The sequence below is a fragment of the Veillonella sp. VA139 genome, from assembly GCF_003992005.1.
In the GTDB taxonomy this organism is placed as follows: domain Bacteria; phylum Bacillota; class Negativicutes; order Veillonellales; family Veillonellaceae; genus F0422.
The window spans coordinates 1-48699 of the sequence record NZ_RQVL01000017.1; the positions used below are offsets into that span (position 1 = coordinate 1).

Sequence of the window (48699 nt, forward strand, 5' to 3'; positions counted from 1 at the left end):
GACATGGTTGATAGGCCAGGTGTGGAAGTGCTGTAAGGCATGGAGCTGACTGGTACTAATAGATCGAGGGCTTTACTTAAATAAAACTTGTAAGTTAATATATTATTCTTCTATGTAGTTTTCAGGGAACACCCTGACAAATTCAGTGACGATGGCTACGAGGAACCACCTGTTCCCATCCCGAACACAGTAGTTAAGCTCGTAAACGCCGAAAGTACTTGGCTGGAAACGGCCTGGAAGGATAGGAAGTTGCTGATTTACATTAGCGGGGGCTAGCAAATGCTAGCCCAGCTAAATACCTTGGTTCTGCTACAAGAATCACTTGACAAAGTATCAACTTTACGTTATACTGATTAAGTCGTAAAGATAGGGGTATAGCTCAATTGGTAGAGTAGCGGTCTCCAAAACCGTTGGTTGTGGGTTCAAGTCCTACTGCCCCTGCCAACTAAATTACATATGACTCAGTAGCTCAGCTGGATAGAGTGTTTGACTACGAATCAAAAGGTCGGGGGTTCGAATCCCTCCTGGGTCACCATCTTATGCGGGAGTGGCGGAATTGGCAGACGCACCAGACTTAGGATCTGGCGCCATTGGCGTGGGGGTTCAAGTCCCTTCTCCCGCACCATTTTAGAAGATAAGCGAATAGTTATATTCGCTTTTTTTGTATATGTCTTGTAAAATAATGTTCTTAATATATGTATTAAAAAGGAGGTTGCTATGAAAGTTACAGATTTAAGCTTTTTAGCATCTGCGATTTCTGGATTACGTGAAACTCGTTGGAACAAAGAAATTTTCAAAGCTTTTTTCTTCGGTCTTACTGTAGGTGGGTATTTAATATATGCAGCCCTTCATTATATTGAAGAATCCACAAATACGGCGATTAAAGAAAACTTAGAATAATCATAGGGGCTATAGATAACTATAGCCCTTTTTCTTGTATTTTTGATATACTTAAATTACTGGATTCTTTTGTTCATGAGGATGATGTAGTATAGTTTACTAATGTAGCAAGGACTACAATATCATAATTAATAGGAAAGGAAATGGTATATGTCGTTGACATATAAACCTATATTAGATATAGAAGGAACAATGAAAGATACCATAGATGCCTTTTATAGAAAAGGAGCTACACAAATCTATGGGTTAGGAGGTTCTCAGAAATCGTTTATCTACAGTCAAGCTATGATACACGATAGACAACAACAGACTTTGATTGTGACTCATGATAAGGCACACAAAGAAATGTGGGAGCGAGATATACAATGTCTCTTACCAGAAGTTAAGGTATTATCGTATCCCATTGTGGATAGAGCACTTTCACAGTGGACCGCAAAGAGTTTAGATACGCAGGCAAAGCGTATGGAAGTCTTAGGTAACCTAGCTTTAGGTAAGCCTGTAATTGTATTGGCTACTGTGGAAGAGGCAAGTCAGTTTGTAGGGGCACCTTCTACGGTGCTAAATCATATGATAACTCTACAGACTGAGCAAGATATAGATCAACAACATTTGTTGGAAAAATTAGTGCAAATTGGATATGAACGAGTGGACCAGGTGGAATATCGTGGTCATTTTAGTGTACGTGGAGATATTGTAGATGTATTCCCTATCCAAAGTGAATCTCCCTATCGCATTGAATTTTTTGGCGATACCATTGATACGATGCGTCAATTTAATGTGGATACACAACGCTCTATGGGGGACACTGAGGAATGTATGGTGTTACCTATCCATGCAGAGAATGATGAAGAAATATACTCAATTCTTTCCTATTTAGAGCAAGGTCTATTGATTTTGGATGAGCCGAAACGGTTAGAAGAAGCCTTAGGGAAGGTTCACAAGGAAGATACCACAAATGAAGAGTTATATATGCTTTGGAAAGAGTGGAAAGCATCTTCTAAGGCACATACCACTATTTTATTTAGTATGATGCAACGTTCTGCTGGATGGGGGAAAGTGCAAACTATTGGTATGCTGGGGAAATCCATTGCCTCTTATGAACGGCAGATTCCTATGCTCATGGATGACATCAAGTTTAATGCTTCTTTAGAGCGACAAATTGTATTGGTGTTGCACAATCAACAACGTCGTGAAGCCATAGAACATGCGTTAGTAGAGAATAAAATATCCTATGTGCATCGAGAGCACTGGGAATGGACTGCGCCAGCAGTGCTCATTGTGGAGGGCATACTTTCAGAGGGATTTGAGTTACCTCATTCTAATCTGACGGTCATCATAGAAGGGAATATTTTCGGCTTTCAGAAGAAAAAAATTCGGAAGAAAGTAGAAAAGGGCCAGGAAATAAAATATTTTACGGATATTAGTGTAGGCGATTATGTTGTACATAGCATCCACGGTATTGGTAAATATCGAGGGCTCAAAACGATTGAGACGGAAGGCATTCATCGGGACTATATTGAAATCGATTATGCGGGTACAGATCGGCTATTCTTGCCAGCAGACCATTTGGACCAACTGCAAAAATACATTGGTAATGAAGGGGTTACACCTAAATTACATAAAATGGGCGGTAAAGAATGGATTAAAACAAAAACAAAAGCTCAAAAATCCATTGATGATTTGGCGGATACATTGGTGGAACTCTATGCAAAACGAGAACTTATTGATGGTTATGCATTTTTACCAGACCAACCATGGCAACGTGAGTTTGAAGACCAGTTTCCATATGAAGAAACAGATGACCAATTACAAGCTATCCAAGAAATTAAAGAATCAATGGAATCGCCGCGTCCAATGGATAGATTGTTATGCGGTGATGTAGGGTTTGGTAAAACAGAAGTGGCTATGCGGGCTATGTTCAAAGCTGTCATGAGTGGGAAGCAAGTAGCTATGCTAGTACCAACTACAGTATTATCAGAGCAACATTATAAAACATTCTTGTACCGGTTTTCACAATTTGGCATACGTGTAGAAGTATTAAATCGATTCCGTTCTGCCAAAGAAAAGAAGGATATCATCAAAGCCGTACAAGATGGACAGGTAGATATCTTAATCGGCACCCACGCGTTACTTAATAAAAAAATTCAATTCAAAAAGCTAGGTCTGTTAGTTGTGGATGAGGAACAGCGATTCGGGGTAGCACAAAAAGAAAAGTGGAAACAATGGGCTACGAATATCGATATTTTAACTCTCAGTGCCACACCGATTCCTCGTACCTTGCATATGTCCTTGGTAGGGGTTCGTGAAATGAGTGTGATCCATACACCGCCAATGGAACGCTTGCCAGTACAAACCTATGTGGTCGAGTTCGACATGCAAGTAGTAACGGAAGCTATCCGCCGTGAGCTACAACGAGGTGGACAGGTATACTTTGTGTATAACAAGGTACAGTCCATTACCCATATGGAAGAACAGCTGCAACGAGCCATGCCGGACTTACGTATTGCGGTGGCACATGGTCAAATGGCAGGGGCTATGATGGAACATGTGATGCAAGACTTTACAGAAGGGCAATATGATGTGCTCTTATGTACGAGCATTATTGAAACGGGTTTAGATATTCCGAATGCTAATACCATTATTATTTACGATGCAGATCATTTGGGACTTTCACAGTTGTACCAAATGCGAGGACGAGTAGGACGGTCCAGCCAGCGGGCATATGCCTATTTCATGTATCGTCCAGATAAGGTTTTGAATGAAAGTGCGGAAAAACGGTTGAAAGCCATCCAAGAATTTACTGAATTGGGGGCAGGATTTAAGCTAGCTATGCGAGATATGGAAATTCGAGGAGCCGGCAATTTATTAGGGGCTCAACAGCATGGTAATATTGCTGCCGTCGGCTTTGCTATGTATGCAGTGATGTTAGAAGAGGCTATCGCCAAAGCACAGAAAAAAGATATGCCAGAACGACCATTGCCAGCGCCAGTAGTGGATGTGGGCATCGATGCTTTCATTGACAGTGCTTACATTCATGATGAGGCTCGAAAGATTTCTGTGTACCAACGTCTATTGCAAATCGATACAAAAGCTGGTTTAGATGATTTTGTGGATGAATTGATTGACCGTTTTGGGTCGCCGACGAAACCCGTGGAACGTCTTATTAAGTTGGCAGGTATTAAGGAACGTGCTCGTGCATTAGGTATGAAGAGCGTCATCCGGAAAGATGGAAACATTCTATTCACTTGGCAAGATGAATCGAAAATGGAAGACTGGGATATGGGCGCCATCAGTGAAGATATATGGAAACATATGAAGCATCGTGGATCGAATCCAACGGTATGGGCATATATTTTGCAATCTGGTGATGTAATCCGCCAGGTAGAACAGGTAATGAGTGAGTTTGAACGGAAACTTCCAAAGGAGAGCTAGTATGACAGGATTTATGAAAGGAGCTATGATTTTAACCGTAGCAGGGCTACTGGTGAAAGTCATAGGCGCCATCAGTAAGGTCATCGTAGCCCGCATTTTGGGAGGTGAAGGGGTAGGGCTCTACCAAATGGCCTATTCTCTGTACCAACTCATCATTAGTATTGGCGCAGCAGGGTTACCAGTGGCAATTTCTATTATGATTGCTCGCAAAGTAGGACAAGAGGACTTTCGAGGAGCACGGCATATCTTCAAGGTCGCATTGACCACCATGGGGCTCATGGGAGTATTGCTCAGTATAGGATTTTATGTTGCCATACCCTATGTTATTGATGTGGGACTCATTACAGATAACCGAGCAGAGGGAGCCTTATTAGCAGTAGCACCTGCCATTGGTATTGTATCCTTGCTAGCGTGCTTTCGGGGATACTTTCAAGGGTTTCAAAATATGCTACCAACAGGCATATCTCAGGTGTGCGAGCAGTTAGGACGTGTACTGGTCATGGTGGGGGCAGCTATGTATTTCTTGCCACAGGGCATTGAATTGGCGTCTAGCCGTGCTGCCTTATCTTCTGTCATTGGTGTAGGCTTAGGATTCCTAGTGTTGCTCTATTATTATGGACGAGAACCTAAATTAGAAGGACAACACTATCCCTTAGAATCACGGACATCGATTATAAAAGAATTAATTGTGTTGGCCGTTCCTGTGGCGTTGGCAAATATTATGATTCCTCTCATAGGAGCTATTGATTTGTGGTTGGTACCACAACAGCTGATGCTGTCGGGATATGGTAAAGAAGAGGCGACTACAGCCTTTGGATATTTGACAGGGATGGCTACTTCCCTAATTAGTTTACCTGTCATCGTGACCATGTCTCTAGCAACGAGTTTAGTACCTGCTATTTCTAGATTACATAGTGAACGAGATCAGCAAGAAATCCATCATCGTATGGGAACGGCACTACGGATGACAAATATTGTGACCATTCCTGCCTTTGTAGGGTTATGTGTATTGGCTACCCCTATTTCTCAGATGATGTTTGATACTCCTCATGCAGGTGGTGCCATTGCGGTACTCAGTGCTAGCATTTGGTTATTAGGTGTACAACAGGTTACCACAGGTGCTTTGCAGGGCTTAGGACGGACGGCAATCCCTATGTTTACATTGCTATTAGGCTCTGTTTTGAAAGTCTTGTTGAACCTCTATCTAACTCCCCAATGGGGTATCGAAGGGGCTGCGTGGGCAACGAATGTAGATTTTGGTATGGCAGCAGTGGTCAACTTATATATACTGTATCGCAGTACATCGTTCCAAGTATCTTTCATAGAAATAGGAAAAGTACTGTTTTCATCCCTAGCTATGGGGGGCGGCACAGTGATGGTCTATAATTTCATGAGTACTATCCTATCGAACACGATGAGCGTGGCACTATCTATCGTTCTAGGGATTGTATTCTATGTGTTGGCACTGGGCATTACGAAGACGATGGATTTGAAAGAGTGTAAAAGCTTGGTGAAACAAGCTATGAAGAAAGGAGGCGCTAAATGAGTCAAAAAGAAATGAGTTCCTTTACATTGGATCCATTGGTGGATGTATTAGCTGAATTACGTGGTCCTAAGGGGTGTTCCTGGGACAAATTACAAACCCATAGTTCCTTACGCAGATATTTGTTAGAAGAAGTGTATGAAACATTAGAAGCTATCGATGAACAAAATGTGGACCATTTACGAGAAGAGTTAGGCGATTTGTTGTTACAAATTGTGTTCCACGCACGTGTAGCAGAGGAAAATGGACATTTTACCATGCAAGATGTGGTTAATGACATTACGGCAAAAATGGTACGGCGTCATCCCCATGTATTTCAAACCGCAGATCGAGAAACTGTAGGTGACATATTAGCTACTTGGGAAGAATTGAAAGCAAAAGAAAAAGGTCATGAACGCACATCTATTTTGGATGGAATTTCTCCAGGCTTACCGGCACTGTTGCGAGCTCAAAAATTGCAAGAAAAAGCAAGTAAAGTAGGCTTTGATTGGCCTACGGAAGAAGGGGTATGGGCGAAGTTTTATGAAGAAATAGATGAATTTAAACAAGAAATATTCAAAAAAGATATAGAAAAAGCAGAAGAAGAGGGAGGAGATGTACTTTTTTCCTTGATAAATCTGTTTAAATGGTATAAAATAGTCGGAGAAAACGCACTACACCGCACGAATACAAAGTTTATACGGCGTTTTTCATACGTAGAACAAGAGGTTCAACGAAGTGGAAAAAAATGGGAAGATTTTACTCTCGAAGAGCTAGATGAATTTTGGGATGCGGCGAAGGTGAAACTTAACTCGAATGATTAAGTTAAAGGATACTATTTTTAAGGGAGGTTCAATCATGAACAAAACTGAATTAATTGCAAGCGTTGCAGCAAAAGCTGAATTGACAAAAAAAGATGCTGAAAAAGCAGTAAAAGCTTTATTCGACACAATCGGCGAAGCATTAGCAAAAGAAGAAAAAGTACAAGTAATCGGTTTCGGTACTTTTGAAGTTCGTACTCGTGCTGAACGTACTGGTCGCAATCCTCGTACAAAAGAAGAAATGAAAATTCCAGCGTCCAAATCCCCAGCTTTCAAAGCAGGTAAACAATTAAAAGATCTTGTTAATGGACCAGCTGCGCCAGTTCGCAAAAAATAATTCAGGTCATTCCTAAGAGATGTAATAACGCCACAATTCTAGACCTATATGGTTTGGAATGGTGGCGTTGTTTTGTATCTCTTTTAATTTGTGATAAAATAGACGTAATGTAGTTTTGCAATGAATCGTATAGGGGACGGTACATCGGTAGAAGGTAACTGAGGAAAGGAGGTCACATGGGACAACGTATTTTAATCGTATCTGCTTCCATTGGTACAGGTCATACGCAAGCAGCGCTGGCCATACAGGAATATTGGCAACAGAAGGATCCAAGTGCCGTAGTTCACCATGTGGACTTCCTCGGAACAGATACATTTTCCTTTGATAATCTATTGAAAGAAACCTATTTCAAGATGCTCGACTTTTTTCCGTTCCTCTATGACATTGTGTATCGTTGGTCTGGTGGGGAATGGAAAGGGAGCGTAGCCCAAACGGTGGTGTCGTGGATGCTGAAACATCGAATGGAAAAGCTCATCGAAAAGGAGCAACCTGATTTGATTGTATGTACCCATCCCTTTCCCTGCGGTGCGGCTAGTGTTTTGAAACGACATCGGAAAATCGATGTACCCATTGTAGCGGTTATGACTGACTTTGCGGCCCATCAATTTTGGCGCTATGATGAAATTGATGCGTACCATGTGGCAACGCCATCCATGGTGTACGAAGTGCTAAACATGGGGGTGCCCTTGGAGAAAATCCATGTGACGGGCATTCCAATTATGCGCCATTTCTTTACACCTTTAGAGGAACCCTATGGTAGCGATCAATGCAAACGGGTGTTGCTCATGGGTGGTGGACTTGGCTTAGGATGCGTAGAAGAAGCCTTACAGCGGTTAGACCATGTACCGGGCATCGATGAAATCCATGTAGTGGCTGGTTTGAACGATGGATTGTATAACTCGTTACATCACATGAAAGATTCCTTACGCACACCGATTTCCATTTATGGCTATACTAATGAGATTCCGCAACTGATGCGGAAAGCAACGCTACTTGTGACAAAACCAGGTGCCCTAACCTGTATGGAAGGGGTAACGATTGGTGTACCTATGGTATTTTTTAATGCTATTCCTGGACAAGAAGAGGCGAATGCTGAACTGTTAGAACAAAAAGGTTGTGGCAAGTGGGCACGACATATTGAAAACTTGGATGATGTAGTAGGTGCTTTGTTACAAAACCAAGAACGGTTACAGGCCATGCATGAAGCTGCCAAGGCTTGGAAAGTTGATGGGGCTGCAGACATTGTAGTTGCTTGTGAAGAGATGATTGCACACAAAATAGAGAATCACTGAATACATTTCAATTGCAATAGGCGACTATGATTACAAGCTAGTCAAGTAAGTGCTATTGTTATCAGGCAAATAAAAAAGGCTGTCACAACATGTATATTACATGCTGCGACAGCCTTTTGCTGTATTACTCGCTATAGGAGTCCATTTCAGAATCGTAACGCTCAATATTTTCATGGCGAATATCTTGCAACGTATCTAGCAGTTCTTCTGCACTTTCCACACGTAGGAACAAGTCTTTCAACTCTTCGCCGTTCGAAAGTGTTACGCTCCATTGAAATGTATCATTATCATCATACACAGAAACAATGACAGGCGTATCCATTGAAACAGGAATGCGGCCATCCTCATCGGAAACAATGGCGTATTGACCATCTTCTTCCTCGCTACCATCAGATAGTTCGTATAATAGAACATCCCGTTCGTCAACTTCTACAATTTCAAAACCAATATCTTCAAACTCTTGCTGAACCGTGTCAGTGTCCATGACAACCTCCTTATAAAATAATGAATAGATTATGTTTATTCTAATCCATGAAAGTGGGCGTGTCAATGGAGGAATGTGTGTTTACAAAGTGATAGATTTTAGATATGATAATAAAAAAGGAGGGATTACTATGGAAAAAGTATTAGATGTTGCTAAATATATTATTAGTCGATATGAAGAAGTGGCAGGCGTCACTATTGATGAGTTAAAATTACATAAACTTCTTTATTTTGTACAAAGAGAAGCAATAGCTATTACAGGTAATCCTATGTTTAAAGAAGACTTAGAAGGATGGAAGTATGGTCCAGTAAGTCCAGTAGTACGAAACTACTTTACGGATGATGGCTTATCTTTTGTGGATGAAAAGGAAATAGCAGATGAAAATAAATACATCGTTAATAATATCATTCATCAATATGGTGGCTTTGAATCATGGAAGTTGAGCGACTTATCGCATCAAGAGTATTCATGGAAACAGGCCCGTATAGGGGTAGCACCATTAGAAAATGGAAATCATATTATAAAAATTGAAGATATTTACAAGGATGCTCAAAAAATTAGACCGTATGACTCAGTATATGATATGTATTATGATGAATTTGAAGATGCGGAGGGCATGTGATGGTTGGAGATTTTTGTTTAGCAATATTTCCATATTATGATGCGAAAGCCAAAAAAAATAAATTCAAATATCGCCCTATTCTTGTCATTGCAGAAGCTGGATAAAATGACTGGGTAACATTACCAGTGTCTAAAATTTCTCATAAAGAATGTATTGATTTAGAATATGATATCAAAATAGAACCTATAAACTATCCGCTAATGAACTTGGCATGCGTTTCTTATATAAGAACACATAAACAAACCGTTACGCATCGTGCATCGCTTACGAAGGTAATTATTAATGTAAAGAAAATGTATCCTGGATTATATACTAGGGTAATAGATAAAGTTGAAGAAAAGTATAAAATAAATATAATCGAAGCAAGAAGTTGAGAAATTATTATTTTTATAAAACGTAAATATAAAAAGGAGTTGTAACAAATATGTAGAAGTACATTTTGATATAACTCCTTTTAATTTATGTAAATAAAGACTTTCTTAAATTGCAAGTAGAAATTGAACACTTTAATATAATCATTTTATTTACATTTGCTTGACATACGTATAAACACGTACTATAGTAAGCATAGGGCTTACTTTTCTATGCAATTAGTAATTTCGTATATAACTAAATGAAAGTTGGTGATGATTTTGGTAACACCCAAAGAACTATTGAAAGTATTAAAAAAGGATGGCTGGTATGTTGATCGAATACGAGGTTCACATCATATGTTAAAGCATACTGGCAAAGCTGGACGTGTTACAGTACCGGTACATAAAGAAGATTTAAAACCTAAAACGTTACATACGATTCTGAAGCAAGCAGGGATTAAATAATTATAGTAGAGAATAGATAAGGAAGATACTTTAAATAGGAGGTATATGATGAGAAAAGAAATGTATCCAGCAATTTTTAGCAGTGATGGAGATGGAGGATATACAGTCAGCTTTCCAGATTTACTAGGTTGTGTTACAGAAGGTAATACATTAGCCGAGGCGGTGGATATGGCAGAAGACGCACTGGGACTTTATTTATATTCATTGAGTGAAGATAAAGAAGAATTTCCAGTTCCTACGAGTCCAACTGATATACAATGTAGCTCGGGAGAGTTTATAGGATTAGTAAAATGGGATGAAGAAGCATATTTGAGAAAAACAGATAATCGAGCTGTAAAAAAAACGCTTACCATTCCTAGTTGGCTTAATCATAGGGCAGAAGAAGAGAATCTGAACTTTTCTAAAATATTACAAAGTGCATTAAAAGAAGAATTAGGAATTGTATAAACGAATATGAACATCTTAACATTACAAAATATAGAAAAATCCTATGGCACACGGTTATTGTTTAAAAACGTAAATGTAACCATAGCATCGCATCATCGCATTGGTTTGATTGGTGTGAATGGGACAGGAAAAACAACTTTATTACAGGTCCTAGAAGGAACGCAAGAACCAGATAAGGGCAGTATAGAACGAAATGGGAAAGCTATGATTCACCGGTTGGAGCAAGATCCGTATATCGATGAAACGACCACTTTGCTAGACAATGTTTTGCTAGGAGACCATCCGAAACTTTCACTGGTGCGAGATTTTGAAAGAGCCTTACAAGATCCAGAATCACTGCAATATATGAAATTATTGGCACGCATGGATGAAGAAGATGGCTGGATTGTAGAACAAGAAGCGAAAATGATTTTGACTCGTCTTGGCTTTCACGATGTACATGGGTCAGCAAAGTCATTATCTGGGGGACAACGGCGGAGACTGGCATTAGCCAGAGCCTTGGTCTATCCTTGTGATTTATTATTGCTTGACGAGCCTACGAATCATTTGGACGAGGCCACGATTGAATGGCTAGAACTATATTTAAAAGATAGAAAAGACGCCGTAGTATTGAGCACCCATGATAGATATTTCCTAGATGCCGTATGCAATACCATATGGGAATTATCGAATCAGACCATATATGAATTTCAAGAGACCTATGAAACCTATGTATCGTTGAAAGAAGAACGAGAAGCGCAACTCGATGCTATTGAAGAAAAGCGTAGAAAGTTAATCGCTAGTGAACTGAAATGGGTACGCCGTGGTGCGAAAGCACGGACCACGAAACAAAAGGCGAGGTTGCAACGGTTTGAACAATTGAAAGCTATGGAAAAACGACAAAAAGTAGGTACCGTGGATCCTATTGTATTAGCCTCTCGTTTGGGAAATACAATCTTCGACATAGAACATCTATCGTTTTCTTATGACGGTGGGCGAGATGTAATCAAAGACTTTACCTATCATATGGTGCGCCATGACCGTATCGGTGTGGTAGGACCTAATGGGATTGGTAAGACTACGTTGATGAAGCTATTCCAAGGCGCTTTGGAACCAACTGGTGGCACTATGGGTCGTGGAGAAACAGTTCGCATTGGATATTTCTCGCAACAATTACCAACCTTTAAAGAAGACCAACGGGTGTTGGACTATATTCGAGAAAATCGTTCGTACTTGCACTTGCCAGATGGTAGTTCCTTAAGTGCAGGCCAATTGTTGGAACGCTTTTTATTTCCACCATCCCATCATGGCTTGCCCATACGCAAACTATCGGGTGGGGAAAAACGTCGACTCTTTTTATTGCGCATCTTAATGGATGCACCGAATGTGCTGCTCTTAGATGAGCCTACCAATGACCTAGATATTCCAACCTTAGAAGTGTTAGAAGACTTCTTAGATTCTTATAGTGGTATTGTCATCACTGTCTGCCATGATCGGTACTTCTTAGATCGTGTAGTAGATAAGCTCTTTGTATTCACGGGTGGCGGGCATATCGAGGTGTATCATGGCGGTTACTCCGATTATGAAGCGGATACGCACCTAACCAGTGCCATAGGTGGTGAGACGAAGCGTGGTGTATTGCGTCATGCCGTTCATGTACAAGGCAGATCCCCTAGTTCTATGGAACAGGATATGGGATACCATGCCAATGAAGGGATGCTAGAGGATGCTGAAAGTAAACGGTCACCTGATGCTGGTATAGAGGCGCAAGATAGCATCAATCTAGTAGCAGTAGAGACTACGGTAGATAGCAAGGAGAGTGCCAAAAAGAAACTGACCTTAGGGGAGATGAAAGAACTTGAACAATTAGAACTTCGCATTGCGGAGTTAGAGGGACTGGTCAAGGCCTATGATGCTATGATTGCCCAAGGTGGTAGTGACTATGACGCTATTGAAAATACTGTCAAAGAACGAGAACAAGTAGTAGAAGAGCTAGATATGAGTACCTTGCGTTGGTTGGAATTGGAAGAAAAAAGAAACGCATAGACGGTATCAAGTTTTTGTTGGAGAAATAATTGCCTAGCTTTAAAGGAGAGTTCGTTCTTACCGAAGAATCCTGCGTCCACCTTGTGTAGTTGCTTGTAGCCATCCGTCACTTTTCTTTTCTACATCTGGGATTGCAGTTCTAGGTGCTGGAGAATACGTAATATATGGATATGACTTCCGCTGTTTCCTAGCAGCTATTTTTATAGAAGATAGAATCTTTGGTGTTTCTAAGTTGCTGAAATAATTGAAGTTATCGCCTCTGTATGCTTTCATCACGAACTCATGGATAGATCCGTTTTGGAGTAGAAGCTTCTGCTGATTTCTCATAACTCATAGATATGGCATGTTTAATAATTTCACTGGCACAGTAGGGCTCAATTCGTTTATGAGAAGGTAGATCTAATAATGCATCTAATAGATATACAAATTCTCTAGTTACTTTATCTTTGTAATTATTATCTGCTAAATGTGGTATAATATAGGCATGAGCAAGGAGAAGTTTATTAAAATTTAGAATACGGTGGTGAAGATTTATGGCGAAGAAAAAGTTTTATGCAGTAAAAGTAGGTAAAATACCAGGGATATATGGCACTTGGAGTGAAGCGGAGGAACAGGTTAAGGGATTTTCTGGCGCTGTGTATAAATCTTTTTCTACTGAGGAAGAAGCAATAACATATATATCTTGTGAAGATATAAAAGAAATTAAAAGCGTATCTGATGAAAGGTCTGCAATAAATAAAAAAATAGAACAGAAAATAAAAAACTTAGAAGATGGAATAGTAATTGCTTTTGTAGATGGTAGCCATTCTTTAGATGCAGATGGAAAAGAAAAATACAGTTTTGGTGTTGTACTTTTAACCAATGAATCAGAAGACAGTCTATATAAGGCTTTTATAGACAAAACTTATATGGATTCAAGAAATATTGCAGGTGAAATTGAAGGTGCTAAACAGGCTATTTTATGGGCTATTGAAAGAAATAAACAAAGAATAAAAATTTTTTATGATTATGAAGGTATTGAAAAGTGGGCAACGAAAGAATGGAAGTCTAAAGTCAAGATTTCACAGGAATATAGCAAATTCTTTGATGAGAAGTCAAAGTTGATAAATATAGAATTTGAGCATGTAAAAGCCCATAGCGGGATTGTGTATAATGAAAAAGCGGATGAATTAGCCAAAAAAGCTCTCTTGTCGCAAGGGTATAAAACATATAATGACGGATCTATCTATTTTGTAGGTTTTCAAAAGCAAGATTGGCTTAATATGGTAGAATCACTCAATCATGAAATCAATGAAGAAGATATTAAAGACAAAATTAAAGTGGAAGAATCTAGTCCAAAGGATTACTTAGATAAATTGATACTTGTGTTTGACGGTCAACGAGTGATTATTAACTGCTACAAAGGCAATAAATCTTATGTTCAAGGGAAACAAAGTTTACTGTTTCAGAAAATTATTTCATTGGCGATTGAAAATTTACCAACAGATAGTGCTGTTATAGAAACCTTAAATACGTATCATGCTTTAACAGTAGAGAAGCCGGAGGTTGAAAATGCTTTTTCTACGTTATTACCTAATTTTCCAATAGATGATAAAGATATAAAGCTTAGAAATACTTTATTATCCGCAGTATTTAATACACTGATAACAGGCTATATGCCGGATTATACTTGTCTGGTTACACCACTTTTTAGAGCGATGGAATTTTATTTGCATAGAATTTTACATGATAAATTGGGTAATAATACAACTAGAACAGGGAAAGATGGCAAATTTAAAGGAAATAATTTTGCTTTCTTTGATGAAAATAAAACAACAGGAAATTTTGAATATAATTCATCTGCTGTAGGCTTAAGTTCTAATCAAATAGATTATCTTAATCAGTTATATAGTAGGTATAACAAAATGCGACATCCATATTCTCATTGGGCAGAAAATTCAATAGATACTCATGTTATAACGGATATAAAAACAGCTCATGATTTAATTTTAGATGGCTTGCAACTTATAAATGAATATTATATAATATATTAATTGCTTTTTATAAGAATGATTAGAGAGGAAGGAGGAGATGTTGTAATGGAGCTATATTTAATAAATAGTTTGAAAAAGGATGGATTTGATACGATAATTACATTATTGGATTACCAAACCCAAATATCAAGATGTTTAAAATCCATTAGAATGTCTCCAGATACAACAAGAAAACTCTTGATAGATACTATATTATGTTCGGGAATGAATGAGTATCGTTTTATTGAAACTACTTTAAATGAGGATGGAACAATAAATTTAAATCATTATAATTATGTTACTGTGAATAATGATGTACTTGAAAAAGCAAATGAGATTTTAAAATATCAGCCTGCTTTTTTAAGAAATTCTGTGTTGCCGGAATCACAAATTAAAAAAATAGCACAGAATTAAATATACCATATACCATATACCATCATATGACGCAACAAAGCACTTAAAGAAATTTAGGTGCTTTTTTTAATTACGGTTCTTTGTCAAATGTGAGGGCTGCTCATATAAAAGAATCTTAGCGCTAGCTATCTAAATAGCTAGTGCTATTCTTTTTGCGATTCTTTAGTAACGAGAAACTCTCTATTAAAGCTAGACAATTATTTCCCAATAAAAAACTTGATACAGTCAAATGCTAAAAAATACTTGCTTTTTTAAAGTCGGTGTGATATCATATGCGTAAGTCAATTGAATAAATTTGTCATGTAAGCAAAAATCTGGCACATGGAATGAGAGGAAACAAGGATACTCTAGGGATATGTTGCGAGAGAGTACGCTGGATGCAAATGTATACAAGTGACTATGTATATTATTTTATTTTTCATTGAGAGGTAGTTATCATGAAAAAACATTTAGCAGTATTAGCAGCAACAGCAGTATTGGGTGTTACTTCTGCATTCGCAGCAAACCCATTCTCCGATGTAACTCCACAAGATTGGGCATACCAAGCAGTAGCTCAATTGGCAGCTCAAGGCGTAGTTAACGGCTACCCAGATGGTACTTTCCAAGGTCAAAACAACATCACTCGTTATGAAATGGCTCAAATGGTAGCAAAAGCTATGGTTCAACAAGACCGTGTTGATGCAGAACAAAATGCAATCATCAATCGTTTGGCTAACGAATTCTCCGCTGAGTTGAACAACCTAGGCGTTCGTACAGCAACATTAGAAAACAAAGTGGGCAACTTCAAATTCACTGGTGATGCTCGTCTTCGTTACATTGGCACTAATGATGCACGTAAATCTAAATTTGATTACCGTGGACGTGTAAAATTCGAAGCAACTGTAAATGATAATACTAAAGCAGTAATTCGTTTATCCAGTGGTACTCGTGTATTTGGCGAAAACTCAAATGCAGCGGATGTATTAGCGGTAAATCATGCAAACGCTGGTCACAGTGGTACAGCTAAACTTACATCAACCAACAATGGTGCAGAAATCGATCGTGTATATGTACAACATAACTTTGGTAAACACGTAACTGCATCTGCTGGTCGTCAAAACTTATTCATTGGTAGTGGTTTAGTATATGATGATGCATTTGATGGTGTGATTGCTATGGCGGGTAAAGACAAATTAAATGCAACAGTAGCATATGGTTATGCAACATTTGAACCTACTAAACGTGTAGATAATGAAGAATTTAATGCTTATCAATTGAACTATAAACCAGTTGAAAATGTTGCACTTTCTGGTTACTTCGGTAAAGTACATGAAAAAGATGGTGTAGGTTTCCACGGTGCTTCTTTAGATGTGAACTTCGGTCGTGACCATAAATTCTGGGCTGGTGCTGAATATGCGAAAGCTGAATCTGAAGGTGCAGCAGGCGAAGCTTGGATTGCTGGCTTAGGCTATGGCGAAGCTGAAATGGCTAAAGTTGGTACTTGGGGAGCAAAAGTTCAATACTTCAATGCTAAAGCTGATTCCCCAATCGCTAGCTCCACTTGGAACTTTGTGGACAACGACAAAAAAGGTTTCTTAACTACAGTTGATTACACATTGGCTAAAAATGTTGGTTTATCTGCATATGCAACAATCAACACTAAAAACCATGCTGAAAAAAATAACAACTTACCTGAATCTTATCGTGCAGAACTTAACTACAAATTCTAATTTGTTAGTTGCTTATACAAAGAGAACTCCTTCGGGAGTTCTTTTTGCATATATGAATAGATACAACTTTCATAAACCGTGATATAATACAAGGTAAGAATAGTAAGTTATACTGAAATGGAAGGTGTTATAATGAATGATTGGTTATTTCTGTTAATCAATAGTATGGCGAATCGAAGTGTCTTAATTGATGCGGCTATGATTGGTATTTCTAAAGGGATACCTTATTTGTATATGGTTATACTGGCAGGGCTGTATATACAGGGATTCCGTAAAAAGAGTTTTAAGCTACGGGGAGAGAGTGTCGCTACTGGTGTTCTTTTGGTGATTTGTTTATTAGGTAGTTATGTATTGGGCGCCCTAATTTATGAAAATCGTCCTTTTGTAGATCATCCAGAAACGGTATTAATCGTGAGTCATGCAGCGGATGCCAGTTTCCCCAGTGATCATGCAGTAGGTAGCATGGCTATCGCCTGTGGTATTTTATTCTACAGGTGGAATCTTGGTACATGGATGGTTTATGGCTCTATCTTAGTGGGGATCTCTCGTGTATTTGTGGGAAACCATTACCCCGGAGATATACTGGGGGCTTTCATTCTCGTGTGGATTTTGACGGCTGTGTATAATAAAACTATACGTCGTGGTGTGGTACGATTGTATAGAGGATTAGATACACGACTTATGCGTGAGTATGTGAGACGATTCCAAACCAGAAGAGATGAGTAGAGAGAATCTACTTAATTAACTAAATAAATAATAAGGTTTCTATCTGTAAGGCTTTCACAAAAGTGAAAGCCTTTTTGAATTAAAAAAATGTAATATAGATAAGTAATTTGATTTAATCTATATTGCCATATTATGACAGCAATGATAAAATTAACCTATAAGGTTAATTTTTAGTCTATTAGGTGGTGATGCTTTGGAGATTGCATATAAATCTAAAAAGTTAGAGAAAGTATGTGAAGACAAGAAAACAGCAGTAAAAACCTATGGTCCAGATATGGCGAGAAAAATAAAAATTAGAATTAATGAGATTAGAGCTTCTGACTCTATAGAAGAGATGATTCAATTTCAGGTTGGAAGATGTCATGCTTTACTAGGCAATAGATTAGGTGAGTATGCGGTTGATCTTGTCCAACCATTTAGATTGATCTTTGAAAAAGATAAGGATACGGGGTCACTTAAAATTGTAAAAATTATAGATATAGTCGATTATCATTGAAATTATTAAGGAGAGAAAGAAATTATGGAAAGCAAATCATATATAGCCGTTCCGCCGGGGGAATCGATACGAGAACAGTTAGATATACGTAATATGAATCAAAAGGAATTTGCATTGCGCATGAATATGTCCGAGAAGCATGTAAGTAATTTATTAAATGGAAAGGTCAGTTTGACGAATGATGTAGCCAATAGATTAGAACGAGTATTGGGGGTGCCTGCACGATTTTGGAATCGTTTAGAGTCCTTATATAGGGAGGACCTAGCTAAGGTAGAGACAGAAAATTTAGCGGATAAAGAGATTAATTTTATTAATAGTTTCCCATATAGCGATATGGTAAAAGCTCATATGGTTGATAAGGCTGCTAATCATGTGGATAGGCATATTAATTTATGTCAGTTCTTTGAAGTTGCTAATTTGAGTCTATTGGATGATATGCGTATTTTACCAATTATTTGTCGTCAATTGGGAGATACAGATAAGGCTATGCGTGCGAAATTGGTGATAGCTCAGTATGCAAAATTACAAGCAAGGGATATAAGTTTATGTCGCTATTCAAAAGAAAAGTTATTAGCATGTATTGCTTTTTTAAAACAATTTACCAAATGTGAAACATTTAGCTTTTTTGAAGAGGTTAGAACGGCTCTTTCAGAATGTGGTATAGCGTTGGTATTAGTACCTCATATTCCTAGCTCATTCTTACAAGGATTATCTTTCATAGATGATGCAAGTCAAAAAATTATAGTAGGTATTAGTTTACGACAAAAAAGAGCAGATGTATTTTGGTTTACATTGTTTCATGAGTTAGCCCATATTATAGAGGGGGATATTTATAAAGTTTATGGTGCATGTAATAATGATGAACAAAAAGCAGACTCATTAGCTAGTTCTTGTTTAATCGATGGAACTGCCTATAAGAATTTTATTAACAAGACGCCAATTAATATTGATACGATTCAGGCCTTTGCAGATACTCAAGAGATAGGGGTAGCGTTAGTAATAGGAAGGCTACAAAAAGACAAAATTATAGGGTATAATCAATTTAATAAGTATATTGCTACGTATAGCACATAGGAGGTTATCATGGATTTTCAAAGTTCTGCAGGTCCGAATCAATATAGTGACTCTGTGTATGAGGTGGTGTTTACACCAGTGCTTGAACGCCCTGAGTATCAAGGAGAGCCATTACATTCTTTATTATTGGAATTGCGTGATAAAATGGGGCAATCTGACTTTGATCAATATATCAATAGTTTAATTTCTATCAAATATAATGGAACAGCCTTATGGTTGATTACTAAAAGTGAACGAAATCGAACATTGATTGAAGGTCGATTCCTACCCTTATTACGTGAAGTGTTCCAGGTAGCAGCACCACGTATTATTTCACAACCATAAGTATACGTTGACTAGTTAAGGTCTGATAATAGATAATAGCTTCTATTGTCAGATCTTTTCAGTATGTATAGTATACGATTTAAGGATGAGATGTACATATTTATCAAATGCGAAGGCTAGCCATATATAGGTAATTTTAAAAGTTAATATAGAGCCGTATATTCTTGTTACAAACTTCTTTCAATAATTAAATAACTGAGAAAAATTATCATTGACATAATCCGATCTGTGACGTATGATAAGTATTAAGAAGTGTGTTTATGTAACCCAACAAACAAGTAATTAATATGGAGGCATATATGAATCAACGTGGTATTGTGTTAGCAACATTCGGTTCCATCTACGGAGATGCGGTGGAAGCATCCGTAGGAGCGATGGAACGACGGATTATGGAAATGTATCCAGGTGTAGAAGTACGCCGTGTATTTTTATCAGATGCATTGGTAGATAAATGGAATGAAAAGTATGATGCGAAAGTCCATACATTAATTGGTGCCATTGAAAGCTTGGCGAATGCAGGTGTAACAGATATCTTTGTTCAACCATTTGCTTTAGTGTGGGATCAATGTTATGTACAAATGCGTAAAGAAATTATGAAAGAAGCTCATGACCGTGGCTTGCGCGCTACGGTGGGTAAACCATTGTTGAACTCCTTAGGGGTGAAGAACTATGCTGATGATTACTCCGATACGATAGAAGCAATCATCAAACATATTAATATTCGCGCCTTAAATAAAACTGTGTTATTAATGGCTAATGGTCAAAATCAATTGGAATACAGTGCGTTACAGTTAAAGTGCTTGTACGGTGCGGGACAAAACGTAGTGGTATTCACTGCCAATGGATTCCCTAATTTTAAACAAGCCTTAACATTATTAGAACGCTTAGATCACCAAGAAGTATTGGTGGTACCATTGGCGTTGATTGGTTCAGCTCACTTAATGGATTACTTAGGCGGCGAACGATCAGACTCCATAGCTACCTTGCTAGGACAACAAGGCTATGGCGTATCCATTTGGAATGAAGGCTTAGGAGAAAACCCTTACATCCAAGAGTTGTTTGTGAAACATTTATCGCAAGTCATTCGTAGTGCAGAACGCCGTACCTTGCGTCAACGTGAAACAGGAGACGGCAAAACTGTTGTGAAACGTGGTGCATTCAGAACCGCATAAGAGAATGTAAACTATCGCATATCATGATACATCATGGTATGCGATTTTTTGATTGTTACGGGAATTTGGAGTATAATGGAAGATACAGATAGACGAACGATGACGGTACACTGTCATAACAGGTGCTGATATAATGTATAACAAGGGGAGAAGACTCATGGGACATACAAAGCTAACTAACTGGATTCATGGATTACAGTTAGATGTAAAAGGATTACTTTGGTTCTCCGCACTATTCATGGTATTTCGAATTGCCTTTATTGGGCTCTTTCAAGATCAACTAGGAGAAGTGGGTACTGGAGATATTCTTGAGGCCTTATGGCTAGGGTTTCGCATTAGTTTAAAAACAGCAGGGGCTATCGTACTGCTGACATTTGTATTTTCCACATTACCTGGTATATGGGGGACTTGGAAATGGTATTCACCTTGGGCGATTCGTCGTTGGATATACGGAATTAGCACCGCTGTATTTACCTTCTTGTTTTGCTTACGTATTCCTTATTTTACAATCTTCCATGCTACCTTTAATGCGATGATTATCAACGGTGCTCATGACGATATTGGTGCCACCTTACAAACGGGGATTTCTGAATATGGATTACTGTGGCGCTTACCCTTAGCGATTGTCTTCTGTGCTGTGATGGTCTATATATTTATGAAAGTATATACCAATCGCACATGGAAGATACAAGTAAGTGGTAAGGGCAAACAAATTGCTACAGTACTAGGATCCATCCTATTGGTTGTAGCCGTGGGCATTGGATTGCGATTTGGTGGGGCTTTCACCTATAATGGTTCTATCCATTGGGAAAATGCAGCACGGACGAAATCCAATTTATTAAATGAAGCAATTTTAGATGATGGACAAGCGTTGAAACGAGTATCCACCATTTATGAACGGTCTAAACAAGCGAAGAAAATTACCATTACTGGTGCTGAGCTGAAAGATATCATCCAATCTGTGGGAGGTAATCCGCAAGCAAACACCATTGATGAAGCGTTCACACGGACTATTACAGAAGAAAAATTACCTACACAGCCGAATAATGTTATCTTTGTACTAGGTGAAAGTTACGGCTTGTGGCCGTTCTTGCCTAACTATGAAGAATTAGGGACTTACATTGTGCAAGAGGGCAAGGCAATTCAAAGTTCGCCAAAAGCGATGCATACGAAGTATATGCTAGCCCATGGTACAGGCACTATGCCTGCCATCAATGGATTTGTCACAGGTTTAGCTGATGCGGGGTTATATCCGAATTATGAAGGGCAGTCCTATAAAACGAAATATGGTACTGGCATTGCGCAAATGATGAAACATTTTGGATATAAAACAGTGTTCTGGTATGGTGGATTTGGGACTTGGCAAGACGTGGAACGATTTGCACTAGCACAAGGGTTTGATGAGTTCCATGGTGCGACGAGCTTCCCTTATGAAGGTGGTAATGCTTGGGGCGCTCCTGATGGAGATTTGTTTAAGGCCATAACCAATTATGTAAAAGGTGAACAACCAGGTGAAAAAGTATTCCATTTTATTATGACATCCTCGAACCATCCACCGTACTCGGTAGATTTGGCAAAAGCTGGTTTTGATGCGTCCAAAGTAATTGGCAAAGGCGATGACTCTATCAAAAAAGACGATAAAACGGTAAACGAAATCGGCCATTTCTGGTACGCAGATATGACAATGGGGAAAATGATTCATGACGTAGAAAAATTGGACCCTACGATGTTGACACTGATTACAGGGGACCATTCAGAACGGTTTAGCTTTGCTACCCAAGTGGATATTCCTACCTTCTCGGCAATACCATTCATTGTCTATGGACAAGGTATCAACCCTAGTTGGCTGAGTGAAAGTAGCTTCGGTGGAGCTTTACAGATTAATCCTACCTTGGCAGAACTAATAGGTAGAAAAGGTGATACGTATATGAGTTTAATGCCAAGTCTATTTACACAACCAAAAATGGGATTTAACCATCGATTGTATGTGGATGCTAGCGGTATCCATGAACAAGATCAAAACATGCCAGAAGAATATGCGAAGTATATTAAGGCATTGCGGACCATAAGCGTGTGGCGGATTGTGCGAGGAAATACGGTGGAGTAGGAGGCATATATCCATGAGTTATATACGCATGATGAAAAAGTGTAATGGATAGTGACATAATGGAATTTGACAACTCATTTGAAAATTATGCCTGGTTTAAAAATAACTCCTTTAAAATAAAAAAATATAGTCCTTAAAATTGATATTAAATTACAAGTAGAAATATCAAAAAATTGCTTTAATATAAAGAAAAGGCTGTATTGACAATTGTATTACATTGTGATATAAAGTAAGTAGTAAAACGGTATCGTCATAGAACATACCACCATGCCCGCTACTTATGTAGCGGGTTTCTTTTTGTATAGGAGGGAATATGGAATATGATAAACCCTTTAAAACGTATGATGAACAAATAAAAATATTACGAGATAAGTATGGTGTATTAATTAATGACTATGATTTTGCTAAAAATGTGCTTATATCTATCTCTTATAATGATCTTATTGGTGGTTTCAAAAATATATTAAAAAAAGACTCGAATAGTGTAAACGAAATAACAATTGAATACTTATATGAATTACATTTATTAGATAAAAGTATCCAAGCATTTATTTTAAAATATAGCTTGTTTGTGGAAAATCTTTTTAAAAATGTAATGGCCTATGTTATTGCCTCATCTTTTGGAGTTGATGTAAATAAATACTTGGATGCTAATAACTATCAAGTATATAGTGCGGGGACATCCTTCAAAGAGAATGTGTATTCGGAAATTTTATTAATATTGATAGATAAAAAACGGGAATATCAACCTACTCAATATTATGTAGAGAAGTATAATCATATACCACCGTGGATATTATTTAAAAATATATCTTTTGGAGATTCGATTAACCTGTATAATGTTCTAAAAAAAGAACAGAAAGAAATGGTCATAAACATTTTATTTAATAATTCTAATACTATGACGTATGATCAAAAAGTGGAGATCATTCGTAATGGGTTAACTAATATACGAATCTTTCGTAACTTAGCTGCTCATAATTTAAGTTTTGCTGAATTTAGAGTCAAAAAATCTATTCAACCAAAACAGTTATATCAGGTCTTACCAGGTTTGATCTACATGACAGAAGATTTAACACAACCATTAAATGTTGATAAAAAAGCTTGTAAGGGATTATATTCGGCAGTATTAATTATTTTATTATTATTGAATACAAACGAGTTAAAATCCTTGTTTGTCACAGATTTTATGAATGCAGTTTTTCATGGTTACAATGATGAGGCCGATAAGCAGAAAATAGAATTATTTACAGACTACTGTAAGCTTACTGCAATGCCTAAGAATTTGTTTGAGAGACTACATAAATATCTGAAAGTACAAAATAATATACTATAATGAAGTTATAATAAATTTAAAAGTGAATATTATGAAGATTTTAGTAACAGGTGGCTGTGGCTTTATAGGTAGCCACTTCTTACGATACATGATGGACACCTATACAAACGATTCCTTTATATGTTTAGATGCCTTAACCTATGCAGGAAATAAGAATAATATAGCAGATTTCTTACATGGTTCACGGCTTACTATGGTGGAAGGGAATGTTCGAGATGCGGATTTCGTAGATGATTTGTTTACAACCTATACACCAGATATAGTGGTACATTTTGCAGCAGAAACTCATGTGGATCGCAGTATTACAGGCCCACAAGTATTCTTAGAGACGAATGTTATTGGAACAGGAATTTTATTAGATGCTTGTTTACGACACGGTATAGAGCGATTTCATCATGTATCTACAGATGAAGTATATGGCACATTACCCTTGCAAGGAGGGAGTCTATTTACGGAACAAAGTCCATTAAAACCTACTAGTCCCTATGCAGCTTCAAAGGCGTCTTCAGATCTATTAGTATTGAGTTATTATAAAACCTATGGATTGCCAGTAACAATATCTAGATGCTCTAATAATTATGGCACTCATCAGTATCCGGAAAAATTGATTCCTCTTATGATACAAAAGGCGTTGCAAGAGGAAGCATTGCCAGTCTATGGCGATGGATTGAATGTACGAGATTGGATTCATGTTGTGGATCATTGTAGGGCCATTGATGTTATCCTACAAAAAGGTAAAGTAGGAGAAGTGTATAATATAGGGGCTCGTGAAGAAATTTCCAATATTGACCTGGTGAAACGAATGTTAAATGTATTAGGAAAACCTCATGAACTTATTACTTATGTGCCAGATCGATTGGGCCATGATTTGCGATATGCTATTGATAGTAGTAAGCTAGAAATATTGGGATGGAAACGAGAGTATACAGTGGATAAAGCCTTGGAAGAAGTTGTGGAGTGGTATAGGGAGAATATTAGATGATTAATCTAATATAATATTTGAAAGGATAGAAATGAGTAACTTATTTGGTACAAGTTTTAAATATCGCAAATTGTTTGGTGAAAAGGTAATGTTTATTGTTCCACACCAAGATGATGAGATGAACATGGCTGGTAGTGCGTTAATAGGGGCAATTGCTGAGGGACTAGATGTAATTTTAGTATATACAACTAATGGTGATTTTGAATATTCCTTTGATATAAGACAAAAGGAAGTCTATAATATGGCTGAAATTATAGGATTAAATTGTAAGAATATAATATTTTTGGGGTTTGCTGATAATATATCTAATGAGTTGTTTAGTAACCCAGAACAAATAGTGGTTAGTCATAAAGGAAACAATGCCACTTATGGAAATGAAATTACTCAAGATTTTTTTTCTAGTTCAACGGGTCAAGGGAAACCATATACTTTAAAAAATTATATGCTTGCTATAGAAGAAGTTATTTGTACATATTTGCCAGACTCTATAGTAGCAATAGATTATGATAAACATGTCGATCATAGATTATGTTGTATTTATGTCGAAAAGGTAATTGCTAAACTATTGAAAAACAATCTTTGGAATGGAAGTGTTTTTAAGAGCTTTGCATATTCGACAGGGTATGAGGGTGTAAGAGATTATTTTAAAACACATTTATTATCAACAAAAGTAAAGTATGATATACAGATAGATAATCCTAGTTTGTCGTGGGAACATAGAGTGCGTTTACCAGTTATAGATAGGTGTCGAGATTCAATTATTATAAACAATCCAATATATTGTGCGATGGCAGCACATATTTCACAAAAAGCATATAGCCGAGGAGAACTACTTATTAACGGGGATCAAGTATTTTGGGAGAAAAGAACTGATAATAAAGCATTACAAGCTATATTTGATGTATCTAGTGGTGAAGCAAAGTACCTTAATGATTTTTTAAAATTTAATCCATCAAAACTCGAGTCTTATGTAGAGTTTTGTAATAATGATATGTGGAGACCAGAACGAGATGATAAGAAACCATCAATAAATATACATTTCCCTAGAAATGAATTAGTTAAAAGATGTGTATTTACGGGATTATTTTCCGATAATTTGGATATTGGTATAGTTTTGGATGAAAACTGTATATCTCCTAGATATCATATAAAGCAGCTAAAAACAGAGATTATAATTGACTTTAATCAGCATATAAATACTAGTTCTTTAAAGTTTTATTTCAGTGATAATGATTTTGCTATTTCTGAGGTTGAAATTTTTGAAGAGAGAAAATCGTATGAATATTGTCATATTTTATGTAATAATGAGTTTATGTATAGTTGGATAGTTTTTCCTTGGGAGAAAGTTCCTATTATTGATTTATATACTAATAAGCAAGTTTTATCAAATTTGACTGATAAGAACTTTGTTTGGACAGTTAATGAACTTGAATTAGATTATTCTCAAATAAATGAGTATATACAACAAAATTTAACATATGATTACATGAAAATAAAAGCAGTAAATAAAGTTACAAAGGAATGGTGTGAAGGAAGTATTCGTAGAGGAACACTATTTGAATGGTGTCTTCTAAGCTATAATAGAATTGTTGAAAAAATAAAACTTATTATAAATAATTATAAATTAAAACAAAAATACAAACGATTAAAGAGGTATCTATGAGAGAGAGACAAGCATTGGTATCGATAGTTATACCAGCATATAAAGTAGAAAAGTATATGAAAAGATGTTTGGAAAGTATACTAGGACAATCATATAAGAATTTGCAGATTATAGTTATAAATGATGCATCACCTGACAAAACAGGGGAAATATGCGATCAAATAGCCTCCAAAGATTCTCGTATACAAGTTATTCATCATTCAATTAATCGAGGAGTAAGTGCTGCAAGAAACTCGGGTATTCAGGTTGCCAAGGGTGAGTATATAGCATTTGTAGATGGTGATGATTTTATAGCTTATAATCTAATTGAAAAGTGCATAGCTAATATTCATTCGTCGGATGTTGTCATTTTTAATGTTTCAACAGTTCGTAAGAATGAGATTATAGAAAATCATATGGAACACAGCTTTTTCAAAAATAGAGATACAGTATATAAGGCAATTATTGAAGATAAAATTCCTAATTATTTGTGTAACAAATTTTTTAAATCTTCTTGTTGGAACTCTATCAGACTCGTTGAAAATACTGAGTTTGAAGATTTAATGATTATGCCCTTAGTTTTTAAGAATGTTCAAAGTGTAGTATATTTAGATGAACCACTTTATTTTTATAATTGTGATAATGATAACTCTATAACAAATAATATAAATGCAAAAAGAAAATATGGACTATTTTATTCATTTCTTACAAGACAATCTTTAGCAAAAGAAATAGGAATGGATGATTTTGTACAGTATTGTCGGCATAGAGCAATTAGAAGTGCAGTTGGTGGTATAGGGCTTAATTGTGCAAAAAATGAGCTTACAGAAGATCAAGTGCAGCATATGTTAGAGTATTTAAAAAAAGAAGAATCCAGTAAGAGTAAACCTGACATAGGAATTAAGTATGAAATATTATCATATGGTGCATTACATAATAGATGGATTTCAAAAATATATGGTAAGATAATGTATATATTAGAGAAACTAAAAAGATGATTTTTTACAGTTTAATAGACACATCTTATAATCCATTATTGAATACAAAGCATAAACTTGATACAATAAAGAGTGAATAAAAGACTATCACGTGAGGTGATAGTCTTTGTCATATGTGGATAGATAAAGAGGAAGTTTATGAATACAGTTAGTGTGTTAATTTTAACGAGAAATGAAGAACAGAATATTAAGGATTGTATAGAAAGTTGCCAACCTTTTGCTGATGAAGTGATTGTTATCGATGATGGTAGTGAAGATAATACAGTATCCATTGCAGAGGTATTAGGAGCAAAAGTAGTGAATCGTTCAATGAATGGTGATTGGGGAGCACAACAAACATTTGCTATAGAGCAAGCCAGCTGTCATTGGATATTCTTTATTGATGCAGATGAACGATGCAGTTCAGAGCTATGTAAAGAAATTAAATTAGCTATACAAGGAGAGGATTTAGCATACTGGATACAACGGCATAATCGCTTTCATCATAATGTAGCCACTCATGGAGTATTACGTCCAGATTATGTATGCCGTTTGATGCCCAAAGAAGGTTCCTATGTAGAAGGATATGTTCATCCTGCGATTATTACACCTTATGATAAGAAAGAATTAACAGCACCTATGTATCATTACACCTACGATAATTGGGAGCAATATTTTAATAAATTAAACAAATATACAACCTTATCAGCAGAAAAATATAAAAAGGCTAATAAATCGGTTTCCTTTTTGAAAGATATTGTATTTCGACCATGTTGGGCATTTATTAAAATGTATCTTTTACAAGGTGGTATCTTAGATGGAAAAATGGGATGGGTCTTATCCGTGAACCATTATTTCTACACCATGACAAAATATGTGAAGCTGTATTATTTATATAAATCTAATGGTAAGTTGTAATTAAGTTTTATAAGGTTACGGTAAGGAGTTCCCATGCGAGTTGCCATATTAGAAAGTATTATCATGCCAGCTGGGCATGAAGTAGAGTTTGATAGAATCCTTGTGAACGAAATGAAGCGGCAAGGACATGATCCTATGTTTTTTGTGCCAGAAAATTTTCCTTTCAAAGTAGATTATGGAGTACCTATTCATGAGCTACAAGGTGGCGAAGTTGTGACGTATGCTGGCGCAACTTGGTATCAAAAAATCTGGCGATCCTTACAGCGTGAAAAACGACGTATAGCTTGGTTTAATAGTGCTTATGAATTAGCAAAACAAGGTGCTTGTGATGCCATAATCATTCCTACAGCGACATATCGCTATATTAAATCTTTGCTGAGAAGTGAATTAAAAAACTCGCCAGTTCCTATACATATCATATTTCATGGCATCAATCCTAAGGAACAGCCTAAGTTTGAAAAACAAGCTAGACGTATACAGTCCTATAAGAATGTTAATCTGCATGTCATTACCTTGCGAAATGATTTTGCTAATAGTGGTTTAACCAATGTTCAATTAGTAGCTCCACCTGTGTTTAAGCCAGTATTTGATGAAATGGGGTCTTTAGAACGGGATGAAGGACCACTACGAATTGGCTTTTTTGGACAATTTCGTAAAGAAAAAAATTTAGAACCATTTATACAAGCCTTTATACATGCAAAGTTTGCGGTACCTGTTGAATTGGTAGTACAAGGTGCAACGGCAAAACCTGAGGATACCGCATTATTTAATTCACTTGTAGAAAAGTACAAACATATTCCAAATATTGTATTCCGTCATGAAAACTTGATTGGTAAAGATTGGGAAGATGCTTTATTATCGGTGGATGCTATTGCAATGCCGTACGCAGCAGAGCGATACAGATACCATTGGGGAGCGATGCTATTTACTGCGATTGGATATAACAAACCAGTATTAGTGTCACCAGAATTAAATCCTGAGGTATTGGCGCAATTCCCTATTGGATGTGTGATACAATCATTAGAAGAAACGGATATAATTCATGCTATGCAAGAGTTAGTAGTGTTATTAAGTACGAAACAAGAACAAACTAAAGTAGCATTGGAACAGGCTAATGACACATATAGTCATGAGATATTAATTCGAGCCATTCTATAGGTATAAATTCCATTGCATTTAAGGAGAATATATAGTGTATCATTTTTTTATTAGTGACAAAAGTAATATATATAGAAGAGAACATGTGCGAAAGCAATGCGATAAGATTGGCTTAAAACCTATATTTTTTGATGCCATCATGGGTAAAGATTTATCTAAAGAAGAGTTAAATGCTGTTACTAGTGATTATAATTATTTGACAGAAGGTGAAATTGGTTGTGCATTAAGCCATATCAATGTTTTACATACATTTTTATCAACAGATGAAAGATGTGTAGCTGTTTTTGAAGATGATATTATATTTTCAAAGCATATAACATTAGAACTACTACAAGGCTTTAAGAGTTTTGTAGAGTCAAAAAAGAAACCTACGGTATTAGCCTTATATTCAAGTGAATTGTATTATAGTAAGGGTGATAATGTAGATGGAGTAACGATTTATAGAACTCCTAGATTTATGGGCACCTATGCATATATTATGAATCGAGAGGCTGCTGAGGCAATTTGTACTTTGCAAAATAAGATATCTATAGAAATAGATCAGTTTAAATACTATCAGTATTTAAAGGGATGCCGACTATATATGCTTGATAGAAATTGCGTTGGTGTAGATAAAGAAAATATTATATCTGAAATATCAAAGATTTCCTCCCTAGAGGATAATGAAAACTATAGGGGAAAATTAAGAGATAAAAATATTAACCTGTTACTGTGTAAGCTGTCTGTTTATGAAAGAATTTTATATATTGCTAGAAAATTGAAAAAACATATTTTAGCGAAAAAAATGAAGTCTTATAAATCATATACGGAATTGTGGTAGTAAGTATACTATTATAGTGGGATGGATAAAGGAAACTTTATGGAGAGATTAATAACGGGTAAAGATCTAAAAGAAGTAATTTTACACACGTTACTTAGATTTGATAACTTTTGTAGAGAACATAATATAAAATATTCTATTGCTTATGGTACAGCTTTAGGGGCAATTCGTCATAAAGGATTTATCCCTTGGGATGATGATGTTGATGTAATTATGCTGCGGTCAGAGTATGAAAAATTCGAAAAAGCATGGAAATTATATGCCCAAAATAGTGTAGATGACTATACATTATGGGCAGAAATGGATGAAGAAAATTATTTTATGGCATTTTGTGCGAAGTTTTTTGATACTAGAACCGTTTTATATGAGAGGTTTACCGAGAAAAAAGTAGTTGAATATGGAGTTTATATTGATATATTTGTGCTAGATCATATTCCAGTAGATAAGGAGGAGCAAATAGCTGTACTTAAGAAAATTCAGGTGTACTGGAAGTGGATTCAACATTTTCAACGACATTTTAAAGACTGGAATCGTTTTATAAGGCAATATAGATTACCATTACCATCATTAGATATGGTAGCTAATCATTTGATGAGCTTAAAAAATAAATATAATAATCAAGAAACTTCGTATGTTTCGTTGACACAAGATTATAATAAAAAGACGAAGGAAAATAAATCTATATATAAGTATGAGTGGTTTAATGATTTTATTTTAGTTGACTTTGAAGGATACAAGTTTCCAATTTTAGAAAAATTCGATGATATGCTAAAAATTACGTATGGAGACTATATGACGTTACCGCCTGAAGAGCAAAGAATTGGACATAATATTGAAGCATATTGGAGAGAATAGTTAGTTTATAGTGATAGGAGTTAATGTGATACCTTTCCATACTATACATATAAAATATGATGACATACCAGATAGAGATAAGATTGCCATATTCCTATCAAAAATTTTTAAACTACAAATTAATGATATTCTATCTATAGAGTCTGTAAAAAAAGGGCTAACAAATGATAGTTTTATATGTTCTATTAAAGATAATGAGAAATACGTGATTCGTATACCTAACGCAGATACATCAGCTTTGGTGAATCGTGAAGAAGAAGTCGCGGTTTATTCTGCTATACAAGGGTTACATATATCCGATGAAGTAGTATATTTGGATCCTGTATTAGGTATTAAAATTACAAAATTTGTGGACAATGCTCATTCTTTAGATGTATATAATCTGGATGAATTAGATCTAGCGTTAGATACATTGAAAAAGCTTCATTGTTCTGGCGTAGAGGTAGAGCATACTTTTAATCTGTATGAAATTATCAAGAGGTATGAATCACTCAGAGGAAAGGCTTCTTTATTTCAAAACTATGAGATTACAAGACCGAGCATTCTAAGACTATTAGCTTGTATTGATACTATGAAACGAGAATACTGTTTGTGTCATATTGATGCAAATTGTGATAATTTCCTAATTACAGATGATCAGAATATTCGCTTGATTGATTTCGAGTATGCGGGTATGCAAGACCCTAATTTAGATATTGCTATGATATGCATATATTCACAGTTAGATAGACACATGATTGACGTGATTATAGATACCTATTATGGTGAGAGAATAGATGCTGCGATTCGATATCTAATCTATGCATATATTGCCATTGGCGGTTTTATATGGAGTATATGGTGTGAAGTGAAAGAAGGGCCTTGCGTACTCGAAAATAAATATGCTTGTAGTCAATATAACTATGCGATGGAATACTTTCAAATTGTCTACGAAGAAGCAAAGGGACTAGATATGTTTAAGGGGTTATACAATTAATATGTGGCAAGGAATTTTTTAAGGATTTTTATGGGCCTCAGACACGGTACTCATGAATACAGTGTTTATCAATGATATAAATCTAGCAATATTACCATTGATTATGGCGACAGGTCTTTCAAAACGATTTGCACCAGTGAGTACCTATTGCCCCAAAGGCCTTACCTTATATATGTTCCGTAGATAACTACTATCCTGCAAATCCATTTAACTTATATGAATATAAGGGGTATTATTCCTCTGTTCATGTAGAAAGTGAGACAAATGAATGGTGTATAGAAACAGATCTACAAGGTTATATTCATAAGGTATCAATAGGTGGATATGATGCGGATATTATGTTGGGGCATGTGTATTTTGATGAAACATTTAGTACGCAGTTTATTGCACTATTGGAACAGTTAGAAGATAATAGTGACTATTGGCATCATGTGTGGGAGTATTTGTATATTCATCACATGGATACATTAAGCTTAGAAATACGAAAGTTTAATCAGCAGGAGATATTAGAATTTGATTCAGAGGATGAGGCAGTAGAATTTGATAGAGAATTTTTGCGTAACAATTGTGTAGGACAGTTTTTTAGTAGTAGAAGTAACTAATCTGATATGATTTGAAGGGAAGTGAAATATGATAGATGTAAATACTGATATGCAATCAAAAAAGAGTTTGTTTATTATTTCAACTCCAATGCAGCTGATTACAGCTCTACATTTAATAGATAGATATAAATTGTATGCGGATGCTATTTGCTTATCAGATCATCTTCCTAACGCAGATGCATATGGACTAAGGTTGCAAAAAATTAGATTTTTTAGTGAAGTTAAAGTATTGGATGTAAGAGATATTGACTTAGATTTATTCAAAAAATATGATGAAATTTTTGTAGTGAATTATTCTTTTTTAAAAATGTATGGAGTAGTACTTAAGGAGTTAGGTATACAAGTTATAATTTATGATGAAGGAACATTAAATTATATTAATGATTATATAGAGCAATCTTATAATATAACAGGTTGTAATATAGTATATCTTTATGAGCCAACGTTAGCGAATTATTATGAGGACTCTAGGTTTGATATTAAACAAATTCCCAAAATAGAGGCGGGTAATCAGCCATTCCTATATCAATTAAACCAAATTTTTAATATAAATTTAAATGAATATATAGTTCCTGATACATCGAAACTACAAATATTTTTTTCTCAACCATTAGAATATAAATTATCAAAAAAAGCGAAGATACGAAAATTTTTAAAGCTATTCCAATCCCGTTCTAATTGGGAATATGCATTAGAAATTCTTGGAATGAGACAGGAAGACTTGATAAAGAAAATAAGGGGGACAGGTATCACTTTGTATCGAAAAGTTCATCCCAGAGAAAACAAAGAGAAGGCGAATGCGGATACCTTGCAAATAGATTATCCATGGGAATTATATTTATTGAATCATCCAGATATTAATGTTGTTCAGTATTCTTTGTTCTCAAGTGTGTTGACTGCAAGCTTTGTTTTGGGCGAGGCATATCATTTGAAAAGCTATTATTTATATCCCAGTGTGGTTAATGAATTAGATAAGTATGGGGATGTAGGTATAATTAATAAAGAACTATTAGAGTTTTTCAATCGATTAATACGGCAAGGTAAAGTAATTCCAGTAGAGTCTATGGAAGCGTTAGAAAGGATATGTCAAAATGAAATTTAATATAGGTAACATTGAAGTTGGTCATGGATGTAACCCCTTAGTCATTCCGGAAATTGGGATTAATCATAATGGTAGTTTGTCTGTCGCTAAAGAAATGGTCTATGCAGCATATATAAGTGGTGCTAGAATTATAAAGCATCAAACACATATTGTAGAAGACGAAATGAGCTCTGCTGCCAAGAAAGTAATACCAGGTAATGCAGATATATCAATTTATGATATTATGGAAAAGGCAGCATTAAGTGAGTCTGATGAATATGAATTGATGAAATATACAGAATCATTGGGAATGGAATTCATTAGTACTCCATTTTCCCGTGCAGCAGCGGAACGCTTAGAAAGCTTTGGTGTGAAAGCCTATAAAATTGGTTCAGGGGAAATGAATAACCTTCCGTTGATTCGACATATTGCCAAGTTCGGAAAACCGATGATTGTATCTACAGGGATGAATGATTTGGAAAGCATTAAACGTACTGTTGCTATTCTAGAAGAAGAACAGGTACCGTTTGCATTATTACATACAACTAATTTATATCCTACAAAACCAGAATGGGTACGTTTAGGAGCAATGCAAGAAATGATGAATGCATTTCCACATATACCGGTTGGATTATCGGATCATACTGTTAATAATAATGCATGTATTGCTGCTATGGCACTAGGTGCAGTTATATTAGAACGTCATTTTACAGATTCTATGGATCGAGTGGGCCCAGATATTGTCTGTTCAATGGATCCGATGGCGTTGAGGGAATTATTGGGTGGAGCACAGGAAGTTCCGCTTATGTTAGGAGGTAAAAAAGCCCCTATTCAAGAAGAACAAGTGACTATTGATTTTGCCTATGCTACTGTTGTAACAATTGCCGATGTAAAACAGGGGGAGCTATTTACGACAGATAACTTATGGGTGAAACGACCAGGAACGGGTACTATATTGGCAAAAGATTTTGAAAGCATTTTAGGAAAAACAGCAAAGGTAGATATTTCCAGTGATACGCATCTCACTTGGGATATGATAGTGTAATTGAGATGAAACGAATTATATTTGTTACCGGAACGCGTGCAGATTATGGAAAGTTAAAGCCATTGATGATAGCAGTAGAAGAATCTATCGACTTTGAGCTACATGTATATGTGACAGGCATGCATTTATTAGCGCAGTATGGATCTACTTTTAAAGAAGTTGTGAAAGATGGATATAGCCACATTTATATTGCAAGAGAAAATATGCCTACCTATAATATGTCTGACGATTTGGGCAAAAGTATTTCTAATTTTACTCGTTATGTGGGAGAAATAAAACCAGATTGTATTGTCGTTCACGGAGACCGTGGAGATGCACTTATGGGCTCTATTGTTGGAGCTTTTAATAATGTGCATGTAATTCATGTTGAAGGTGGCGAAGTAACGGGAACTATTGATGAATCAATACGCCATGCTATCACTAGGTTTGCCCACTTCCACTTGGTTGCGAATACAAGTGCTGAAGAATTGCTGTTGGCTATGGGAGAAAGCTCCCAACGGATTAAGGTAATCGGGTCTCCTGATATAGATATAATTACAGGCCAGTCATTGGCAACCATTGATGAAGTAAAACAATCATTAGAGATTCCATTTGACTCATATGCAGTATTATTATTTCACCCTGTTGTGACGGAAGTAGGAATTTTACAACAACAAGTAACAGAGTTAGTCGAAGCTTGTAAGGAAAGTGATAAAAAGTTCATTGTTATTTATCCTAATAATGATAGTGGTAGTCATATTATTTTGGAAGCGTATAAGCAATTAGAGGAAGATGATTCCTTCTTATTCTTTAAGTCTGTAAGATTTGAGGAATTTTTAGTTGTATTACAGCATGCTGAGTTTATGATAGGAAATTCCAGTGCAGGGGTCCGAGAGGCACCGTACTTTGGGGTACCAACAATTGATATAGGAACTCGTCAAATGGGGCGATATTCTAAAGATGATATCAGTATTACTCATGTAGAGTGTAATAGTAAGGAAATTTTACAAGCTATAGAAAGGTTGCCACATCGATATACGGTACATCACAATTGGGGACAAGGTAATAGTGCAGAACTTTTTATGAATATTTTAGATAGTGAAGAATTCTGGCATATACCATTACAAAAAAAATTAAGTTATAAGGAATAAACATATGTATGAATCTATAAAAATTGCTGCCATAATACCTGCACGAGGCGGCAGTAAAGGGATTCCACATAAGAATATTACAAACTTATGTGGGAAACCGTTAATTGCGTATACAATTGAAGCGGCAAAACAATCTACATATATAGATGATGTGATTGTTAGCACTGATGATTTAGAGATTAAAAAAGTTAGCGAACAATATGGGGCGTCAGTTCCTTTTATTCGAGAGGATCATATTGCATCTGATGAAGCTAAAACGATATCTGTTGTGGTAGATGCAATACAAAGGCTACAAGCAAGAGGAGAAGAGTACAATGTAGTGATATTATTACAACCTACATCTCCATTACGAACTGCTGAGGAGATTGATGTTGCGATTGAAGTGTTTTTTCAACATCAGATGGAAGGAGTAGTTAGTGTTAATGTTGTGGATATCTCTCCATTTTTGCTACGAACTATTCATAATCATAGATTACATCGAATTATTGATGAAAGTAGTACGATTAGAAGACAAGATATGCCAACGTACTATGAGGTAAATGGGGCTATCTATATCAATCGAGTAGAAGAAGTGACTGAAACTTTAAGCTTTAACGATAATCCAATCCCTTATATTATGAATCGAGAACACTCAGTAGACATTGATACGTGGGATGATTTAAGTGAAGCGGCAAAATATATAGGGTAAGTAAAGTATCATGGATGAATTCACAAATAGATATATAGGTGGTAATTATGGAAAGATTCACTTTTGGTGTGGTAGCTTATAATGTTGAAAAATATATCATAGAATGTTTAGAAAGCATTAAATATCAAGTTGAGCATTATGGAAGCACATATGAGGTCCGGTTAATCGTCGCTGAAGATTGTTCTACTGATGCTACATTAAAGTTAATAGAGAGTTGGGTAGATAAGAATAATAGTTTATTTCTAGGGGGAGTGGAGATACTTAGACATTCTGTAAATCAAGGGCTGGTTAAAAATATTATTAACTTGTATAAGAAAATAGATACACCTAATTTTAAAGTCATAGATGGGGACGATATTTTCTATAAAAATAATGTATTTGATTTATTAGGAAAGAATGATGTTGTCATTACAACAACACTACATTTTCAGAATGGATATCTTTTGAATAAGAGTGAAAACTATCATTTTTATAGATTATTTAAGCAAAAGAAAATATTAGATTATTTGAAGGAGTCTTATAAATATAGACATATATTAGAGACACCAGGAGTCTTTTTTTCAGGGAACCTACTAGGTGAAAGTCTATTTAATGCTATGAGACCTTATAAAATGTTAGATGATATTCCAAGATGGAAGCATATATTTAATCAAGAAGGCCTTTCTGTTCGAGTTTCTGAGAAGCCATATGTTTTATATAGAATTGGTAGTGGAGTATCACTTAATGTAAATAATGAAAAAAGAAAAGACTTCGATGTTGATGTAGTTAAATGGCGCAAGCAATACGTATCAGTGTCATATCTAAAAGAAAGATATAATCGGCTTAAGTTTTCATGTTTCAAGCGTATGACAAATTTTTATTATAAAAAAAGAATTCCTGCCTTGAAGAATTTAATTGATAATATTAAGCGTGCCGAGCAGTTGGGTGAAGGTAATGCGTATCTTAGACATATCATTGAAAATAGTAATATATTTTTAGAAGAAATCCGGAAGAAGTAGTTTGTTTAATTGTATGATGAATTGGACTCTCAATACAATAAAAATCCATAGTGAACCTATGTTGTAATATAGGTTAGAAGAATAAAATCATTAACGAGACAATCACTATAAATCAAAGAATAGCTACTTTCAGAATACACAATGCTTCGACTAAGATTGAATCAAGTTTGATATATAGATTATAGGTATTCCTACAACAATTATATTGATAGATTGTAGATGGTCAGGAGAGATATAGAATGAAAAGTTATTTTGAGCCTACTGGCAGACTAATCATGTCAATTGGTAAAGATTTGATTAAGGACCTTCCAGCAGCCTTGGTGGAGCTTGTAAAAAATTCATATGATGCGGATGCAAGTTATGTAAAAATAACATATCTAAAAAATAAGAATGAGTTAAAAATTGTTGTTGAAGATGATGGTCACGGAATGAGTCAAGATACAGTTCTTAATGCTTGGATGGTTCCATCAACGGACTATAAACTAAAAAAGAAAAAAAGTCCCAAAGGAAGGGTTTATCAAGGAAGAAAAGGCCTTGGCAGATATGCTGTTTCTTTACTGGGTAATAAATTAGAACTCATTACAATAAAAGATGGTCTTAAAACTATGGCGTATTTTGATTGGAATGAATTTAACTCTGAGAAGAAGTTGAGTGAAATTCCAATTATTATTACTACATCTGAAACCGCTGATGATTCTGGGACCACACTTATCATCACAAACGAATACGGTAATGTATTAGCGGATGAAATCAGCGAAATTGATTCACAAAAAGTTGAGAAAGAATTATCAAAATTATTATCAAATATAAAAGATTTTAAAATAATCGTTAGCTATGAAAATTTTTATAGTGATGAGAAGAAGAATATTTGCAAGGAAATTTCGCAATTAGAATTTAATGAAGCTTGGCATTATAAGTTATCAGGCGTGGTACATTCTGATTTTAGGTATGAATTGAAATATTTGAATTTTTATACAAAAGAAGAAAAAATTTTTAAAAACAGCTTTATAAAAGAATTACCGAAAGATTCTGTACCTTGTGGTGAAATAAATATTGATTATAGGGTTTATGATAAAGATCCATGTGGAATAGAAGTGATAATGGATTTTGTAAATGGAAATCAAAACATAAATCTTTCTAAAACAGATATAAAAAATATGTTAATTGATAAATCTGGAATTAGCATTTTTAGAAATGATTTTAGAATAAGACCATATGGAGATAAGGGCTTTGACTGGTTAAATTTAGATTCTAAGCGTGTACAAAATCCTAGCATGTCGATAGGCTCTGAACAGATTAGTGGAAAATTAGGTATAGAATCTGAAGAAATCTCTGGTTTAAAGGAAAAGAGTGCTAGAGACGGATTGTATGAAAACTCTAATTTTTATACATTGCAGAGAATTGCTGATTTGAGCCTTAGCTTATTAGAAAAAGAAAGGTTTAAGTATAGACAAAAATCAACAAAAAAGAAGCAGAAGGCAATAGATAAACTATTTGATTTTAGCCGTATTAATCATAAATTGGAAAAAGCAGTTGAAAAAGCTTATGAAAGTTTAATGAAATCACCTGAGAAGATTGATGAACATATTGCAATTTTAAATCAAGAGTTAACTAAAGAAATAAAGAATTTAGAGAAAGAAAAGGAAACGGAGTTTTTAGAAGTTAAAGATACTATTGCAATTTATCAGAAACATACAACTCTTGGGAATGTGATAAGTGTTGTCTTACATGAAGGAAGAAAACCTCTTTCTTGGTATACTAACAGAATTCCTAGCATTAAAGAATATTTAGATGGTTTATATAAGAGTGAAAAACTTGAAGCATCCAATTACAATAAATTATCAAAACATATGGAAAAATTGCATGATGAAGCTAAGAGAATGAGTGAATTTTTTAAACGCTTGGATCCATTATCCTCTAATAAAAGAGGGAGGTGTAAAAAAACAAGTATCCAGAAACAAATAAGTGGAGTTATAGAATTGTTCGAAGAAACTGCTAAAGATAAAGGTATTGAAGTTCAGTATAATAGTGTAGAAGAGCTTTATATAAATATCACTGAAGAAGATTTATATATGGCGTTGACTAATATTGTTGAGAATGCAATATTTTGGGTGGGATTTTCTTGTGAATCGATAAAATTAATTGAGATACAGTCTTATGAAGAAGAAAATAATATCTGCATAGAAATTTTGGATAATGGTCCGGGCATATCTAAAGAAGATTTGGAGGATGATATTCTTTTCACTCCAGGATATTCTGGTAAAAAAAGAGTGTCAGATGATAATGGTACAGGCTTGGGCTTAGCTATAGCAGGAGAAGCTATTCAAAGAAATAACGGAAAGTTAGAAGTTGTAAAAACTATAAAAGGAGCTTGTTTTAAAATAACGTTATCAAGGAGTTAGCTGTATGAATGAATTTAACATTTTATTGATAGATGATGATGTAGAGCAAGAACGACAATTAAATGAAGCGATTTTGAATTTTAATAAAAAATATTTTATAAATAAATCAAGCCAGATTCTTGGAATTGATGACGAAAAGCAAATTGCAGAACTATCCATATTAGATAATAAAGAAGAAGTTTATAATAAGTTAAAAGAGGATTATAACTTAAATTGCGAACTTGATGAGATATTTAATTTTTCAGTAAGATATAAAGCTGCTGATACACCAGAGAAAGCAATGGTCTTATTATTTAAAGAGAATTTTCATGCCTTGATCGTAGATTTAAAATTAGAAAGTGAAGACAACAACAAAGAAGATGAAAACTATTCTGGAAATATTTTGTTGAAGAATATTGTTAATAAGGAAATTATACCAATAATTGTTAGAACTGGATTTCCTAATAAGACAATTCAAGGTATAAGTAGAAATATTATTAAGATTTGCGCTAAGGAGACTCCAGCAATAGAAGAAGTTATTGAAGAACTACTAGATTACTATAATACCTCTATTTTTAGTGTATTTGGGTCAAGCGGAAAAGTATATAATCATATTAAAGATTTTTTTTGGAATGTACTACCAACGTGCTTTATAAATAAGAAAGAAGAACTTAATGGTTTAGATAAGGAAATTCAAGAAAAAGTTATAATACGTTATGTATCTAGTTGGTTGAATAATAAATATATGTTTGATAATGGTTATTTAGATGTTGAACCTATTGAGATGTATATGTTTCCAAACCCAATTGACAAGATATGTAATTGTGATATTTACAAAGATAACGATAGTAACGAAAAGTTTATAGTATTAACACCAGCTTGCGATTTAGCTAATGACAAAGCTGAAAATATCTTATTTGCTAAAATTCAAAGTTATGAAAATATTGATGAATTCAATGAAACTATACAAAAGTGTTATGAGAATCAGAAAACGGAAGGAGAAATTTCAAACAAAAATAGAAAAAAGATAGCTTTATGGTCTAGAAATTCACATGAAAAGTCCATGAGGTATCATTTTTTACCTAAAGTAGGGTTTTTCGAAGGAGGTTTTATAGATTTTAGTTTGTTAGCATATCTAAAATATGATAGAGCAAAAAATGAATTTTCAGAACGAAAATTAGTTAAACTTGGAACAATTACAGATTCGTTCAAAAGCGATATTATTGCAAGATTTAGTTCATATTATCAACGACAAGGGCAACCGACATTTAATACTGATAGTATATTGAAAAATTATTTATAATCCAATTTTTTGAAAGGAGGTGTGGTTATGCTAAATATAGTAGATGTGTTTTCGGGAGCAGGTGGATTAACTGAAGGCTTCAGGCATAAAGACTATTATAACTTTATTTGTCATATAGAAATGGACAAAGATGCTTGCTCTTCTTTAGAATTAAGAAACATATATTACTATTTAAAACAAGAAAATAATTTATCTCCATATTTTGAATATATTCAAGGTAAAATCTCAAGAGATGACTTGTATTCAATTATACCAGGAGATCTAACTAAAGATATATTGAATAAGGAAATCAGTAAAGAGACCATATCGTCCTTTTTTGAATTTATTGACCAAAGATTAGGCAATAATGACTTAGATGGTATTATTGGTGGACCACCATGTCAGGCATATTCTACAATAGGTAGAGCAAATAATAAGTCGAAAAAATCTACCGATAAAAGAATTTATCTATATAAACATTATTTAGATTTTCTACAGAAATATAAACCAAAGTTCTTTGTTTTTGAAAATGTTAAGGGATTGCTTTCTTTTAAGGATTTATCAGGAGAGCTACTCTTGCCACAGATAATTTGCGAATTTGATAAGTGTGGATATAAGGTGGATTATCAAATAGTAGATGCAAGTCATTATGGTGTGGTACAGAAAAGAGAGCGTTTAATACTTGTAGGGCATAGAAAAGATTTAGTATTCGATAGCTCATTTTTTGACTGTTTGGCCAAATATACTGAAGCTTCCCCAACTATAAAGGAATTATTTGAGGATTTACCAAGTATAAAGTCTGGAGGAAGTTCTCATAAGTATTGTTGTGAGGTTTCGAGTCAGTTTATAAAAAAATATATTCGTAAAAAAGATGATATTTTAACACAACATACTGCAAGACCTCATAATAAAAATGATTTAAAGATATATAAATTGGTACTAAAAGCTAAGAAAAAAGGGAAAAATTTAAGGTATATCGATATACCTGAAGAATTACAAACGCATTCTAATACAACATCTTTTTTAGATAGATATAAAGCTTTGGAGTATGGTTCTGTTAGTCATACAGTTGTTGCTCATATTGCGAAAGATGGACATTACTATATTCATCCAGATTTAAGACAGAATCGTTCAATTACAGTAAGAGAAGCAGCTAGAATACAAGGGTTTCCCGATAACTTTTATTTTGAACACTCACGAACAGCTGCATTTAAGCAGATAGGCAATGCTGTTCCGCCAATTCTATCTGAAAAAATTGCAATGGCCATTATAGACTTTTTGAGAGGGCAGAAAGGAAAGTGAATTACCTCGCTATCTTCTTATCCATATATTACGTATTCTCCAGCCCCTAGAACTGGGGGCCAGGTGTAGAAAAGAAAAGTAATCGATGGCTACAAGCAATTAAACATGTTGGATGTGGGATTTTTTAGTAAGAAAGAATCCCTATTTTAAAGCTAGTGTGATTATTTTTCCGACAAAAACTTGGCACCCTCCTCGAAAATAAATATGCTTGTAGTCAATATAACTAGGCGATGGAATACTTTCAAATTGTCTACGAAGAAGCAAAGGGATTAGATATGTTTAAGGGGTTATATAATTAATATGTGGCAAGGAATTTTTTCAGGCTTTTTATGGGCCTCAGACACGGTGCTCATGAACACAGTGTTTATGAATGATATAAATTTAGCAATACTACCATTGATTATGGCGGGTATTCATGATTTAATTAGTGTATTTGTAATTACCTTAATAATGGCAGTATCGAAGAATATTCATCATGTAATAAGAGATATTCAATCAAAGGGGGCCAAATTTATAGGGATGGCTGCGTTATTAGGCGGTCCTATTGGATTATCAGCCTATATATTAGCCATTTATTTCTTAGGGCCCTTCTTAGTGTGCGTTATTACTTCCCTATATCCAGCCATTGGTTCTGTATTAGCGAATCTTTTCTTGGGAGAGCGGCGAAAAGTGTATCAGTGGATTGCTTTAGGTGTTTCTATTGGTGCGGTCATTCTCTTAGGGATTACTTATGATAGTGCCATACAGAATATTTGGTTAGGTCTAGTAGCGGCTATTATGTGTGCAGTGGCTTGGGGATCAGAAGCGGTTATCTGTTCTTGGACACTAGGTAAATATGACTTACAAGATACAAGTGCCTTGTGGATTCGACAATCATCGTCTACGGTAGTTAGTGCTATGATTGTTGGAGGACTTATACTTGGAGGACTCTCAATAGGTACGGTAGGTGACCTCATTTTAGATAAGGTAAATTGGCTAGTGGTTGCTGCTACATGTGGTGCCTTATCGTATATGTTCTACTATAAATCTATTAGTAACATTGGTGCTAGTCGGGCTATGGCAGTTAATAGTAGTTATAGCGGATTTGCTATTTTAATTAATATGTTATTTTGGGGAGTTGTGCCTAGCTATCAAGAAATTATTTTAGGTATATTGATTGTAGGCGGAGGAATTGTATCTGCATATGATTACAAGAAATGAGTTTCATAGACTATTAGAAGAAAAGCAATATGAACGATTACAAGACTACAAAGTAGATAATGCTGTGATTATGGCGGCAGGCCTTTCCAAAAGATTTGCACCAGTGAGTGGCTATTGTCCCAAAGGGCTTACTCTGGTGAAAGGGGAAGTGTTGATTGAACGACAAATTTGGCAATTACAAGAAGCTGGCATTACCGATATATATGTTGTTGTAGGCTATAAAAAAGAGTTGTTCTGCTACTTACAAGACAAGTATGATGTAAAAATTATAGAAAATAATCAGTATAATGTTAAAGATAACCCTCAATCTTTGTATTTGGTGAAGGATATTTTAAGAAATACCTATATTTGCTCTGTAGATAATTATTATCCTGAAAGCCCTTTTAATTCATATGAATATAAGGGATACTATTCTTCTATTCATGTGGAAGGGAAAACCAATGAGTGGTGTATAACAACTGATGAAGAAGGACATATTACAGATGTATCTATTGGCGGATGTGATGCGGATATTATGTTAGGTCATGTGTATTTTGATAAACACTTCAGTGAGCAATTTGTTACGTTATTAGAGCAGTTAGAAAATAGTAGTGACTATTGGCATCACGTATGGGAATATTTATATATTCATAACATGGATGTATTGACGTTAGAAATACGAAAGTATGAAGGACAACAAATTTTGGAGTTTGACTCAGTAGATGAGGCAGTAGCATTTGACAATGAATTTTTACAACATAATAGTGAAGAAGAATGTTTAGGAAGGGGCAGTAATAAAATAACCCACAAATGAAATAGAGGAAAGTTGATCAAAATGTATCAACTTTCCTTTATTTTTAGGTTTTTTAATAAATGATGGGGAAACTCTTATTAGACTAACGCCATTATATTAAAAAGATTTACATATTAGAACTGTTAAATGCCCCCGATAGGTACATTAATTTTATCTCTAGCTACACAAATGCCATTTTTTATTAAATAGCATTCTACATAATGATTTCCCTCGAAATTCGTATGTTCATTTTGCGTTTTAAGATTACTTTTCAGGATGTTGCCACGTACCATGTTTCTTTTTATTGCTTCATTTCCTACATTTCTTACTTTCCACCAAATATCATATGGTGCGGGACACGATGTTTTTTGTATTTTAAATTCTAATTGTTTATTATGACTGAGATATCCTTCAAAATCTCGTAACCAAAATGGCCTCCAACCATTTTGGATAACTAAACAATTAATATCTAGATTATAACGAATATCCACAGTAGCTAGCTGCTCTATAAATTGCTCTGAATGTGTATTATTATAATTTTCATTATATGATAAGGAGCTATAATTTTTTGTTTCCAGACTCTTAATCTTAGGAAATTTTAATCCTAATAAATCTCTTAAGGCTGTATTCATCTCCTTTGAAGTGGAATCTTTTATATTTGATAATAGATTATATGCCTTATCTGCTTTTTTTACGAACTCACCGTTATGAGAATTATGGACTTGTTGATTACTTCCGACAGCAAACCAATATTCTTGGTTAGGATTTTTTTGCTTAAGAAACTTATATAGTGATATTAAAATTTCAAGATAATCTTCAGTGTTATAATTTGTAAAATAGTCATTTTCTTTAAAAAAGTTATATACTAAGGTATCGATTAGAAGACCTCCTATTCCAAATCCTACAGTATTTTTCCAGCTTCGTACAATATGACAAAAATCATAGTACAGTCCAGATGACTGCTGATTACAAGAAACGCATGTAGTTTGCTCGCTAAATGGATCTGTAATTTCCCAACTACCACCATCATGTGTATCAGGATACTTAAATGTATTGTTTGATTGCATAAAGCCAGGAACTAACTCTACAGTATACTTAGTAAACTGAATAACAACTACTTGACCATCTCCACTGATTTTAGTTTTGGGGAAGCTTTCCTCAAGAACAGATTTTACATCTTGGAGAAGAGCTGACTGGCCATTACTTTTATAATTATTATACTGTGTAAATATCTCGCTTGGCATATCAAATATTAGGTCTAAATCGCTATTACCTGATATAGCAGTATTTCTTCCGACAGAGCCAACTATATACATATGTAATTCGCCTTCATTATCAAGATTATAATAATGTTTGTTTAATTTTTTTGCTAAATTTTTAGCAGTTTTTTTCATATCTTCTAAGTTATCTAGACTAATATTTTTACAGAAAGTGTTAAAGTCATTAGACATGATTTATTTAAGTCCTCCTTTTAAGTGATTTGGAAGAAAATGATCTATTTCTTCGTCTGTATATGTGTATTCATCTTTCAGCCTTAAAGCTTTATATGCTTTTTCAACTGCGCTATCTGTCGTAGAAGGGGCATCATGGTATAGTTGGTTTAAGGTAGTTATAACTTGTTCATACTCTAATATTGTTTGCTTTAATTTAAAATCTAAATGTAATTTTGCTATGATGTGCAAAAGTTGATTTCTTACTATAACAAACTTATTGGCAGCAAATCGATGCTGAGTTTCTAGTTTTTTTAGGTCAAAGGTTTTTAAGTACGTATTAAGAATGAAGGCGGCTGTAGATATCAAAACTGTTAAAAACTTTGTTAAATATTCATCACAAAAAAAGATTGTTATAGCCCCACATGCGGTAATGCCATCAATAATAATGCTAGCTGTTTTGAAACATTTATATCTTGATGCATATATATCTGCCTGCTTTTCTTGTATTTTATGAGTCCACACTACACTTGCAAAGTTTTGTCGTACCTCGTCGAGTAGTACTTTAGATTTTTGCTTCATACCATACCTCCGTATACTATAAAAAAATTACCTTAACATCATATGGGACTATCTTAACAAACAATATGAATCTGATAAGGGAGATTCTAATGATGTGTTATAATTATTTTCAATGATATTATATAGCATGCTTATTCTGCTCTCTATATTATACCAGAATGTTATCAATAATTTATACGGAAACTGATAGTTTATGTTTACATAATAGTAATGACAGAGCTGTAGAAATTGTTGTTATTAAAATTTTAGAATTATATATAAGTGCTATCATAAGAATGTACAAAAATGATGATATAACGATGTATAGTTTTTATATTAATTAAAAACGACAGAGTGAGAAAGTACGTTAGTACAAAATGCTTGTAGGAAAAATAAAATAGAGGAAAGTTGATTAAAAAGCATCAACTTTCCTCTATTTTTTTGGCTCTTTGTCAAATGTGGGGGATACTCATATAAAAAGCTCTTAGCACTAGCTATTTAAATAGCTAGTGCTATTCTTTTTGCTCAATAAAAGTATACGAACTCTGAAGCGTTCAAAATGGCGCAACCCATAACTTATTCTCTTTAATACTTTGATATTATTATTACATCCTTCTGCAAACCCATTGGAATAGGCTAATACAAAGGCATTAACAATTTGAGGGAACCAACTAATAAAGGAGACTTTAAAATTACTAAACTCTGGTAGATGACTGCTTTCTACTGCTTTTAACCATAATTGTATGTACCTTTCTATGTTAGGTATGCTGTATATTTTAAATATCTTTCTAAAGGCTAATCTAAGCCCATAGGCCCGCCGTAGGTCATCGGATATATGTAATATTTTTAGCAGCTTTACTCGCTCGAGAGCCCAATCGACCAAGCGACACACATGGTAACGATCTGCCACAATATGTGCGTGAGGGAACATAGTTTGCACCACTAACCTAAATAATGGAGACATATCCATAACGATGTATTTAACCTGTTCTCTAGCCTCTTTAGAAAAGGTTTTGAAGTATTGGATAAGAGCTTGCGTATCTCGTTTGGGTAAAATATCTACGATAGAATGACTGTTTAAATCGGTTATGATAACTTGGTACATTTGACCTTCGGCATTCCCTTTATATTCATCGATACCCAGTACAGTAGGCAATTGTGTAGGCCTTGGAATGGCTAATTTAGAGCAATACAGAATGACTGTAGATACAGAGACGTCACTGCGTTTAGCCATCTCAGTGTAGGATCCTTTTTCACCTAATTGTCTAAATAGATACTCCATATTAGTTTTACTGAGTCGCAAATAGCGGCAAACAAAAGGGTTCTTTTCTATGAAAGTATGATTACATTCCTGGCACTTGTAACGTCTCTGTAAGTAGGTAGCAGTCACTCTGTGATGCTGTGCAGCACCAAACTTAACATCTCTCGGACGTTTACCTTTTAACTTTCTAGTGCTTGCTCCACAATGTGGACATACTTGCTCAGCTACCGGCATCTCAAGTGTATAGTGAATAGAACCATCTTAATTAACTTTCATATATTTAATATGTTAGTGTAAAATGTTTATGGGAAAATAAAATAGCAAAAGAAAGTCATCCTTTGTTACAATGAATGTGTCAAAAAACTCAAAGCAAAGGAGACCTTCTTATGGAATTTATTTTACAACAAGTAGCAGATATTTGCATTGATTTTTTTAATTTTTCTGAAAGCAAGATATTTAATGATGAAGAAATGTACTCATTCTTCCATCTCATGGAAGACTTTTCAACCTTAATAAATGGTGTTGCAATTATGATGCTAGAGGTTTTTTTATCTAAATTAGATGACCA

47 protein-coding genes, 3 tRNA genes, 1 rRNA gene and 1 pseudogene are annotated in these 48699 nt (G+C 35.0%); 45 read left to right on the forward strand and 7 right to left on the reverse strand.

Annotated elements, in window-relative coordinates; translation table 11 throughout:
• Window positions 1–141 precede the first annotated feature (141 nt).
• From rrf to EO125_RS06815, 10 genes are all read left to right on the forward strand, one after another.
• A 5S ribosomal RNA gene (gene rrf, locus EO125_RS06770) occupies window positions 142–258 on the forward strand.
• A gap of 110 nt (window positions 259–368) precedes the next feature.
• A tRNA-Trp gene (locus EO125_RS06775) sits at window positions 369–444 on the forward strand.
• Window positions 445–458: 14 nt separating this feature from the next.
• Window positions 459–535, forward strand: a tRNA-Arg gene (locus EO125_RS06780).
• Window positions 536–541: 6 nt separating this feature from the next.
• Window positions 542–625, forward strand: a tRNA-Leu gene (locus EO125_RS06785).
• 92 nt (window positions 626–717) lie between these two features.
• Window positions 718–900 carry a hypothetical protein gene (locus EO125_RS06790; RefSeq protein WP_127148222.1) on the forward strand — a complete coding sequence of 61 codons (183 nt, stop codon included), beginning with the start codon at window positions 718–720 and terminating at the stop codon, window positions 898–900.
• Window positions 901–1050: 150 nt separating this feature from the next.
• Window positions 1051–4332, forward strand: a complete 3282-nt coding sequence (mfd, locus tag EO125_RS06795; protein ID WP_127148223.1) for a transcription-repair coupling factor — start codon at window positions 1051–1053, stop codon at window positions 4330–4332.
• 1 nt (window position 4333) lies between these two features.
• Window positions 4334–5878: a polysaccharide biosynthesis protein gene (locus EO125_RS06800; RefSeq protein WP_127148224.1), complete on the forward strand. Its 1545-nt coding sequence runs from the start codon at window positions 4334–4336 to the stop codon at window positions 5876–5878.
• Complete coding sequence (gene mazG / locus EO125_RS06805; protein WP_127148225.1) at window positions 5875–6678, forward strand: nucleoside triphosphate pyrophosphohydrolase; 804 nt, start codon at window positions 5875–5877, stop codon at window positions 6676–6678. The genes EO125_RS06800 and mazG overlap by 4 nt, the downstream gene beginning before the upstream one ends.
• Before the next feature lie 34 nt (window positions 6679–6712).
• Window positions 6713–7012 (forward strand): HU family DNA-binding protein, encoded by a 300-nt coding sequence (locus EO125_RS06810; RefSeq protein WP_127148226.1) that lies wholly within the window; start codon window positions 6713–6715, stop codon window positions 7010–7012.
• 176 nt (window positions 7013–7188) lie between these two features.
• Window positions 7189–8304 (forward strand): glycosyltransferase, encoded by a 1116-nt coding sequence (locus tag EO125_RS06815; RefSeq protein ID WP_127148227.1) that lies wholly within the window; start codon window positions 7189–7191, stop codon window positions 8302–8304.
• Window positions 8305–8428: 124 nt separating this feature from the next.
• Here EO125_RS06815 and EO125_RS06820 read toward each other — a convergent pair whose 3' ends face one another.
• Entirely contained in the window at window positions 8429–8788 is a 360-nt protein-coding gene (locus tag EO125_RS06820; protein ID WP_127148228.1) for a hypothetical protein, read from the reverse strand.
• A gap of 130 nt (window positions 8789–8918) precedes the next feature.
• Here EO125_RS06820 and EO125_RS06825 point away from each other — a divergent pair, with 130 nt between their 5' ends.
• The 4 genes from EO125_RS06825 to EO125_RS06840 all read left to right on the forward strand — a co-directional run bounded on the left by EO125_RS06825 (window position 8919) and on the right by EO125_RS06840 (window position 12700).
• Window positions 8919–9410 (forward strand): Panacea domain-containing protein, encoded by a 492-nt coding sequence (locus EO125_RS06825; protein ID WP_127148229.1) that lies wholly within the window; start codon window positions 8919–8921, stop codon window positions 9408–9410.
• A gap of 626 nt (window positions 9411–10036) precedes the next feature.
• Window positions 10037–10228, forward strand: coding sequence for a type II toxin-antitoxin system HicA family toxin (locus tag EO125_RS06830; RefSeq protein WP_164726466.1), 192 nt, complete (start codon window positions 10037–10039; stop codon window positions 10226–10228).
• Window positions 10229–10273: 45 nt separating this feature from the next.
• Window positions 10274–10675 (forward strand): type II toxin-antitoxin system HicB family antitoxin, encoded by a 402-nt coding sequence (locus EO125_RS06835; RefSeq protein ID WP_240630453.1) that lies wholly within the window; start codon window positions 10274–10276, stop codon window positions 10673–10675.
• 6 nt (window positions 10676–10681) lie between these two features.
• Window positions 10682–12700 carry an ABC-F family ATP-binding cassette domain-containing protein gene (locus EO125_RS06840; protein WP_127148230.1) on the forward strand — a complete coding sequence of 673 codons (2019 nt, stop codon included), beginning with the start codon at window positions 10682–10684 and terminating at the stop codon, window positions 12698–12700.
• A 57-nt stretch (window positions 12701–12757) separates the two neighbouring features.
• Here EO125_RS06840 and EO125_RS06845 read toward each other — a convergent pair whose 3' ends face one another.
• Both EO125_RS06845 and EO125_RS10195 read right to left on the reverse strand, forming a co-directional pair.
• Window positions 12758–12973, reverse strand: coding sequence for a hypothetical protein (locus tag EO125_RS06845; protein ID WP_127148231.1), 216 nt, complete (start codon window positions 12971–12973; stop codon window positions 12758–12760).
• 7 nt (window positions 12974–12980) lie between these two features.
• Window positions 12981–13235 (reverse strand): UPF0236 family transposase-like protein, encoded by a 255-nt coding sequence (locus tag EO125_RS10195; protein ID WP_127148265.1) that lies wholly within the window; start codon window positions 13233–13235, stop codon window positions 12981–12983.
• Between EO125_RS10195 and EO125_RS06855 the strand changes: the two genes are divergently transcribed.
• The 30 genes from EO125_RS06855 (at window position 13234) to EO125_RS06995 (ending at window position 44900) form a co-directional block, all read left to right on the forward strand.
• Window positions 13234–14733, forward strand: coding sequence for a viroplasmin family protein (locus EO125_RS06855; protein WP_127148232.1), 1500 nt, complete (start codon window positions 13234–13236; stop codon window positions 14731–14733). The genes EO125_RS10195 and EO125_RS06855 overlap by 2 nt on opposite strands.
• A gap of 45 nt (window positions 14734–14778) precedes the next feature.
• Window positions 14779–15126: a type II toxin-antitoxin system RnlB family antitoxin gene (locus EO125_RS06860; protein WP_127148233.1), complete on the forward strand. Its 348-nt coding sequence runs from the start codon at window positions 14779–14781 to the stop codon at window positions 15124–15126.
• Between the two features lie 437 nt (window positions 15127–15563).
• Window positions 15564–16835 carry an S-layer homology domain-containing protein gene (locus EO125_RS06865; RefSeq protein ID WP_127148234.1) on the forward strand — a complete coding sequence of 424 codons (1272 nt, stop codon included), beginning with the start codon at window positions 15564–15566 and terminating at the stop codon, window positions 16833–16835.
• Between the two features lie 132 nt (window positions 16836–16967).
• Window positions 16968–17561 (forward strand): phosphatase PAP2 family protein, encoded by a 594-nt coding sequence (locus EO125_RS06870; RefSeq protein ID WP_164726467.1) that lies wholly within the window; start codon window positions 16968–16970, stop codon window positions 17559–17561.
• Between the two features lie 193 nt (window positions 17562–17754).
• Window positions 17755–18057, forward strand: a complete 303-nt coding sequence (locus EO125_RS06875; protein ID WP_127148236.1) for a type II toxin-antitoxin system RelE/ParE family toxin — start codon at window positions 17755–17757, stop codon at window positions 18055–18057.
• A 24-nt stretch (window positions 18058–18081) separates the two neighbouring features.
• On the forward strand, window positions 18082–19131 hold the full coding sequence (locus EO125_RS06880; RefSeq protein WP_127148237.1) for a helix-turn-helix domain-containing protein: 1050 nt from the start codon (window positions 18082–18084) through the stop codon (window positions 19129–19131).
• A 9-nt stretch (window positions 19132–19140) separates the two neighbouring features.
• On the forward strand, window positions 19141–19455 hold the full coding sequence (locus EO125_RS06885; protein ID WP_127148238.1) for a hypothetical protein: 315 nt from the start codon (window positions 19141–19143) through the stop codon (window positions 19453–19455).
• Window positions 19456–19754: 299 nt separating this feature from the next.
• Window positions 19755–20627, forward strand: coding sequence for a sirohydrochlorin cobaltochelatase (locus EO125_RS06890; protein WP_240630454.1), 873 nt, complete (start codon window positions 19755–19757; stop codon window positions 20625–20627).
• Between the two features lie 157 nt (window positions 20628–20784).
• A complete protein-coding gene (locus EO125_RS06895) occupies window positions 20785–22734 on the forward strand; it encodes an LTA synthase family protein (protein WP_164726468.1) in 1950 nt (649 codons plus the stop codon).
• 313 nt (window positions 22735–23047) lie between these two features.
• Window positions 23048–24070: an Abi family protein gene (locus EO125_RS06900; RefSeq protein ID WP_127148240.1), complete on the forward strand. Its 1023-nt coding sequence runs from the start codon at window positions 23048–23050 to the stop codon at window positions 24068–24070.
• Between the two features lie 31 nt (window positions 24071–24101).
• Entirely contained in the window at window positions 24102–25052 is a 951-nt protein-coding gene (rfbB, locus tag EO125_RS06905; RefSeq protein ID WP_127148241.1) for a dTDP-glucose 4,6-dehydratase, read from the forward strand.
• Between the two features lie 31 nt (window positions 25053–25083).
• Window positions 25084–26715, forward strand: coding sequence for a PIG-L family deacetylase (locus tag EO125_RS06910; protein WP_127148242.1), 1632 nt, complete (start codon window positions 25084–25086; stop codon window positions 26713–26715).
• Complete coding sequence (locus EO125_RS06915) at window positions 26712–27692, forward strand: glycosyltransferase family 2 protein (RefSeq protein WP_127148243.1); 981 nt, start codon at window positions 26712–26714, stop codon at window positions 27690–27692. Before EO125_RS06910 ends, EO125_RS06915 begins: the two co-directional genes overlap by 4 nt.
• 138 nt (window positions 27693–27830) lie before the next feature.
• Window positions 27831–28589, forward strand: coding sequence for a glycosyltransferase family 2 protein (locus EO125_RS06920; protein WP_127148244.1), 759 nt, complete (start codon window positions 27831–27833; stop codon window positions 28587–28589).
• A gap of 33 nt (window positions 28590–28622) precedes the next feature.
• Window positions 28623–29747: a glycosyltransferase gene (locus EO125_RS06925; protein WP_127148245.1), complete on the forward strand. Its 1125-nt coding sequence runs from the start codon at window positions 28623–28625 to the stop codon at window positions 29745–29747.
• A 34-nt stretch (window positions 29748–29781) separates the two neighbouring features.
• Window positions 29782–30567, forward strand: coding sequence for a glycosyltransferase family 25 protein (locus EO125_RS06930; protein ID WP_164726469.1), 786 nt, complete (start codon window positions 29782–29784; stop codon window positions 30565–30567).
• Window positions 30568–30606: 39 nt separating this feature from the next.
• Complete coding sequence (locus EO125_RS06935) at window positions 30607–31422, forward strand: phosphorylcholine transferase LicD (protein WP_164726470.1); 816 nt, start codon at window positions 30607–30609, stop codon at window positions 31420–31422.
• Between the two features lie 25 nt (window positions 31423–31447).
• Complete coding sequence (locus EO125_RS06940) at window positions 31448–32398, forward strand: choline/ethanolamine kinase family protein (protein ID WP_164726471.1); 951 nt, start codon at window positions 31448–31450, stop codon at window positions 32396–32398.
• A 52-nt stretch (window positions 32399–32450) separates the two neighbouring features.
• A complete protein-coding gene (locus EO125_RS10130) occupies window positions 32451–32585 on the forward strand; it encodes a hypothetical protein (RefSeq protein ID WP_255416575.1) in 135 nt (44 codons plus the stop codon).
• A 151-nt stretch (window positions 32586–32736) separates the two neighbouring features.
• Window positions 32737–33000: a hypothetical protein gene (locus EO125_RS06945; protein ID WP_127148249.1), complete on the forward strand. Its 264-nt coding sequence runs from the start codon at window positions 32737–32739 to the stop codon at window positions 32998–33000.
• Window positions 33001–33028: 28 nt separating this feature from the next.
• A complete protein-coding gene (locus EO125_RS06950; RefSeq protein WP_127148250.1) occupies window positions 33029–34102 on the forward strand; it encodes a hypothetical protein in 1074 nt (357 codons plus the stop codon).
• Window positions 34092–35126, forward strand: coding sequence for an N-acetylneuraminate synthase family protein (locus EO125_RS06955; protein WP_127148251.1), 1035 nt, complete (start codon window positions 34092–34094; stop codon window positions 35124–35126). Before EO125_RS06950 ends, EO125_RS06955 begins: the two co-directional genes overlap by 11 nt.
• Window positions 35127–35131: 5 nt before the next feature.
• Complete coding sequence (neuC, locus tag EO125_RS06960; RefSeq protein ID WP_127148252.1) at window positions 35132–36256, forward strand: UDP-N-acetylglucosamine 2-epimerase; 1125 nt, start codon at window positions 35132–35134, stop codon at window positions 36254–36256.
• A gap of 4 nt (window positions 36257–36260) precedes the next feature.
• Window positions 36261–36944 carry a cytidylyltransferase domain-containing protein gene (locus tag EO125_RS06965; RefSeq protein WP_127148253.1) on the forward strand — a complete coding sequence of 228 codons (684 nt, stop codon included), beginning with the start codon at window positions 36261–36263 and terminating at the stop codon, window positions 36942–36944.
• 47 nt (window positions 36945–36991) lie between these two features.
• A complete protein-coding gene (locus EO125_RS06970; protein ID WP_127148254.1) occupies window positions 36992–37942 on the forward strand; it encodes a glycosyltransferase in 951 nt (316 codons plus the stop codon).
• 239 nt (window positions 37943–38181) lie between these two features.
• Complete coding sequence (locus EO125_RS06975) at window positions 38182–40344, forward strand: sensor histidine kinase (RefSeq protein ID WP_127148255.1); 2163 nt, start codon at window positions 38182–38184, stop codon at window positions 40342–40344.
• 4 nt (window positions 40345–40348) lie between these two features.
• On the forward strand, window positions 40349–41626 hold the full coding sequence (locus EO125_RS06980) for a hypothetical protein (RefSeq protein ID WP_127148256.1): 1278 nt from the start codon (window positions 40349–40351) through the stop codon (window positions 41624–41626).
• Window positions 41627–41653: 27 nt separating this feature from the next.
• A complete protein-coding gene (locus tag EO125_RS06985; RefSeq protein WP_127148257.1) occupies window positions 41654–42907 on the forward strand; it encodes a DNA cytosine methyltransferase in 1254 nt (417 codons plus the stop codon).
• Window positions 42908–43207: 300 nt separating this feature from the next.
• Window positions 43208–44107: a DMT family transporter gene (locus EO125_RS06990; protein ID WP_127148258.1), complete on the forward strand. Its 900-nt coding sequence runs from the start codon at window positions 43208–43210 to the stop codon at window positions 44105–44107.
• Window positions 44091–44900 carry an NTP transferase domain-containing protein gene (locus tag EO125_RS06995; RefSeq protein ID WP_127148259.1) on the forward strand — a complete coding sequence of 270 codons (810 nt, stop codon included), beginning with the start codon at window positions 44091–44093 and terminating at the stop codon, window positions 44898–44900. The genes EO125_RS06990 and EO125_RS06995 overlap by 17 nt, the downstream gene beginning before the upstream one ends.
• Before the next feature lie 122 nt (window positions 44901–45022).
• Here EO125_RS06995 and EO125_RS07000 read toward each other — a convergent pair whose 3' ends face one another.
• From EO125_RS07000 to EO125_RS10200, 4 genes and pseudogenes are all read right to left on the reverse strand, one after another.
• On the reverse strand, window positions 45023–46330 hold the full coding sequence (locus tag EO125_RS07000; protein WP_127148260.1) for a nucleotidyltransferase: 1308 nt from the start codon (window positions 46328–46330) through the stop codon (window positions 45023–45025).
• Window positions 46331–46333: 3 nt separating this feature from the next.
• Window positions 46334–46891 (reverse strand): SLATT domain-containing protein, encoded by a 558-nt coding sequence (locus EO125_RS07005; protein WP_127148261.1) that lies wholly within the window; start codon window positions 46889–46891, stop codon window positions 46334–46336.
• Between the two features lie 469 nt (window positions 46892–47360).
• The gene (locus EO125_RS07010) at window positions 47361–48152 is read right to left on the reverse strand and encodes a transposase (protein WP_240630455.1); all 792 of its coding nucleotides are present in this window, start codon (window positions 48150–48152) and stop codon (window positions 47361–47363) included.
• 75 nt (window positions 48153–48227) lie between these two features.
• A pseudogene (locus EO125_RS10200) lies at window positions 48228–48365 on the reverse strand (ISL3 family transposase); the annotation flags it as partial.
• Window positions 48366–48517: 152 nt separating this feature from the next.
• Between EO125_RS10200 and EO125_RS07015 the strand changes: the two are divergent.
• Window positions 48518–48699, forward strand: a 182-nt coding sequence (locus EO125_RS07015; RefSeq protein WP_164726472.1) for a hypothetical protein, incomplete at its 3' end; no start/stop codon positions are given.

Coding starts and splice junctions, on each gene's coding strand:
- neuC (WP_127148252.1), top strand. CDS start 35,132: ATGAAACGAATTATATTTGTTACCGGAACGCGTGCAGATTATGGAAAG.
- EO125_RS06965 (WP_127148253.1), top strand. CDS start 36,261: ATGTATGAATCTATAAAAATTGCTGCCATAATACCTGCACGAGGCGGC.
- EO125_RS06955 (WP_127148251.1), top strand. CDS start 34,092: ATGAAATTTAATATAGGTAACATTGAAGTTGGTCATGGATGTAACCCC.
- EO125_RS06820 (WP_127148228.1), bottom strand. CDS start 8,788: ATGGACACTGACACGGTTCAGCAAGAGTTTGAAGATATTGGTTTTGAA.
- EO125_RS06835 (WP_240630453.1), top strand. CDS start 10,274: ATGATGAGAAAAGAAATGTATCCAGCAATTTTTAGCAGTGATGGAGAT.
- EO125_RS06975 (WP_127148255.1), top strand. CDS start 38,182: ATGAAAAGTTATTTTGAGCCTACTGGCAGACTAATCATGTCAATTGGT.
- EO125_RS06925 (WP_127148245.1), top strand. CDS start 28,623: ATGCGAGTTGCCATATTAGAAAGTATTATCATGCCAGCTGGGCATGAA.
- EO125_RS06790 (WP_127148222.1), top strand. CDS start 718: ATGAAAGTTACAGATTTAAGCTTTTTAGCATCTGCGATTTCTGGATTA.
- EO125_RS07000 (WP_127148260.1), bottom strand. CDS start 46,330: ATGTCTAATGACTTTAACACTTTCTGTAAAAATATTAGTCTAGATAAC.
- EO125_RS06985 (WP_127148257.1), top strand. CDS start 41,654: ATGCTAAATATAGTAGATGTGTTTTCGGGAGCAGGTGGATTAACTGAA.
- EO125_RS07005 (WP_127148261.1), bottom strand. CDS start 46,891: ATGAAGCAAAAATCTAAAGTACTACTCGACGAGGTACGACAAAACTTT.
- EO125_RS06915 (WP_127148243.1), top strand. CDS start 26,712: ATGAGAGAGAGACAAGCATTGGTATCGATAGTTATACCAGCATATAAA.
- EO125_RS06860 (WP_127148233.1), top strand. CDS start 14,779: ATGGAGCTATATTTAATAAATAGTTTGAAAAAGGATGGATTTGATACG.
- EO125_RS06990 (WP_127148258.1), top strand. CDS start 43,208: ATGTGGCAAGGAATTTTTTCAGGCTTTTTATGGGCCTCAGACACGGTG.
- EO125_RS07010 (WP_240630455.1), bottom strand. CDS start 48,152: ATGGAGTATCTATTTAGACAATTAGGTGAAAAAGGATCCTACACTGAG.
- EO125_RS06995 (WP_127148259.1), top strand. CDS start 44,091: ATGATTACAAGAAATGAGTTTCATAGACTATTAGAAGAAAAGCAATAT.
- EO125_RS10130 (WP_255416575.1), top strand. CDS start 32,451: ATGAATACAGTGTTTATCAATGATATAAATCTAGCAATATTACCATTG.
- EO125_RS06885 (WP_127148238.1), top strand. CDS start 19,141: ATGGATTTTCAAAGTTCTGCAGGTCCGAATCAATATAGTGACTCTGTG.
- EO125_RS06895 (WP_164726468.1), top strand. CDS start 20,785: ATGGGACATACAAAGCTAACTAACTGGATTCATGGATTACAGTTAGAT.
- EO125_RS06910 (WP_127148242.1), top strand. CDS start 25,084: ATGAGTAACTTATTTGGTACAAGTTTTAAATATCGCAAATTGTTTGGT.
- EO125_RS06970 (WP_127148254.1), top strand. CDS start 36,992: ATGGAAAGATTCACTTTTGGTGTGGTAGCTTATAATGTTGAAAAATAT.
- EO125_RS06800 (WP_127148224.1), top strand. CDS start 4,334: ATGACAGGATTTATGAAAGGAGCTATGATTTTAACCGTAGCAGGGCTA.
- EO125_RS06890 (WP_240630454.1), top strand. CDS start 19,755: ATGAATCAACGTGGTATTGTGTTAGCAACATTCGGTTCCATCTACGGA.
- EO125_RS06980 (WP_127148256.1), top strand. CDS start 40,349: ATGAATGAATTTAACATTTTATTGATAGATGATGATGTAGAGCAAGAA.
- mfd (WP_127148223.1), top strand. CDS start 1,051: ATGTCGTTGACATATAAACCTATATTAGATATAGAAGGAACAATGAAA.
- EO125_RS06870 (WP_164726467.1), top strand. CDS start 16,968: ATGAATGATTGGTTATTTCTGTTAATCAATAGTATGGCGAATCGAAGT.
- EO125_RS06920 (WP_127148244.1), top strand. CDS start 27,831: ATGAATACAGTTAGTGTGTTAATTTTAACGAGAAATGAAGAACAGAAT.
- EO125_RS06855 (WP_127148232.1), top strand. CDS start 13,234: ATGGCGAAGAAAAAGTTTTATGCAGTAAAAGTAGGTAAAATACCAGGG.
- EO125_RS06810 (WP_127148226.1), top strand. CDS start 6,713: ATGAACAAAACTGAATTAATTGCAAGCGTTGCAGCAAAAGCTGAATTG.
- EO125_RS06825 (WP_127148229.1), top strand. CDS start 8,919: ATGGAAAAAGTATTAGATGTTGCTAAATATATTATTAGTCGATATGAA.
- EO125_RS06880 (WP_127148237.1), top strand. CDS start 18,082: ATGGAAAGCAAATCATATATAGCCGTTCCGCCGGGGGAATCGATACGA.
- EO125_RS06950 (WP_127148250.1), top strand. CDS start 33,029: ATGATAGATGTAAATACTGATATGCAATCAAAAAAGAGTTTGTTTATT.
- mazG (WP_127148225.1), top strand. CDS start 5,875: ATGAGTCAAAAAGAAATGAGTTCCTTTACATTGGATCCATTGGTGGAT.
- EO125_RS06945 (WP_127148249.1), top strand. CDS start 32,737: ATGTTGGGGCATGTGTATTTTGATGAAACATTTAGTACGCAGTTTATT.
- EO125_RS06845 (WP_127148231.1), bottom strand. CDS start 12,973: ATGAAAGCATACAGAGGCGATAACTTCAATTATTTCAGCAACTTAGAA.
- EO125_RS06935 (WP_164726470.1), top strand. CDS start 30,607: ATGGAGAGATTAATAACGGGTAAAGATCTAAAAGAAGTAATTTTACAC.
- EO125_RS06900 (WP_127148240.1), top strand. CDS start 23,048: ATGGAATATGATAAACCCTTTAAAACGTATGATGAACAAATAAAAATA.
- EO125_RS06865 (WP_127148234.1), top strand. CDS start 15,564: ATGAAAAAACATTTAGCAGTATTAGCAGCAACAGCAGTATTGGGTGTT.
- EO125_RS06830 (WP_164726466.1), top strand. CDS start 10,037: ATGATTTTGGTAACACCCAAAGAACTATTGAAAGTATTAAAAAAGGAT.
- EO125_RS06815 (WP_127148227.1), top strand. CDS start 7,189: ATGGGACAACGTATTTTAATCGTATCTGCTTCCATTGGTACAGGTCAT.
- rfbB (WP_127148241.1), top strand. CDS start 24,102: ATGAAGATTTTAGTAACAGGTGGCTGTGGCTTTATAGGTAGCCACTTC.
- EO125_RS06840 (WP_127148230.1), top strand. CDS start 10,682: ATGAACATCTTAACATTACAAAATATAGAAAAATCCTATGGCACACGG.